At 73.1% G+C, this 57,671-nt stretch carries 41 protein-coding genes (1 of these 41 running past the window's edge); 16 read left to right on the top strand and 25 right to left on the bottom strand.

Going from position 1 to position 57,671, the window contains the following annotated elements; all coding sequences use genetic code 11:
• Positions 1–1,894: the 3' portion of a hypothetical protein gene (locus ACVCAH_RS17145; protein ID WP_447137142.1), read on the top strand. 1,343 nt of this gene lie to the left of the window's left edge; only the last 1,894 of its 3,237 coding nucleotides appear in the window; the start codon falls outside the window, past its left edge; the stop codon is at positions 1,892–1,894.
• 78 nt (positions 1,895–1,972) lie between these two features.
• Here ACVCAH_RS17145 and ACVCAH_RS17140 read toward each other — a convergent pair whose 3' ends face one another.
• Both ACVCAH_RS17140 and ACVCAH_RS17135 read right to left on the bottom strand, forming a co-directional pair.
• A complete protein-coding gene (locus tag ACVCAH_RS17140; RefSeq protein ID WP_447137141.1) occupies positions 1,973–2,395 on the bottom strand; it encodes an MmcQ/YjbR family DNA-binding protein in 423 nt (140 codons plus the stop codon).
• A gap of 124 nt (positions 2,396–2,519) precedes the next feature.
• The gene (locus ACVCAH_RS17135; protein WP_447137140.1) at positions 2,520–3,113 is read right to left on the bottom strand and encodes a helix-turn-helix domain-containing protein; all 594 of its coding nucleotides are present in this window, start codon (positions 3,111–3,113) and stop codon (positions 2,520–2,522) included.
• A 131-nt stretch (positions 3,114–3,244) separates the two neighbouring features.
• On the opposite strand from ACVCAH_RS17135, the gene ACVCAH_RS17130 reads away from it, so the two are divergent.
• The gene (locus ACVCAH_RS17130) at positions 3,245–3,901 is read left to right on the top strand and encodes a class I SAM-dependent methyltransferase (protein ID WP_447137139.1); all 657 of its coding nucleotides are present in this window, start codon (positions 3,245–3,247) and stop codon (positions 3,899–3,901) included.
• Here the strand turns inward: ACVCAH_RS17130 and ACVCAH_RS17125 are convergent.
• Positions 3,876–4,298, bottom strand: a complete 423-nt coding sequence (locus ACVCAH_RS17125; protein WP_447137138.1) for an SAM-dependent methyltransferase — start codon at positions 4,296–4,298, stop codon at positions 3,876–3,878. The two genes, ACVCAH_RS17130 and ACVCAH_RS17125, sit on opposite strands and share 26 nt — an antisense overlap.
• Positions 4,299–4,439: 141 nt before the next feature.
• Between ACVCAH_RS17125 and ACVCAH_RS17120 the strand changes: the two genes are divergently transcribed.
• Positions 4,440–5,666, top strand: coding sequence for a PucR family transcriptional regulator (locus tag ACVCAH_RS17120; RefSeq protein WP_447137137.1), 1,227 nt, complete (start codon positions 4,440–4,442; stop codon positions 5,664–5,666).
• A gap of 159 nt (positions 5,667–5,825) precedes the next feature.
• On the opposite strand, the gene ACVCAH_RS17115 is transcribed toward ACVCAH_RS17120, so the two are convergent.
• Positions 5,826–7,739, bottom strand: a complete 1,914-nt coding sequence (locus ACVCAH_RS17115) for a Xaa-Pro dipeptidyl-peptidase (RefSeq protein ID WP_447137136.1) — start codon at positions 7,737–7,739, stop codon at positions 5,826–5,828.
• Between the two features lie 316 nt (positions 7,740–8,055).
• On the opposite strand from ACVCAH_RS17115, the gene ACVCAH_RS17110 reads away from it, so the two are divergent.
• From ACVCAH_RS17110 to ACVCAH_RS17080, 7 genes are all read left to right on the top strand, one after another.
• Positions 8,056–8,910 (top strand): carbohydrate ABC transporter permease, encoded by an 855-nt coding sequence (locus ACVCAH_RS17110; protein ID WP_447137135.1) that lies wholly within the window; start codon positions 8,056–8,058, stop codon positions 8,908–8,910.
• Complete coding sequence (locus ACVCAH_RS17105) at positions 8,907–10,208, top strand: ABC transporter substrate-binding protein (RefSeq protein WP_447137134.1); 1,302 nt, start codon at positions 8,907–8,909, stop codon at positions 10,206–10,208. The genes ACVCAH_RS17110 and ACVCAH_RS17105 overlap by 4 nt, the downstream gene beginning before the upstream one ends.
• Complete coding sequence (locus tag ACVCAH_RS17100) at positions 10,208–11,218, top strand: ABC transporter ATP-binding protein (protein WP_447137133.1); 1,011 nt, start codon at positions 10,208–10,210, stop codon at positions 11,216–11,218. Before ACVCAH_RS17105 ends, ACVCAH_RS17100 begins: the two co-directional genes overlap by 1 nt.
• The gene (locus tag ACVCAH_RS17095) at positions 11,215–12,096 is read left to right on the top strand and encodes a carbohydrate ABC transporter permease (protein ID WP_447137132.1); all 882 of its coding nucleotides are present in this window, start codon (positions 11,215–11,217) and stop codon (positions 12,094–12,096) included. The genes ACVCAH_RS17100 and ACVCAH_RS17095 overlap by 4 nt, the downstream gene beginning before the upstream one ends.
• Before the next feature lie 18 nt (positions 12,097–12,114).
• Positions 12,115–12,585: a hypothetical protein gene (locus tag ACVCAH_RS17090; RefSeq protein WP_447137131.1), complete on the top strand. Its 471-nt coding sequence runs from the start codon at positions 12,115–12,117 to the stop codon at positions 12,583–12,585.
• Positions 12,586–12,720: 135 nt separating this feature from the next.
• Positions 12,721–15,108 carry a WD40/YVTN/BNR-like repeat-containing protein gene (locus ACVCAH_RS17085; RefSeq protein WP_447137130.1) on the top strand — a complete coding sequence of 796 codons (2,388 nt, stop codon included), beginning with the start codon at positions 12,721–12,723 and terminating at the stop codon, positions 15,106–15,108.
• Positions 15,109–15,466: 358 nt separating this feature from the next.
• Complete coding sequence (locus ACVCAH_RS17080; protein WP_447137129.1) at positions 15,467–16,927, top strand: hypothetical protein; 1,461 nt, start codon at positions 15,467–15,469, stop codon at positions 16,925–16,927.
• Here ACVCAH_RS17080 and ACVCAH_RS17075 read toward each other — a convergent pair.
• The gene (locus ACVCAH_RS17075) at positions 16,916–18,181 is read right to left on the bottom strand and encodes an MFS transporter (protein ID WP_447137128.1); all 1,266 of its coding nucleotides are present in this window, start codon (positions 18,179–18,181) and stop codon (positions 16,916–16,918) included. The genes ACVCAH_RS17080 and ACVCAH_RS17075 overlap by 12 nt on opposite strands.
• A gap of 252 nt (positions 18,182–18,433) precedes the next feature.
• On the opposite strand from ACVCAH_RS17075, the gene ACVCAH_RS17070 reads away from it, so the two are divergent.
• Both ACVCAH_RS17070 and ACVCAH_RS17065 read left to right on the top strand, forming a co-directional pair.
• Positions 18,434–20,305 (top strand): transketolase, encoded by a 1,872-nt coding sequence (locus ACVCAH_RS17070; RefSeq protein WP_447137227.1) that lies wholly within the window; start codon positions 18,434–18,436, stop codon positions 20,303–20,305.
• A 179-nt stretch (positions 20,306–20,484) separates the two neighbouring features.
• Entirely contained in the window at positions 20,485–21,819 is a 1,335-nt protein-coding gene (locus ACVCAH_RS17065; RefSeq protein WP_447137127.1) for a radical SAM protein, read from the top strand.
• 68 nt (positions 21,820–21,887) lie between these two features.
• On the opposite strand, the gene ACVCAH_RS17060 is transcribed toward ACVCAH_RS17065, so the two are convergent.
• From ACVCAH_RS17060 to ACVCAH_RS17035, 6 genes are all read right to left on the bottom strand, one after another.
• Positions 21,888–23,864, bottom strand: a complete 1,977-nt coding sequence (locus ACVCAH_RS17060) for a hypothetical protein (protein ID WP_447137126.1) — start codon at positions 23,862–23,864, stop codon at positions 21,888–21,890.
• Positions 23,865–24,095: 231 nt separating this feature from the next.
• On the bottom strand, positions 24,096–28,139 hold the full coding sequence (locus ACVCAH_RS17055; RefSeq protein ID WP_447137125.1) for a ThuA domain-containing protein: 4,044 nt from the start codon (positions 28,137–28,139) through the stop codon (positions 24,096–24,098).
• A gap of 189 nt (positions 28,140–28,328) precedes the next feature.
• The gene (locus tag ACVCAH_RS17050) at positions 28,329–29,516 is read right to left on the bottom strand and encodes a multicopper oxidase domain-containing protein (RefSeq protein ID WP_447137124.1); all 1,188 of its coding nucleotides are present in this window, start codon (positions 29,514–29,516) and stop codon (positions 28,329–28,331) included.
• Positions 29,513–30,481, bottom strand: coding sequence for a sugar phosphate isomerase/epimerase family protein (locus ACVCAH_RS17045; RefSeq protein WP_447137123.1), 969 nt, complete (start codon positions 30,479–30,481; stop codon positions 29,513–29,515). The genes ACVCAH_RS17050 and ACVCAH_RS17045 overlap by 4 nt, the downstream gene beginning before the upstream one ends.
• A gap of 20 nt (positions 30,482–30,501) precedes the next feature.
• Positions 30,502–33,654 (bottom strand): OmpL47-type beta-barrel domain-containing protein, encoded by a 3,153-nt coding sequence (locus ACVCAH_RS17040; protein WP_447137122.1) that lies wholly within the window; start codon positions 33,652–33,654, stop codon positions 30,502–30,504.
• A gap of 620 nt (positions 33,655–34,274) precedes the next feature.
• On the bottom strand, positions 34,275–35,684 hold the full coding sequence (locus tag ACVCAH_RS17035; RefSeq protein ID WP_447137121.1) for a cation:dicarboxylate symporter family transporter: 1,410 nt from the start codon (positions 35,682–35,684) through the stop codon (positions 34,275–34,277).
• Between the two features lie 111 nt (positions 35,685–35,795).
• On the opposite strand from ACVCAH_RS17035, the gene ACVCAH_RS17030 reads away from it, so the two are divergent.
• Positions 35,796–37,385 carry a sensor histidine kinase gene (locus ACVCAH_RS17030; protein WP_447137120.1) on the top strand — a complete coding sequence of 530 codons (1,590 nt, stop codon included), beginning with the start codon at positions 35,796–35,798 and terminating at the stop codon, positions 37,383–37,385.
• Positions 37,382–38,065, top strand: coding sequence for a response regulator (locus tag ACVCAH_RS17025; protein ID WP_447137119.1), 684 nt, complete (start codon positions 37,382–37,384; stop codon positions 38,063–38,065). Before ACVCAH_RS17030 ends, ACVCAH_RS17025 begins: the two co-directional genes overlap by 4 nt.
• A 170-nt stretch (positions 38,066–38,235) precedes the next feature.
• Here the strand turns inward: ACVCAH_RS17025 and ACVCAH_RS17020 are convergent, their stop codons facing one another.
• The 14 genes from ACVCAH_RS17020 to ACVCAH_RS16955 all read right to left on the bottom strand — a co-directional run bounded on the left by ACVCAH_RS17020 (position 38,236) and on the right by ACVCAH_RS16955 (position 53,669).
• Positions 38,236–39,441, bottom strand: a complete 1,206-nt coding sequence (locus ACVCAH_RS17020; protein WP_447137118.1) for a peptidoglycan DD-metalloendopeptidase family protein — start codon at positions 39,439–39,441, stop codon at positions 38,236–38,238.
• Positions 39,442–39,531: 90 nt separating this feature from the next.
• The gene (locus ACVCAH_RS17015) at positions 39,532–40,341 is read right to left on the bottom strand and encodes a class I SAM-dependent methyltransferase (RefSeq protein WP_447137117.1); all 810 of its coding nucleotides are present in this window, start codon (positions 40,339–40,341) and stop codon (positions 39,532–39,534) included.
• Positions 40,322–41,146 carry an ABC transporter ATP-binding protein gene (locus ACVCAH_RS17010; RefSeq protein WP_447137116.1) on the bottom strand — a complete coding sequence of 275 codons (825 nt, stop codon included), beginning with the start codon at positions 41,144–41,146 and terminating at the stop codon, positions 40,322–40,324. Before ACVCAH_RS17010 ends, ACVCAH_RS17015 begins: the two co-directional genes overlap by 20 nt.
• Positions 41,146–41,889 (bottom strand): ABC transporter ATP-binding protein, encoded by a 744-nt coding sequence (locus ACVCAH_RS17005; RefSeq protein WP_447137115.1) that lies wholly within the window; start codon positions 41,887–41,889, stop codon positions 41,146–41,148. The genes ACVCAH_RS17010 and ACVCAH_RS17005 overlap by 1 nt, the downstream gene beginning before the upstream one ends.
• Complete coding sequence (locus tag ACVCAH_RS17000; RefSeq protein WP_447137114.1) at positions 41,886–42,899, bottom strand: branched-chain amino acid ABC transporter permease; 1,014 nt, start codon at positions 42,897–42,899, stop codon at positions 41,886–41,888. Before ACVCAH_RS17000 ends, ACVCAH_RS17005 begins: the two co-directional genes overlap by 4 nt.
• Entirely contained in the window at positions 42,896–43,789 is an 894-nt protein-coding gene (locus ACVCAH_RS16995; protein ID WP_447137113.1) for a branched-chain amino acid ABC transporter permease, read from the bottom strand. The genes ACVCAH_RS17000 and ACVCAH_RS16995 overlap by 4 nt, the downstream gene beginning before the upstream one ends.
• A complete protein-coding gene (locus ACVCAH_RS16990) occupies positions 43,786–44,982 on the bottom strand; it encodes an ABC transporter substrate-binding protein (protein ID WP_447137112.1) in 1,197 nt (398 codons plus the stop codon). The genes ACVCAH_RS16995 and ACVCAH_RS16990 overlap by 4 nt, the downstream gene beginning before the upstream one ends.
• A 50-nt stretch (positions 44,983–45,032) precedes the next feature.
• Positions 45,033–45,437, bottom strand: coding sequence for a roadblock/LC7 domain-containing protein (locus ACVCAH_RS16985; RefSeq protein WP_088994396.1), 405 nt, complete (start codon positions 45,435–45,437; stop codon positions 45,033–45,035).
• Positions 45,438–45,454: 17 nt separating this feature from the next.
• Positions 45,455–47,824 carry a sensor histidine kinase gene (locus ACVCAH_RS16980; protein WP_447137111.1) on the bottom strand — a complete coding sequence of 790 codons (2,370 nt, stop codon included), beginning with the start codon at positions 47,822–47,824 and terminating at the stop codon, positions 45,455–45,457.
• 261 nt (positions 47,825–48,085) lie between these two features.
• Complete coding sequence (locus tag ACVCAH_RS16975; RefSeq protein WP_447137110.1) at positions 48,086–48,559, bottom strand: helix-turn-helix transcriptional regulator; 474 nt, start codon at positions 48,557–48,559, stop codon at positions 48,086–48,088.
• 270 nt (positions 48,560–48,829) lie between these two features.
• Positions 48,830–50,113, bottom strand: a complete 1,284-nt coding sequence (locus ACVCAH_RS16970) for a cytochrome P450 (RefSeq protein ID WP_447137109.1) — start codon at positions 50,111–50,113, stop codon at positions 48,830–48,832.
• A gap of 433 nt (positions 50,114–50,546) precedes the next feature.
• Positions 50,547–50,963 carry a hypothetical protein gene (locus tag ACVCAH_RS16965; protein ID WP_447137108.1) on the bottom strand — a complete coding sequence of 139 codons (417 nt, stop codon included), beginning with the start codon at positions 50,961–50,963 and terminating at the stop codon, positions 50,547–50,549.
• A 150-nt stretch (positions 50,964–51,113) separates the two neighbouring features.
• Positions 51,114–53,027: a molecular chaperone HtpG gene (gene htpG, locus ACVCAH_RS16960; RefSeq protein WP_447137107.1), complete on the bottom strand. Its 1,914-nt coding sequence runs from the start codon at positions 53,025–53,027 to the stop codon at positions 51,114–51,116.
• A gap of 138 nt (positions 53,028–53,165) precedes the next feature.
• Positions 53,166–53,669: a hypothetical protein gene (locus ACVCAH_RS16955; RefSeq protein ID WP_447137106.1), complete on the bottom strand. Its 504-nt coding sequence runs from the start codon at positions 53,667–53,669 to the stop codon at positions 53,166–53,168.
• Positions 53,670–53,919: 250 nt separating this feature from the next.
• On the opposite strand from ACVCAH_RS16955, the gene ACVCAH_RS16950 reads away from it, so the two are divergent.
• Both ACVCAH_RS16950 and ACVCAH_RS16945 read left to right on the top strand, forming a co-directional pair.
• Positions 53,920–56,745 (top strand): ATP-binding protein, encoded by a 2,826-nt coding sequence (locus ACVCAH_RS16950; protein ID WP_447137105.1) that lies wholly within the window; start codon positions 53,920–53,922, stop codon positions 56,743–56,745.
• A 566-nt stretch (positions 56,746–57,311) separates the two neighbouring features.
• On the top strand, positions 57,312–57,671 hold a 360-nt coding region (locus ACVCAH_RS16945; protein ID WP_447137104.1), incomplete at its 3' end, for a C39 family peptidase.

Below are 57,671 nucleotides of genomic sequence, written 5' to 3'. Positions count from 1 at the left end.
CGTCCGGGTCGTGCTCTCCGGCGCCGGCGACATCTTCAAGGCCATCGCCCGGTCGGGCGACCGGGCCGAGCAGGCTGCCCGGCTGGCCGTCGAGCAGATCACCACCTTCGGCTTCGGCGAGGTGCAGCACCTGGTCAGGACGGGCGAGCTGCGCGGCCTGCGGGACAGCGTCGTTGCCGCCGTGACGCAGGCCGCCACCACCGGCACGATCATGGTCGGCGGTCTGCTGGCGACGAGGTTCATCGACCGGCTCGGCGACGCCCGGGGCGCGCTCAGCGTCGACGGGGAGCGGCGGCTACAGGAGCTGGAGGCCGAACGCGCCCAGGTCGCCCAGGACTTCGCCGCCGTCCGCGACGGCACGGCCACCCCGGAGCAGTTCCAGGCCTGGGCCGGCCGCGCCGCGAACGCCTGGAACGGGCTCGTCAAGCTCGTCGACGAGATGGCCCCGGGGCCGGAACGCGACGCCGCCCAGCTCCGGCTCGCTGCGGCCAAGGGCGAGATCGAGCTGCGGCTGGCCGAGGCGGGCATCAGCGCCACCCTGACCTGGCCGGACGCCGTACCCACCTTCGAGGGCCTGCTGCCCGGCCTGGTGGCCTTCAGCGAGGACGGCCGGCCGGTGCTCGACGCCACCTACCCGCCCGGCAGCCGGAAGCCCACGGACATCACGGACGCCGTGCTCGTCCCCGGCTCCGGCGGCCGGCGACTGCTCCTGCTGCCCGAGGGCGACCTGCCGGCGCGACCGGCGCCCCCGGAGCGGCTGGCCCACGTGCCCGAGGTGGGCCGGCGACCCGGAACCCCGCCCGAGCCGGTGGTGCTGCCCGGCGCGGCCACGGTGGGGTTGGCGCTGCTGCAGGCCGCCTACAACGCGGAGAACGCGGCGGCCATGCTCGCACAGGCGGCCAAGGGGCGGGAGGCGTTCCTGAGCCTGCTCGCGCACCCGGACCTGGCCAGCGTCGGAAAGATCCAGGCTCGGACGACGTCCCTGAACGGCCTGGCGTCGCATCCGGAATCGATCGCGTTCGGCCGGCGGTGGGGCCCGTTGCTCGCGCTGCGGCTACGCGGCCTGGGCACGGTCGGGATCGACGACGTGCTCCTGCGGGCCGAGGCGTTGCTGGAGCAGACCCCGGAGGCGGACCGGCCGGCACTGATCGACCGGCTGATGAAACGGAACGGCGACAAACTGCGCCGGGAGCTGGAGCTGATTCCGCCGCTGCGCCGGCCCCGCCGGACCATCACCCCGGGCAACCTCGGCATCGACCGCAGCCACCCCAGCTGGCACGCCCTCGCCGCCGAGGTCGCCCGCCACCACCCCGACCTGACGCCGGAGCAGCGCGCCACGATGACCGACTGCCGGCAGATCATCGAGGTCGCCGAGTCCGGCGCGTTCGACCGGTACGTACCGTCGACCCGGCTCGGCATCATCGACGCGTTCGAGCGTCGGATGGTCGACGGGCAGATCCGCGTCCCGGCACTGACCGCCGTGGCGAACCGGATGCGGGGCCGCCTCGCCGAGCACGTCTTCCTCGGGCCGCTGCCCATCCAGCAGCAGACCATGTGGTACCTCGGCGCGCGGACCAACACCTGGCTGACCGGGCGGTCCAACCTCGACGGCCACTGGACGATCGGCGACGTCCGGGGATTCCTGGAGCTGAAGTCCGACGACATCCACCTGCAGACCGCCACGGAGCAGCAGGCCACCGCCCGGTTGTACCTGCAGCACGCGCTCGGCGACTTCGAGAACATCCCGGCGAACTCGCACTACCACCTGTGGTTCATCCGGGACCCGGGGGCGGAGGGACGGCAGCGGATGCTGTCCATCCTCCTGCCGAGCGGCGGAAAGATCACCGGGGTGCACTTCGGGCCGCAGCCACCGGCCGCGGTGCCGCAACGGTGAGCACCGGGCGCCTCGCCGCCGTCGCGCCGGCCTCCTTCCGGCGGCGCCGAGGTGGCGAGCCGCCCGGTCAGCGCCGCGTCACTGTTCCGCCGCGGTGGGACGAGCCGCCTGCGCGGCCAGCTTCTTCGGGGCGAGCCGGCAGTAGCTCTCGGTGAGCAGCTCACCGACCTCGTCCCAGTCGACGCCGTCGTCGAGGACCATGCCCAGCACGTCGGCGCCCCAGTCGGGCTTGAAGAACGGGTAGCCGCCGGCGGCCAGCGCGTGCACCTCGTCGACCGGCGCCCGGAAGGTCAGCACGCAGGTCGGCTCGTCGGTGGCGGCGGCCCGCGCGTACGCCATCTGGTGGTCGGGGTCGACGGTGAGCACGTGGGCGAAGGTGCGCTTGCGGACCCGCCACCGGACGCCCACCCACGCCGGTTCCTCGTAGGTCTCCGGCAGCTCGCGACAGATCGGTCGGAGCCGGTCGAGGAACTCGGGCGGGACGTCGGCGGGAGCGCTCACGCGAGGCACGCTAACCCGCCCCCCTGACACTTCCGGCGTCCCCTTCGCCGGCCGACCGCCGCCCCGCTCGACAAGGCCCGGCGCGAAGACTGCACTTCCGCAGGAAGCGGGCCCTGCGTGCTGGTTACGGGCCGCTGGTCGCCTCGCCGGACGATTCGGCGTGTGCGCGCTCTCCGTCCTGGTCGAACATGGTGAGGATTTCGACCGGCCCGCCCAGCGCGCCGATGGAATGCGGAATCATGGTGGAGAACTCCGCCGCCTCGCCCGCACCGACCGCGATCTGCCGCTCGCCGAGGTGCAGCACCACGGTGCCGCTGAGCACCGTGAACCATTCCCGCCCGGGGTGAACGGCCAGGTGTCCGGGGCCGGTGCGCCGTTCGGGCGTGATCCGCATCTTGGCCACCAGGCGGCCACCGTGCTGCGCCGCGTCGCGCGACAGCACCCACGTGGTCAAGCCGGGTTCCTGGTGCTGCACCGGCCGGATGATGACGTCGGCGTCATCGACGGGCTCCACGAGATGATCGATGGTGGTGCCCAGCGCCCGGGCGAGCGCGACGAGCTGGTCAAGGTCGATACGGCGGTTGCCCGTCTCTATCCGGCTCAGCGTCGACGGACTGATGTGGCACCGAGCGGCGAGCGAGTCGAGGCTCCATCCGCGGGCCTGCCGCAGTCCGCGGATGCGTTGGCGCACAACCTCTGACAGATCGACTTCTGACACAGCTGCCAGGATACGACTCCTTGCCAAAACTGCAAGGAGGGTTGCCGATATCGCAGCAACCCGTACCGTTGGCGCGACGGCAACAGCACCGTTGCCGTTCCGTCCCGTACAACTTCGGCAGGAGCTGAGCGATGAGCAAGCCTCACGGCCAGCACGGATCACCGCACGCGGACCACCCCGCGTTCGGCCCGCAGTGGTGGGAGCACCACTACCAGGAGCACGCGGCGAAACACGACTCGCCGAGCCCTCAGCTGGTGGCCGAGGTGACCGCCCTTCCCGCCGGGTCGGCGCTCGACGCGGGCTGCGGACGTGGAACCGACGCGCTCTGGCTGGCCCGGCAGGGTTGGCAGGTGACAGCGGTCGACGTCTCACCGACGGCGGTCAGCAACGCCAAGGACTTCGCCGTGCTCCACGAACCTGACATCGCAGCACGCATCTCCTGGGTCGTGGCCGACCTGACAACCTGGCAACCGCCGAAGCAGTACGACCTGGTGGTGAGCCAGTACGTCCACCCCACCATGCCGTTCAGCGAGTTCGTGGCCCGCCTGGCCCAGGCTGTCGCGCCCGATGGAACGCTCCTCATCGTCGGCCACGATCATGCCGATGAGCACTCGGCGGCCCACGCCCCCGACCAGGCCTCGATCGGTATCGACGGCGTCACCGGTTCGCTGAGCAGGGAGTTGTGGGATGTCGACGTAGCGGAGTCCCGAATCCGCCACCTCGGGCACGGCTCGACACGGATGAGCATCCACGACCTGGTCGTCAGAGCCCATCGCAAGCCGATGTGAAAAGCGGCCACTCAGGCAGCTCCGGCCAGACCGCGCAGAGCCAGGCCCGACGAGCCACAGCCCGCGAGCGCAGGTCCAGCCCGTCGAAGAAGCGGGCGATCTGCTCCGGGGTGCGCACGCGCATCGCTGCGGCGCCGCCGGCGTTCCGCATCTCCACCGCCCGGTCGACCGCCTCGGGGCTCACCTCCCGGGTCGGGTGCGACACGGCCAGGTAGCTGCCGGCGGGCAGCGCGTCCATCAGGCGACGGACGACCGCGATGGCCTCGCCGTCGTCGACGACGAAGTTCAGGATGCCCAGCAGCATGACCGCCACCGGCTGGCTGAAGTCGAGGGTGCGCCGAGGGATGCTCCTCGTCCCGAGGGCTGGGCAGGCGTAACGCGATCGGCCGCCGCGCACGCTTTCCGAATGACGGCATGATCAGCTTTTGGTCACCGCCCGATCGGGGAGGAACAATCCGAGACAGCACGCAGGACGCACCAGCGGGCCGCACGCCCGTCCGGGACACCGGCGGCGCGGGCCGGGCGACCGGAGGATCACATGCAGGGTGAGCTGCAACGCATCGTCGACGCACTCGCCGCCCACGCCGGCCGCCCGGCGTTGATCGAGGACCGGCGGCAGCGGGTCGTGGTCTACAGCGAGCACACCGGCGTGATGGACGACGTGCGCAAGGCGTCGATCCTGCGCCGGCAGACCACGCCCGAGGTGATGGCCTGGTTCCGCGACGTCGGCATCATGGAGGCGCGGGAGCCGGTACGCACGCCGGCGTCGGAGGAGCTCGACCTGATGCCGCGGGTCTGCGTGCCGATCCGGCACCAGGACCTGCTGCTCGGCTTCGTCTGGTTCATCGATCCCGACGGCACCATGGCCGACGCGGACCTCGAGGCCACCGGCCTGGTGAGCGAGCTGTCCCTGGCGCTGTACCGGGAGAACCTGCTCGGCGAGCTGGCCTCCCAGCGCGAGACCGAGGCGGCGCGCACCCTGCTCGCCGAGAGCGAGGCGACGCGGGACCGGTCGGTGCGGGCGCTTCGGGAGGCCGGCCTGATCGCCGGCGAAGGACCGGCCACCGCGCTCGTCGCGCAGCTGGTGACGGCCGGCCAGCCGCCCGACGAGGTCGCCCGGCTGGCGTTGGAGCAGGCGCTGGTGACCACCCGCCGCTGGATCGGGACCCGGGAGGCGTTGCACGTGGTCCGCGACGACCACGGGGTGCTGCTGCTCTGCGGCGGTCGGGTCGCCGGGCGGCCCTCCCCCGAGGCCGCCGCCAAGCTCCTCGACGACAACCTGCGCCAGGCCACCCGCGGGCTGGCCGCCGTCGAGCGCACGGTCGTGGGGATCGGCCAGGCCCGCGCCGGGCTGGTCGACGCCGTCGGGTCGTACGGGGAGGCGCTGCGCTCCGCCCGGGTGGGCGTACGGCTGCCCGCCCTCGGCCGGGTGGTCTCCTGGTCGGGGCTGGGCATCTACCGGGTGCTGTCCCGACTGGACAGCGAGCAGCTCGACATCTCCGACGTGCACCCCGGGCTGGAGCGGCTGCTGCGCGAGCAGTCGAACCCGGTGCTGCTGGAGACGCTGGAACGCTACCTGGACCTGGCCGGCAACGCCCACGCCACCGCCGAGCAGCTGCGGCTGCACCGCACCACCCTCTACTACCGGCTGCAACGGATCGAGGAACTCGCCGAGACTGACCTCAAGGACGGCAACGAGCGGCTCTGCCTGCACCTGGCGCTGAAGCTCGGGCGGCTCACCGGCCGCTACCGGCCGGACGGCTGACCTTCGCCGGCCGGACGTTCCGGCGGCGATGCCGGGGCGCCGGCCACGCACTTCGGCCTGCGATTGCCGAACGCTTTCCGCCGCCACGCCGTCGCCGACCAGCCGACCGGCGGGTGCCTCGGGCGGGGCGCCGGTGGCCGGCGCCCCGCCCGAGCGTTGCTACAGGCCGGCGGCGACCGCGGCGGCGCGGCCGCCGACCACCGGCAGCTCGATCCGGCTGCGGTCGAAGTGCACGGTGATCTCGGCCTGGTTCTGCTTGGCCCGGCTGGTGTAGCCGGAGTACGAGCCGAGCAGCACCACACCGATCTGGTGGCCGGCCTCGAAGACGTAGTCCTCGGGGAGCAGCCGCACGTCGACGGCGTTCTTCTCTCCGGGCACCAGCGGCGTCGACGCGGTCAGCGAGCCGAGGTTCAGGCCGTCGAGGATGCCCTTGGTGACGAGTTCCTGGGGGTTGCTGGCCACCGTCTTCTCGGTCTGCCGGTAGCAGGCCTCCTCGGCGTGCCCACCCCAGGTGGCCGTCCCGCCCCAGCAGTCCTCGCCGGTCAGCGTCCGGATGCCGTCACCAGAGGTGCTGAACCGCGGCCGGGTGCCGTAGTCGACGAGCAGCCCGGCGAAGCTGGTGTCCACGCCGTCGACCGAGGCGTTGATCTTGACGATCGGCGAGCCGGAGATGTGCAGCGGCGCCTGCAGCGGCCGGGACAGGAAGACCAGCCGGTTCTCGGTGTTCGCCTGCGGGTCAGACGGGTGCCGGATGGCGTTGGTCTGGCTCATCGACGGGGTGTCCCGGAAGCTCACCCGGGCGTTGCCGGGGTGCGGACGCACGGACAGTCCGCCGGCCGCGCCCTCGGCGCCGGGCTGGAGGAACACCTGGGTCGGCTCGGCCTCGGGCAGCGGCCAGCCGGAGTGGGTCTCCCAGACGTCCGGCGCCCGCTCGATGTCGACCATCGGCTCGGCCATGATGCCGTTGTCGATGCCGTGCAGCCAGAAGTCGAACCACCGGTGCAGGGTGTCGACCCACTCTCCCCGGCGGAAGTCGAACGGATCCACGTGCCCGGTGCCGGTCAGCCACAGCTTGCGCGGCACGTTCGCCTCGGCCAGCGCGTTCCACCAGGTGCTGAAGTGGTCCGGCCGGACGTTGTTGTCGTTGATGCCGTGCACGACGAAGACGCTGGCGCGCACCTGGCCGGCGAGGGGGACGTAGTCCCGCTCCGCCCAGAAGTCGTTGTAGTCGCCGGTGACGTCGTCGACCTGTTGGCCCAGCCGGTCCCGCACCGGCGCGCAGTACGCCCGCCGGCCCGGGTTGGTGACCGTGTTGGCCAGGCTGCCGGAGTAGTTGTTGGCCCGGGTGACCAGGCCGCCGCTGCGCGAGTAGTCGTACCAGCTGGAGATGGCCGAGATCGGCACGATGGTGGCGAGCCCGTCCACCCCGCTGGCCGCGGCCGCGTTCGCGAGCGTGCCGTCGTACGACTTGCCGATCATGCCGGTCCGGCCGTTGTGCCAGTCGGCGACGACCTCGCGACCCGCCGCGTCCCGCCCCGGCCGCCGGCCGTTGAGCCAGTCGATCGCGGTCGGCGCGCTGACGTTGTCGGCCTGCCCGCCGGTGACCGGGCAACCGGTCGAGTTGTTGGTGCCGATCATGTCCAGCAGGACCACCGCGTAGCCGCGCGGCACGAAGTAGTTGTCGTAGAACAGCGGCCACTGGTCGTTCAGGCCATCACCGTCGAGGTCGGCCTTGCACTCCCCCTCGTTGCCGCGGCAGACCGTGGAGTAGTACGGGCTGGCATCCATCACCACCGGTACGCGCAGGCCGTCGTCGCTGGCCCGGGGCCGGATGATGTCCATCGCCACCACGTCGGCCGCCCCGTCGGCGTCGGTGTCGACATCGGAGGTGACGAAGACCCGCTCGCGGATCGCGTCGTCGTATCCGAACACCGGCTGGGTCACCCCGCTCTCGACGACCGGCCCGAGGCGCTCGGCCACGGGCTGCGCCGTCGCGGTGGCCGCCGGCAGGGCGACGGCCGTGGCCGCCACGACCACCACCGCCGCCCGCCACCAGTTTCTCGTGCTTCGCATCGTGCTCCTCCCTCTCCGGCACCGGCCGTGGCCGCCACGCCCGGTCCGGACGCGCTCACCGTGAGCACGGCGCTGTGATCGAACCCTACGAATGGGCCCGCGACCGGTCATCGGACACGTGTGGGAGGTGCTCGGCGATGCCTCCTACGTCTGTCGCAGGCGACGCCGCCGCGCCGCCCCGCCCGGCGCCCGTCCCACCCCGCGCCGGCGGCGTCCGCGCGGCTCCGCCGGGTACGACAGGCGTAGGAGGCGGCGGCACGCGATTCCAACAGGTGCCCGATGTTTCGACGGCCGGACGGCCCATAGGTTCGGCGACGTGCGGTTGACGGGTCGCGCCACGGTCCCGCGGATCATCGGGCGTTTCGTGGTGCCGGCCCTGTTCGCGGCGGTGTTCGCCGCCCCGCTCTGGTTCATGGTGGTCGGTTCGCTGCGGCCGGCCGGCCTACCCCCGCCGCGGACGCTGGAACTCCTTCCGCCCGAGCCGACGCTGGCCGCCTACACCCGGCTGCCGGAGCTGATCCCGCTCTTCCGCTACCTGGCGAACTCGGCGCTGGTGGTGGCGCTGGCGGTGCCGCTGACCGTCGCGGTCGCCTCGCTGACCGGCTTCGGGCTGCGGCTGCTCACCCCGACCGCCCGCCGGCGGGTGGTGCTCGGCCTGCTGGCGGTGCTGCTGGTGCCCGTCACCGCGGTGTGGGCCACCCGCTTCGAGCTGTTCCGGCTGGCCGGCGTGGTCGACACGTACGTACCCCTGCTGGCCCCGGCGGCGCTCGCCGGCAGCCCGTTCCTGGTGCTGCTCTACGCCTGGAGCTTCGGCGGCGTACCCGACAGCCAGCTCTGGGCGGCCCGGCTGGAGGGCGCGAGGTGGCTCACGGTCTGGCGCCGGGTGGCCCTGCCCCAGGTCCGCCCGGCGACCCTCGCGGTGGCGGTGCTCGCCTTCACCTTCCACTGGGCGAACTTCATCGACCCGCTGCTGTACCTGCACCGCGGCGACCGGTACACCTACCCGCTCGGGCTGCAGTTCCTGCGTCTGCTGAACCCCACCGACTGGCCGCTGCTGATGGCCGGGTGCGTCGTCGCGACCGTGCCGTGCGTGCTGGTGTTCCTACTGGCGCAGCGGGTGCTGTTGAACGACGATCCACTGGCCGCACTGAGATCTGGAGGACGCAGGTGACGAACACCCGGGTACGACGGTGGGTGGGCCTGGTCATGGCCGCCCTGCTGGTCGGCTGGGCCGCCGGCTGCGGCGGCGACGGTGACCGGGCCGAGGGCGCGGCGGGCATCACCGTCGTGCTGTTCGGCGACGCCGAGGAGGTGGCCGGCTACCGCACCATGGTCACCGCCTTCGAGCAGGCCAACCGCGACGTCGACGTCAACCTCTCGCCGGTGGCCAGCCAGGACGAGCTGATGGCCCGGCTGACCACCTCGTTCGCCGGCGGCAAGCCGCCGGACGTGTTCCTGCTCAACTACCGCCGCTACGGCCAGTTCGCCGCCCAGGGCGCGATCGAGCCGGCCCAGTCCTACCTGGACCGCAGCACGGTGCTCAAGGAGAGCGACTTCAGCCCGCGGGCGCTGGACGCCTTCCGGTTCGACGGCCAGGCGCTGACCTGCCTGCCGCAGAACCTCTCCTCCCTGGTCGTCTACTACAACGCCGACCTGTTCGCCGCCGCCGGCGTACCGCTGCCCGAGGCCGGCTGGACCTGGGACGACTTCCTCGCCGCCGCCCGCGCGCTGACCCGCGACGGCCGCTACGGGCTGGGCGTGGAGCCGTCGGTGCCCCGGCTCGCGCCGTTCGTCTGGTCCAACCGCGGCGAACTCGTCGACGACCCGAACCGGCCCACCAGGCTGACCCTCACCGGCGACCCGGCCACCCGGAAGGCCGTCGACTGGTTCCTCGACCTGCAACTCAAGCACCACGTGGTGCCACCGGACGCCGAGGAGCAGAGCGAGTCGAGCGAGGCCCGGTTCCTGCGCGGCACGCTGGGCATGTACCTGAACAGCCGGGTGGCCGTGCCGACGCTGCGCACCATCAAGGGTTTCACCTGGGACGTGGCGCCGCTGCCGGTCGCGCCGGGCGGGGTGCCCGCGTCGATCCTGCACAGCGACGCGTACTGCATGAGCGCCGGGCTGCCCGACCACGGCGACGCCTGGCGGTTCATCGAGTTCGCCATGGGTCCGGACGGGCAGCGGATCCTCGCCGAGTCCGGCCGCACCGTCCCGTCCCGGCTCGACGTCGCCAACTCCCCCGTCTTCCTGGACCCGGCCGCCCCGCCGAAGTCGTCGCGGGTCTACCTGGACGCCGAGCCGCACCTGCGGGCCACTCCGCGCACCGCCACCTGGTCCCGGGTGGAGAAGGAGACGGGCACCCAGCTCGAGGAACTCTTCTACGGCCGGATCGACCGCGAGGAGGGGCTGCGCCGGCTGGAGGAGCAGAGCCGGCAGCTGTTCGCCCTGCCGGTCGGAGGGGGTTGATGAGCGGGCGCGGCGCGATCCGGCTGGAGGAACTGACCAAGTCGTACGGGCGGACCACCGCCCTCGACGGGATCGACCTGGACGTACGGGCCGGTGAGCTGCTCACCCTGGTCGGGCCGTCCGGCTCGGGGAAGTCGACGGTGCTGCGGCTGATCGCCGGCCTGGACCGGCCGGACCGCGGCCGGGTCGTCGTCGACGGCCAGGACGTCGCCTCGGTGCCGCCACACCGGCGGGCCGTGGCGATGGTCTTCCAGGACTACGCGCTCTATCCACACCTGACGGTGCTCGGCAACCTGACCTTCGGGCTGCGGGTACGCCGGGTGCCCCGCGCCGAGGCCGACCGGCGGGCCCGGGCGGCGGCCGACCGGCTCGGCATCGCCGACCTGCTCGACCGCCACCCCGACCAGATGTCCGGCGGGCAGCGGCAGCGGGTTGCCCTGGCCCGCGCCCTGCTCCGCGAGCCCAGCGTCTACCTGCTCGACGAGCCGCTCGCCAGCCTGGACGCGCCGCTGCGCTTCGCCACCCGCGCCGACCTGCTCGGCCTGCACCGCGACCTGGGCACCACCACCATCCACGTCACCCACGACCAGGCCGAGGCGATGACCCTCGGCGACCGGGTGGCCGTGCTGGACCGCGGCCGGGTCCGCCAGATCGGGCCGCCGCAGCAGGTCTACGACGAACCCGCCGACACCTTCGTGGCCGGCTTCCTGGGCAGCCCGCCGATGAACCTGGTGCCCGGCGGCGGGGTGCTCGGCGGCCCGGCCGGGCTGACCCTGGGCGTACGCGCGGAGGACCTGGCGCTCGACCCGGAGGGGCCGGTGGAGGCCACCGTCGGCGCGGTGGAGGCGCTCGGCAGCGAGGCCGTGCTGCTGACCCGGTGTTCCGACGGCACCCGGCTGACCGTGCGCACCGGACCCCGGCCCGGGGTACGCCCGGGTGAGAAGGTGCGGCTGCGCCCCGACCCGGACCGGATCCACCGCTTCGACGCCGAAACCGGCCGGCGCCGATGACCCGCGGCTCCAACCGCCGGCCGCTGACCGGCTGGGCGTTCCTCGCCCCGTACGCCCTGGCGGTCGCGCTGCTGGTCGCGCTGCCGGCTCTGCTCAACGTCGGGTACGCCTTCACCGACCACACCGGACTCACCCGGGACCCGCGGTTCGTGGGCCTGGCCAACGTCCGCCGCCTGCTCGACGACGGTTTCCTGCTGGACAGTCTGCGGGCGTCCCTGCTGCACGTGGCGCTGGCGGTGCCGGTGCGGCTGCTCGCGGCGGTGGGGCTGGGGCTGCTGCTCGCCGCGCCGCGCCCGGGCGGGCGGTGGTTCCGGGTGGCGGTCTACCTGCCGACCGTCGTCCCCGACGTGGCGCTGGCCGTGCTGTTCCTCTGGGTGCTCAACCCGATGTACGGCCCGCTGAACCAGTTCCTCGGCCTGTTCGGCCATCCGGGCTTCACCTGGCTCGCCGACCCGACCACCGCCCGGCTGGCGGTGGTGCTGATGCTGGCCTTCCCGATCGGCGAGGGCTTCATCGTCGTGCTGGCCGCCCGCCGGATGCTCGACGGCCGGCTGTACGAGGCGGCCGCGCTGGAGGGCTGCGGACCCTTCGGGCAGCTGCGCCGGATCACCCTGCCGCTGCTGGCCCCGGTGCTGGTGCTGCTGGCGGTCCGGGACACGATCCTCACCCTCCAGGTGAACTTTGTCCCGGCGTACGTGCTCGCCGACGGCCGGCCGGCCAACGCCACGCTCTACCTGCCCGTGTACATCTTCGACCAGGCGTTCGAGTTCTCCGGCTTCGCCTACGGCGCGCTCATCTCGATGGTGCTCATGGCGGTCACCGGCGTCATCATCACCGCCCTGCTGCTGATGGTGCGACGCTGGCGGGTGCTGCGCTGAGCGTGGCATCCTGCTGCGATGAGACCTCGGGTGTCCGCCGCCGTGATCGCGGTCGCGCTGTTGGCCGGCTGCGGCGGGTCGGAGGCTCCGGCGGCCGGCGACCGTGGCCGGGGCATGCTGGCCAACCTGCCCAGCTGCGACCGGGTGCCGCTGGACGCCGACGCGGAAGTCGACGCGGAGGTCACCGGCCTGGTGCTGCCCGACGGTGCGCGGGTCACCTCGGTGGTGCGGCAGGGCGCGCTGACCACGGTCGAGGGCACCGTCCGGATGACACCGTTGGACGTCCGCGCCCACTACGAGAGCCGCGCCGACATCGAGCTGCTGCGGGCCGAGGACGAGGTGTTCGAGGCCGAGGTGCTGACCCGGGCCCAGCAGCGGCGGATGTACCTGCGGGCCGGCGCGCTCTGCGCCGACGGGACCACGCTGACCGCGGTGGTCGGCCCGGACTCGGACGACGCCGGCCTGCCGGAGTTCCAGAGCGGGTCGTGACCGCCGGCTCTACAGCTGTCCTAACCCGACGGCCGGAATCCCAACAGTTGCCTGGTGACGTGGATCACCGAGCTGTCTAGCGTGCGACAGACGACTGGTTCCGGTCGCACCCGCACGTGGACAGGGAGATGCCGTATGAGTCCCAGCCTCGTCCGAGGTAGACGCGTCATGCCGGTGGCGGCGGTCCTGGCACTGCTGACCGCGGCCGCGTTGACCGCCTCGACACCGGCGGCGAGCGGCGAGGAGTCGCTGGCCACCAGCACCCCCACCGGCCCGATGGAGCTGCCCGCCGAGTGGATGACCGCCCAACGGCTCAGCGACGGCAGCACCGACCTCTCGGCGGCCAAGTACGCCCGGGCGCGGGGCGAGGCGAACCAGCTCGCCGCGCACACCCGCACCGTCTACCGGCACCTCGCCGAGCAGGAGTGGAACTTCTTCGGCCCGAGCGACATCGGCGGCCGGGTGGTGGACATCGCCGTCGACCCGCAGGTGGCGAACCAGGTCTTCATCGCCGCCGCCTCCGGCGGCGTCTGGCGCTCCGGCGACGCGGGCGCCACCTTCGAGCCGGCCTGGCCGGACACCTGGCAGCAGAGCATGGGCGCGGTCGCGATGACCAGCGACGGCGTGCTCTTCGCCGGCACCGGCGAGGCGCAGCCCGGCGGCGGCTCGATCACCTTCGGCGGCGACGGCATCTACCGCTCGCGCGACCGCGGCCGGACCTGGCAGCACGTCGGCCTGGCGGACAGCCACGCCATCGCCCGGTTCGCCATCGACCCGAGCAACCAGAACCGGATCTTCGCCGCGGCCGCCGGCAACCTCTTCGTGCCCGGCGGCGAGCGCGGCGTCTACCTCTCCGACAACGGCGGCGACAGCTGGCGGCAGGTGCTCGCCCCGCCGAACCCGACCACCGGCGCCACCGAGGTCGTCATCGACCCGACGAACCCGGCCCGGGTGTACGCGGCGATGTGGGACCACCTGCGCGAGCCGCACCAGCGCACCTACGGCGGCCCCGGGTCCAGCCTGTGGCGCTCCGACGACGGCGGCCAGACCTGGCAGCGGATGACCAACGGCCTGCCGACCGACGCCGACCAGGGCCGCTGGGGGCTCGCGCTCGCCCCGAACAACCCCGACCGGCTGTACGCGTACGTCGGCACCGCCCTGGGCCCGTTCCGCGCCTTCTACCGCTCCGACGACGGCGGTGACAGCTGGACCCAGACCCCGGTCAACGCCAACCAGGCGTCCCAGTCCACCTTCAGCTGGTGGTTCGGCAAGCTCTGGGTCGACCCCGCCAACGCCGACCACGTCTTCCTCGCCGGGGTGAACCTGCGGCGCTCCACCGACGGTGGGCAGAGTTTCGGCAACGTCGGCGGCGTGCACGCCGACCAGCACGTGATGCGCTGGGACCCGAAGGTCCCGGGCCGGGCCTACCTGGGCAACGACGGCGGCTTCTACCGCTCTGAGGCCAACGGGGTCAGCGGCTGGGTCAAGTCGACCTACGAGCCGTACACCCAGTTCTACACGGTGGACGTCGCGGAGACCGACCCGGTGCTCAAGGTCGGCGGCGCCCAGGACAACGGCTGCAACCGCGGCTACCAGGGCCCGGGCGGGCCGTGGGACGCGATCGGTTGCGGCGACGGCCTCCAGGTGATCATCCACCCGGAGAACCCGAACATCGTCTTCGGCTGCAGCCAGTACGGCTCCTGCTACCGCTCGGAGACCGCCGGCGGCAGCCCGCGCCAGTCCATCGGCGCGGGTCAGACCACCTCCGACCGGCGCAACTGGCTCACGCCGCTGCAGTTCGACCCGAGCGACCCGGACGTCATGTACTACGCCGGGAACATCGTGAACCGGTCCACCGACAACGGCCGCACCTGGACGGCGATCAGCCCCGACCTCACCGGCGGCGGCCCGAACGACCCGAACGGCTACCCGTGGGGCACGATCACCACGATCGCGGCGGCGCCCACCGACGGCGACAAGCTGTACGTCGGCACCGACGACGGCAAGCTGTGGTGGACCGGCAACCTCGGGCAGAGCTGGAACGAGGTGGACCCGGGCCAGCTGCCCGGCACCTGGGTCACCCGGGTGGCGGTGCACCCCGAGGACGCGAACATCGCCTACGCCACGTTCTCGGCGTTCCGCTCCGGCAGCGACCGCCCGCACGTCATGGTGACCCGCGACGGCGGCCGTACCTGGACCGACATCGGCCGCGGGCTGCCCGACGCGCCGGTGAACTCGGTGGTGCCGACCTCCGACGGGCTGCTGCTGGTCGGCACGGACGTCGGGGTGTTCGTCTCGGCGTGGAACGGCGGCGGGTGGGCCGCGCTCGGCGCGGACCTGCCGGAGGCGGCCATCATGTACCTGCGCTACCACGAGCCCACCCGGCAGCTGACCGCGGCGACGTTCGGCCGGGGCATCTACGACCTCACCGTGCCCCGCTGCCCGGCGGCGTCGACCACGCTGCCGCTGCGCGACCCGGGCGTCGGCGTCGTCGGCGCGCTGGCCTCCTGCCGGGCCGGCTGATCCCGTAACCAGGGGCGGGGGTGTGGACGACGAGGTCCACACCCCCGCTCCCCTTTTCCCCACCCACGCCGCACCAGCGATCGTCGCGAGGCGTGCTCCGCTCCCTACCGGTGGGCCGAACCGACGCCGCGGCACTGCCGGCCGGATGAATCAGCCAATTTCGCGAAGAAGATTCCTCACGCCGTTTGAGAAACTAATGTGAAGGTCGCTCGGACACCTGGCCGGCGGGAGCGCGATCTCGTCGCCGCCACCACCCGCCGGCCGATCACCATCCTCAGCCACAGGGCGGGGTGCCCGACGCGCTGTCCACGACTTCCTCGTTAGGCGACGCGCCTGGCGCAACTCGAGCGAGGCGTTGGTGCTCTCCCCATCCGTGGCTGCCCGGACCGGCCTGCGACCTCTGCTGGCGGTGTGCGTGCTCTTCGCCGCCGCCTCCCTGACGGCCGTGCCGGTGACCCTCGACCTCGGCTGGGACGAGGTCGTCTACGTGAGCCAGCACGGCACCCACGCGCCAGCCGCGTTCATGAGCGCCCCCCGCGCCCGCGGCGTGACCCTGCTCGTGTGGCCGGTGGCCTCCTGGCTCGACTCCACGGTCGCGCTCCGGCTGTTCCTCACCGCCACCGCCGCGGTGTCGCTCGGGCTGGCGTTCTCGGTGTGGTGCCGCCTGACCCGGCGGCCCGGCATCGTCACGCTGGCAGCCGGCCTCTACGCGAGCCTCTGGACCGCCCTGTTCTACGCGAACGCCGCGATGCCCAACCACTACACCGCCATGGCGACGGTCGCGGCCGCCGGCTGTTTCCTGCTCGCCGCGGCCGAACCGGCCCGACCCGGGGCGTACCTCGGGCTGGTCGCAGCTCTCGCGGTCGCCGCCCTGATGCGTCCGGCCGACGCCTTCTGGCTCGGACTCCCCCTGCTCGGCGCGACCCTCGCCGTGCCGGCGTTCCGGCGGCGGCGGCTGGCCGCGGCGGTGGCCGTGGGCCTCGCGGCGGGCGGCGCGCCGTGGGCGGTCGAAGCCGAGCTGCGGTACGGCGGGATCCTGGAACGCATCCAGCAGGCCGGCCACGTGCAGGGCGGAACCGGCCTCCATTTCTCCCTCTGGCACGTGATCAGCACCCTGGACGGGCCGATCCTCTGCCGGCCGTGCGACAGCCCGCTCCGGTGGCCGGCCGCCCTGTGGTGGGTGGCGCTGGTGATGCTGGTGCCGCTCGGCGTCCGGACGGCCCGCCGCGCGGGCGCGGCACCGACGGCGTGGCTGCCCGTCCTGATCGCGGTCTCGATGGCCGTTCCCTACCTGTTCCTGATCGGGTACTCGGCACCCCGCTTCCTGCTCCCGGCCTACGCGGCGGCACTCGTTCCCGCCGCCTCCGGGCTCGCCGCCCTACTCGCCGCGGCCTCCGGAAACTGGCGGCGAGGGCTCGCCGCCCTGGTCGCGGTGGGTTTCGCCGGCCATCTCGTCATCCAGGCCGGCATCCTCCGTCATGTCGTGTCGGAGCAGTTCAGGGGTCGCGGAGACTGGACGCGCATCGCGCAGACACTGCGGTCGCACGGCGTGCGCCCGCCGTGCGTGATCTCCGGCCACGAGGCGATTCCCGTCGCCTACTACGCGCGATGCCGGGCGCTGGAGGACCAGGGGTACAACCGCAACGCGAGCACCGCGGAGCTGCGGGAAGTCGCTGCGGCCGGGTCCTTCGCCCTGCTGACCAAGGGCACTGCCCCGCCCGACTGGGCCGAGGACTGGCAACGGGTTCCGGTGCGGGGTCCGCGTACCTCGGAGTGGATGCTGCACCTGCCGAAGCGGCCGCCGGGATCACCGAACTGACCGGCGAACCAGCCGCTGCCCGCGCACGATGGTGATCAGCACGCCCAGCGCCACCACCTGGAGGGCGGCCGTCACGGCCACCAGCAGCGGCACCGACGTCTCGTACAGCCCGCCGGCCAACGCGCCGCCGGCCGCGGCCGCGACCCCGACCACGGCACCGAACACCCCGTAGGCCGTGGCCCGCCGGCCCGGGCCCACCAGGTCCGCCACGGTCGCCTTCAGCGTCGACTCCTGCACGCCCAGCACGGCGCCCCACACCACCACGCCGGCCACCGCGACCCCGACCGTCGCCGAGAAGGCCAGCGCGGGAACGAGGGCGGCCGCGACCGGCAGGACGACGAGGACGAACGGCCCGTACCGGTCGTACGCCCACCCGGTGGCCACCGCGGCCAGCGCGTCGACGACCATCGCCGCGGCGTACAGCACGGGCACCGCCGAGGCGGGCAGCAGGCCCGCGGACACCAGGTGGAAGGAGAGCACGCCGAACGTGGCGAACCCGGTCATGGTGAGCCCCGCGAACCCGGCGAACGCCCAGAACCCGTGCGGCAGCCGGACGGCCTCCCCGGCGCCCGGCGCGCGGCGGGCGCTCTTCGCCGCCGCTGCCGGCTCCGCGACCCGTTCGTAGCCGGCCGGCCGGGGGACCTGAACCCGCAACCACACCACCAGGACGAGGGCGAGCGCCCCGGGCACCGCGAGCGTGAGCAGCGCGGGGCCGTAGTCGTCCCCGGTGGCCGCCAGCACGCCGGCCACGGCGAGCGGCCCCACCAGCGCGCCGGCCTGGTCCAGCGCCTCGTGCACCGCGAACCCGCGGCCGCGACCCGTCACCGCCGCGGCGTGCGACAGGAGGGTGTCCTTCGCCGGCTGCCGGACCGCCTTGCCGACCCGTTCCGCGATGATCAGGCCGCACGCCACCCAGAGCACCGAGGTCAACCCGAGCAACGGGACGCTGACCACGGTGAGCCCGTAGCCGGCGATGGCCCACGCCCAGAACCGACCGGTCCGGTCGGCCAGTGGCCCGGACACCAGCCGGAGCACCAGCGCGGCCGCCTCACCCGCACCGGTGACCACTCCCACCACCAGCGCGCTCGCGCCCAGGTGGGCGAGGAACGGCCCGGTGATGGACCGGGCGCCCTCGTAGACGACGTCGGCCAGCATCGCCACGACGCCGAACCACACCACGAACCGCCACGCCGACAGCCGCCCGGGCAGCTCGCCGGAGCCACCGCCGACGGACCGTCCCGGATCTGGTGCCATGACCGTCAGTCTCCGGCCTGGCCACCGCCGCCACCGGGCCTTCCCGCCGGTGACGATCGCGGGAGTGAGCGGCGGTCCGGTTCGGCCGCGTCGCCCGGCCCGCAAATCGGTGTTATCGGACGACGCCCAGCTTTCTTGACTACCGTAGGTGCCGAGCCGATCAGCGGAGAGCTGCCCAGCCGTGCGGCCGGACGGCCCAGGAGCGCCGGGCTGACGGGGGACACCGATGGCTGGAGGCCGATACCGGTGACAATGGAAGCAGAGCGGGTGCTGCGGGCGGAGGACGTCAGCCAGCTGGCGGAGATCGCCGCCCAACTACGGGTCGACGCGATCCGGTGCAGCACCAAGGCCGGGTCCGGGCATCCGACCTCCAGCCTCTCCGCCGCGGACCTGCTCGCCGTGCTGATCGCCCGGCACCTGCGCTACGACTGGGCGACCCCGGACGGTCGCGCCAACGACCACCTGATCTTCTCCAAGGGCCACGCCTCGCCGCTGCTGTACGCGGTCTTCAAGGCCGTCGGCGCGATCACCGACCAGGAGCTCGTCAATACCTACCGCCAGTTCGGGTCGCGCCTGCAGGGGCACCCCACGCCGGCGCTGCCCTGGGTCGACGTCGCCACCGGTTCGCTCGGCCAAGGGCTGCCGGTCGGCGTCGGGATCGCGCTCGCCGGCCGCTACCTCGACCAGCTGCCGTTCCACGTGTGGGTACTGTGCGGCGACAGCGAGACGGCCGAAGGCTCGATCTGGGAGGCGCTGGACAAGGCCGGCCACTACGGTCTGCGCAACCTCACCACGATCGTCGACGTCAACCGGCTCGGGCAGCGCGGCGAGACCGAGCTGGAGTGGGACCTGGACACCTACCGGCGGCGGGTCGAGGCGTTCGGCTGCCAGGCCATCGTCGTCGACGGCCACGACCTGGTCGCCATCGACGACGCGCTGGGCCGGGCCCGGCAGGCGACGGGTCCCACCGTGGTGCTCGCCCGGACGGTGAAGGGCAAGGGGCTGCCCGACATCGAGAACCAGCCCGGCTGGCACGGCAAGCCGATCAAGCAGGAGGCGGCCGAGCGGGCCGTCGACGCCCTCGGCGGGGTGCGTCAGATCCGCGTCGCCGGGCCGCGGCCCGAGCCGACCCCGCCCGCCCCCACCCCCGACCGCAGGCCCCCTGAGCTGCCGCGCTACGACAAGGGAGCGAAGGTGGCCACCCGGAACGCGTACGGCGACGCGCTGCGCGCGCTGGGCTCGCGGTCGGACGTGGTCGCCCTGGACGGCGAGGTCAGCGACTCCACCCGCGCGGACCGGTTCGCCGAGGCCCACCCCGACCGGTTCTTCGAGATGTTCATCTCCGAACAGCAGATGATCGCGGCGGCGGTCGGGCTGCAGGTGCGCGGATACCGCCCCTTCGCCTCGACCTTCGCGGCGTTCCTCTCCCGCGCCTACGACTTCATCCGGATGGCCGGCATCTCCCGCGCCGACATCGCCCTGTGCGGGTCGCACGCCGGCGTGGAGATCGGGGCGGACGGCCCCTCGCAGATGGGGCTGGAAGACCTGGCGGCCATGCGCGCCGTGCAGGGCTCGACCGTCCTCTATCCCAGCGACGCCGTCTCCTGCGCGGCGCTCGTCGCCCAGATGGTCGACTGCAAGGGCGTCGCCTACCTGCGCACCACCCGGGGCGGGCACCCGGTGCTCTACGACAACGACGAGACCTTCCCGATCGGCGGCAGCAAGCTGCTGCGCGGCGGCAGCCACGACCACGTCGCGCTGATCGGCGCCGGAGTGACCGTGCACAACTGCCTGGCCGCCGCCGACCAGCTCGCCGGCGAAGGAATCGACGCCCGGGTGATCGACCTGTACTCGGTCAAGCCGCTGGATTCGGAGCGGTTGCTCGAGGCCGTCCGGGCCACCGGCGGCCGGCTGGTCGTCGTCGAGGACCACTACCCGCAGGGCGGCCTCGGCTCCGCCGTGCTCGAGTCGCTGGCCGACCTCGCCGTGCCGGCACAGGTGACCCAGCTGGCGGTACGCGGGCTGCCCACCTCCGGAACGCCCACCGAGCTGATGGACCAGGCCGGCATCGGCGTGGACGCCATCGTCACCGCGACGCGCGAGCTGCTCGCCCGGACCAGCTGACGCCGCGGGGCCCTCCGACCGGTCGGCTGGCGACCCCCGCCGGCACCACGCGCGCCGGGGCACGCCGACGGCGGTAGCGTGACGGAGGACACGATCGCCCCCCGCCGCTGACGCCGCGCCGACGGCGGGTGGTGTGGTGACGCTGGCGACGTCGACGCCGGACCTGGGGGGAACCAGTTATGCAGAGCCGTACTGATCTCGTCGAGGACCTGATGGGGCGGTTTCCCCACGTGCCGCGGGAAGCGGTGATCAAGGAAGACCTGCTGCGTGGGGGCATAGCGTTCGACGACTCGGCGCTGACCGACAACGAGGGCGGCGAGGTCAAGCCGAAGTCGTACTTCATCTTCTCCTTCGACCACCGCACGCTGCCGGAGCTGGGCACCGCCGCGCTCCGCCGGCCGCCCGAGGAGATCGTGCTCAGCGGCGGTCCGTACGGGCTGCGCCGGACGGTCGTCTCCGTCCGCGTGAACCCCGACTCGCCGTACCGGGTCGCCGACGCCGGCGACGGGGTGCTGCGGCTGCACCTCGACGGGCGCCCGATCGCCGACGTCGGCCTGCCGCCGATGCCCGAGTACTACCGGCACAAGCTCGCCAACGGCAAGTCGGTGATGGAGGTGGCACCGACGATCCAGTGGGGCTACCTGATCTACCTGACCGTGTTCCGGGTCTGCCAGTACTTCGGCGCCAAGGAGGAGTGCCAGTACTGCGACATCAACCACAACTGGCGCCAGCACAAGGCGGCCAAGCGCCCGTACACCGGCGTCAAGCCGGTCGACGAGGTGCTGGAGGCGATGGAGATCATCGACCGGTACGACACGCTCGGCGCCTCGCGGGCGTACACGCTGACCGGCGGCAGCGTCACCTCCACCGTCGAGGGGCTGGCCGAGGCCGACTTCTACGGCCGGTACGCCAAGGCGATCGAGGAGCGGTTCCCCGGCCGGTGGATCGGCAAGGTCGTCGCGCAGGCGCTGCCGAAGGCGGACGTGCAACGGTTCCACGACTACGGCATCCGCATCTACCACCCCAACTACGAGGTCTGGGACAAGCGCCTGTTCGAGCTCTACTGCCCGGGCAAGGAGCGGTACGTGGGTCGCGAGGAGTGGCACCGCCGCATCCTCGACTCCGCCGAGGTCTTCGGGCCCCGCAACGTGATCCCCAACTTCGTCGCCGGTGTCGAGATGGCCGCGCCGTTCGGCTTCACCACCGTCGACGAGGCGATCGACTCCACCGCCGAGGGGCTGGAGTACTTCATGTCCCGCGGTATCACCCCGCGGTTCACCACCTGGTGCCCGGAGCCGACCACGCCGCTCGGCCGGACCAACCCGCAGGGCGCCCCGCTCGAGTACCACATCCGGCTGCTCGAGGTGTACCGGGCGACGATGGAGGCCCACGGCCTGTCCAGCCCGCCCGGGTACGGCCCGCCCGGCCCCGGCAACGCGGTCTTCTCGGTCAGCTCGTTCATGGACAGCCTGCCCGCCGAGCCCGAGCCCGAGCCCACCGCCCGCCCGGCCTGAGGCGCTCGCGCGGGCGCGACCCGGGCGAGCGGCGCAGCGCCGCCGCCCGCCCGCCCGGGCCACCATGTTCAGCGCGTGAGCCGGTACAGCTCGCCGCCCCGGGCGTAGTACATGACGCCGGACGCGTCCATGGTCCAGACGTCGCTGATGCCGGTGGCCAGCTTCCGCACCGACAGCGTCGCCGGGTCCACACAGGCGACGGTGGTCCAGAAGTTGCCGCACACCGCGCCGTCCGGCGCCACCGCCAGGTGGTCGCTGCGCCAGACGTGGTCGACGTTCCAGTCGAAGGGCTCGACCTCGACGGTGTTGACCACGGTCCGGGTCACCGGGTCGAACTCGAAGAGCGTCCCGACCGTCGACCCCCAGACCCGACCGTCGGGCGCGACGATCAGCCGGGTGATGGCCTTGGCGCCCGGCACGGCCGGACCCTCCCAGACCTTCGTCGCGGTCGCCGGGTCCCAGAGGAAGAGCTTCGCCTCCGGCTGCGTCGGCGCGACGCCGAGCCCGCCCCAGATGCCGGTGCCGCCGAGCACCAGGTTCCCGACCGTGGCCAGCGCGGTGACGCTCTGCGCCGGTACGACGTCGCGGTGCACCTCCTTCGCCCCGGTCACCGGGTCGACGAGGGCCAGCGCCCCACCGAGCTGGCCGTACTCGGGAATGGTGCCGAAGGCCACCCGGTCGCCGACGCCGGTGATGGCGAACGGCCGGTCCTGGTGTTCGGTGCGGAGCGAGGCGAACTGTCGCGGGTTGGTGCCGCGCACGACGGGCCTGGTCGGGTCGAGCTCGAACAGGTTCGCCCCGGGATACACGCCGGCGTAGATCCTGCCCTGGTAGGAGAGCAGCCCCTCGGCCTGCCCCAGCGCCCCGGCGTTCTCGGTGAAGGTGCCGGTCGCCGGGTCGTAGGAGGTGATCCCGCCGCTGGGGTAGGCGCTGGACCAGATCCGGCCGTCCGGGCCGGCTTCGAGCGTCTGCAGCTGCGCGGGCAGACCCGGGACCGGTACGGTCACCACCTTCTTCGCCCCGGTCATCGGGTTGAAGTAGTACATCTTGCCGCTGAGGTCGATCGTGACGAGCGTCCGGCCGCGCCACTCGAGCCCACCGAGGTGGGTCCACCCGAACCCGCGGGACGTGCCGAACCCGGTGAAGGCGGTCGGGGTGAGCGTCCGGGTCTTCAGGTTGTACGCCATCAGCCGGGCCCCGGTGGAGGCGAAGTAGACGTTGCCGTCGTCGTCCGGGGTGGAGAAGTCCAGACCGCGGCCGTTGCCCAGTTCGGCGACCCACTCACCGGTGGTCAGGTCGTGCACGAGCACCCGGTTGCTGTTGGTCAACCGGGCGAAGAGCGTCTTGTGGTGGACGTCGAGGTCGTAGACGAACTGCTCGGCGCGGTACTGCTCGGGCAGCGGGATCTCCCGCCGGGCGCCGGACTCGACGTCGACCTCCACCACCCTGGCGACCGTGCCCAGGCCCGCGTAGATCTTGCCGTTCGCGACGCTGATGCTGCGCACGTACTGCTCACCGGGCCAGACCTGCCCGTAGTCGCGGACGGCCCCGGTCCGGTGGTCGACGGAGTAGACCTTGCCGGTCGGGAAGGTACCGACGAAGACCCGTTGTCCGTCGTTCGCCAGGCGCCAGGTCGCGGTCTCCCCCGGCGCCGGCGAGCCGAGGTCCTCCACGTGGTCCGCCCCGGGCCGGTAGCGGAACAGCTTGCTGTCGGCCCCGATGTACGCGGTGCCGTCCGGGGTGACGGTGCCGCCCCAGGAGCCGCCCGCGCCGGGCAGCGGCAGGGTCCGGACCACCGTCGCGGTGCGGGTGTCGATGACGTTGAGCGCGCCGGTGGTCCCGCGCGCCACGGCGTACGCGTAGTCGCCGGCCGGGGTGGAGCCGAAGGTGGCTCCGTAGATCGCCAGGTTGTGGTGCGGCACGCCGACCAGGGTCTCGGTCGGCGTGGCGGCCCCGGCGGGAGTGGTGGACACGGCTGTTGCGGCGACGAGGGTCGCCACCATCGCGACCGACGCGAGGCGAGGTCCGTTGAGCGGCATAGGCATCCCTTCTCCGATTACGGTCATCACCGTAAATCCCGATACATCGAAGGGTCAATCGCCGAACTGCCATCCACCGCGGATATTCCGTCGGACCACTCGATACGGGAGCCAGGTTACGGTCGTGCCCTTATATAGCGAGGGGCAAGTCGCCCGGGCGGCGGGAGCTGGACACACGGGCGGGTGCCGGGTGCGGAGGGCTCGCCTCCGCACCCGGCACCCGGGTCACCCGTGTCGCTACAGCTGCCGGACCCGGACGTTCCGGATCTCGATCAGGTCGTTCGTGCCGTGGTTCTGCAACCCGACAAACCCGCTGAGGAACTGGCGCAGGTCGGTCGGCGGGTCGCCCTGGCGGGACGACGCCTTGCCCGGCGTGTTGTCGAACTCGTTGATCACGACCCCGTTGCGGGTGATCGTGTAGTGCTGCCCGACCACCCGGATCTCGTACTCGTTCCACTGGCCCTTCGGCGTCACGCCGGCCTGGTCCAGCCCGATCGGGTCGAAGTTGTAGATCGACCCGGTCTTCTGCGGCTCACCGGTGGGCCCGTCGTAGATCTGGATCTCGTGACCGCAGTAGATCGCCACCCACGCCTGCGAGCTGCGGGCCGACCCGACCGTGCCGCAACTGCCGGCCGGTCGCTGCTCCACCGGCGTCCGCGGGTCCGGGAACCGGACGAACGCGCCACTGTTGGCGTACGTGTTGCCGGTGGAGACGTCCCGGAACTGCAGCCGCATGGAAAAGTCCGCGAACTCCTGCTTGGCGTACCAGAGCATGCCGAGCCCGCCGGAGCTGCGGATCGAGCCGTCCGGCTGAAGCGTGAACGACCCGCCGGGCGCCTGCCGCCAGTCGGCGAGCGAGCCCGCCGATCCGTCGAAGATCGGCTGGTAGCCGGGGACCTTGCCGATCGGTGCCTGGGCGGCGGCCTTCTGCAGCGCCGACGCCTCGCGGTTGTCGAGGACGTCGGCCTTGCGCAGGTCGCCCACCACACCGGCGACGTGGCTCACGAACTGGCCGTGGTCGGTCCACATGCGCTCGTCGTCGATCAGGTCGTTGACCGTGCAGTCGCCGCCCACCTCGTGATTGGCCACCCCGGTGTCGGTGTCGAGCATCCGCACCGTCTTGCGGGTGTCCGGTGCGGCGCACCCGACGAACACCTCGATCGTGCCGGTGGCCACCTCGCCGTCGGCGTAGGTCACCTTGACCGTCGCCTGGTAGGTGCCGAACTTCGCGTAGGTGTGGGTCGGGTTGGCCTCGCGCGACGGCGCGCTGCCGTCGCCGAAGTTCCACTCCCAGGCCACGCCGCCGGCCTTCGCGCTGGAGAAGGCGATGGTCTTCGGGTCGCTCTGCGCGACGGCCCGTGCGGTGGCGTGGTTCGGGCTCGGCGTCGCCGGGCCGCCCTGGTAGGCGATCCGGATCAGCTTCTGGTTCGAGTGCAGGCTGAAGAACCCGCCGGCGTAGTCGAGCATGTACAGCGCGCCGTCCGGGCCGAACTTGGCGTCCATCCAGGACTGCAGCTGGGTGCCGCCGTTGCCGGAGCGGATGATGCTGCGCAGGTCCTCGGCGAAGGCCGGGGGCCCGTGCTTCGGCACGTTCGCCGGGTCCACGGTCACCGCGACCCGGTTGTTGGCGTTGGACTGGTCACCGATGAACCACTTGTTGTCCCAGTGGGCCGGCCAGGCCACGCCGCTGTTGACGTCGACGTTCTCCCGCTGGTACGTCGGGCCGTCCATGATGGCCTGCCCGCCGCCCTTGAGGTACGGCTGGGTGAAGGTCTCGTCGCCGACCTGGTACGTCGGCAGCCCGCTGCCGTCGGTGCGCTTCGGGAAGACCGGGCCACCGCCCTGCGGGGAGTACCAGATCATGTTGTCCCGGGCCGGTGGAATGTTCACCAGACCGGTGTTGCGCGGCGAGGTGTTCTTCAGGTTGTCGCAGTCGTACCAGCCGGTCAGCACGGTGGCGTCGGTGTTGCTGCGGTCCCGGTAGGGCTGCCGGTTGCCCATGCAGTAGGGCCAGCCCTGGTTGCCGGCGGAGGTGATGATGGTGGCCGTCTCGTACTTCGCCGGTCCCAGGTCCGGGCTCGGCGCACCCGCGTCCGGGCCGACCCACGCGGCGGTCAGCCAGTCGTTGACCGGGTCCCAGGCGATCCGGGCGATGTTCCGCACGCCCATCACGTAGATCTCCGGACGGGTCTTGCCGCCGCCCTCCTCCTTACCGGTGAAGAGGTTGCCCGCGGGGACCGTGTACGTCCCGTCCGGCTCGGGGTGGATCCGGAGGATCTTGCCGTTGAGGTCGTTGGTGTTGCCGGAGGTACGCCGGGCGTCCTGGAACGACACGCCCTGGTACTCCTGGGTCCAGTTGTTGCCGGAGTAGCCGTTCGAGCCACCGGAGGAGTTGCTGTCACCGGTGCCGATGTAGAGGTTGCCGCTCTCGTCGAAGGTCATCCCACCGCCGGCGTGGCAGCAGCTGTGGATCTGCGTGTCCCAGTGCAGCAGGTCCTTGCGGGTGCCCTGGTCGATGGTCTGCTTGGCGGCGTCGTAGGTGAACCGGGACACCGTCCGCTGGCCGATCCGCTTGACCCGGTCGATCGACTCGTGCGGCATCCAGTAGACGTAGACCCAGCCGTTCTGCGCGAACTTCGGGTCGAGGGTGATGCCGACCAGGCCCTCCTCGTTCTTGACCAGTTCGCTGCCGCTACCCCGGTTGCCCATCACAGCCAGCGTGGTCAGCAGCTTGACCTGCTTGGTGTTCGGGTCCCACTGGTGGATGGTGCCGCAGCCGAGGCCGACGTTCGGGTTGTTCCAGTCGGCGACCGGCCCGGTGGCGCAGGCCGCCTTGCCGATGTAGAAGACCTTGCCGTCCGGCGCGATGGTCAGGCCGTGCGGCTCACCGATCTGGTCGAGCTGGCCCGGCTGGTTGGTGGCGGTCAGCCGCTCGATGCGGTAGTTCGACGCGACGGTTGCCTGGCAGTCGCCGCGGACCAGGCCGGCGGTCCACTTGATCGCGCCGAGCAGGTGGCTGCGGAACTGCTTGTCGGTGGTGTAGCTGGCCTCGGTGCGGCCCATGCCGGTGTAGAACGACCGGCCACCCTCGTAGTCCTGGCACCAGGAGATCGGGTGGAAGGCGCCGTTGCCGCTCAGGCCCGGGTTGTAGGTGCCCTCCTCGACCTGCGCGACGGTGTGCACCCGGCCGGTCGGGCTCGGGTCCCAGTTGATCCACTGGTCGGACCGCTTCCAGGTCAGCGGCAGGCCCTGGTTGGCCGGGTGCTGCCGGTCGGTGAGGTCGACCACGGCCTCCTGCACCGTGGCGTCCGGCGGCGGTCCGGCGTCCGGGCCGATCAGCCACAGCTCGGCCAGCTGGACCAGCGGCTCGCCGCCGTTGGCGGTGACGTTGAGCCGGTAGTGCTGGTACGCCTTGTCGTTGGTGAAGGAGAACTGCCGGGTCTGGAACCGCTGCGGGAAGGTCTCGTTGCTGCGGGTGTCCAGGTCAGTCCAGGTGGTGCCGTCGGTGGAGCCCTGCAGGGTCCAGTTCTTCGGGTCCCGGCCGGGGAAGTCGTTGGCCGAGGTCAGCGCGTACCGGCTGACCACCACCGGCTTGGCCAGCTTCGCCGCGAGCCAGCCGGTCGGGTTGAAGGTCAGCCACTTGGTGCCGGTCGAGCCGTCGATCGCCTTCGCGGCGGTCTCGTTCGGCGGGTTCTCGGCGCTCGCCGTGGCGGAGACGGGCTTCTCCGCGTTCGGCAGGCCGGCGGCCGGCCGGGTGCCGATCAGGCCGGTGAACCAGGCGGAGCTGGGCTGGGCGCGGGCCGCGTCGTGGACGCCGAGGAAGCCGCCGCCGCCCTTGATGTACGCCTGGAACGCCGCCTCCTGGGCGTCGTCGAGGGTGACCCCGTTGGCGGAGAGGAACACCACGGCCCGGTACCGGGCCAGGTTGCCGAAGGTGAAGACGCCCGGGTCGGCGGACGCGTCGACGGCGAAGCCGTGCTCCGTGCCCAGGTCCCGGATCGCGTCGACAGCCTTGCTGACCGGGTCGTCCTGCTGATCCACCGGACCGTGGAAGACCAGCAGCTTCACCGCGGCCGCGGCCTCGGCCCCGGCGGCCGGCGCCTGGACGGGCGCCGGGGCGGCGGCGTTGGCGGGCAGGGCGAGCAGCCCAAGGGTCAGCACGGCGCTCGCGGCGAGCGCGCCGGTGCGTCCGACGGCCCGGCGGGTGGCCGGTGGTGGGGAGGCGGTGACGTCGACGGGACGACGCCATCGGGACAGCCGGAAACGGCGTTGTTGAGCCATTTCGACTCCTTCACAGGTGAGGTGTGGCGGAGATGCGTTGTCCGAGCGGGTCGAGCGGGACATGGTGCGGTCGGGGACGGCTGGCGCGCCACGGCGGTGACGCGCTCCGGGTGGCGGCTGCCGGTCCGTTCAGCTCCGGACGGACCGGCAGCCGCGCCCCTCGTCGACGGCGCGGTGACCGTCGGCGCTTCAGTTGTGCTGGTGCTGCCCGGCGTCGGCGGTGCCGGTGCCGGGGGCGCTCGCCGGGTGGGAGTGGTGGTCGTGGCCCGGGGGCATCGCCCCGTCCTCGCTCAGGACGTGCAGCATGGTCGACATGCCGCCGTCGGAGTGGAACTGCATGTGGCAGTGCAGCATCCAGTGCCCCGGTCCGACCGAGTCACCGGCGACCACCTGGAACCCGAACGAGTCGCCGGGGCCGAGCGGCTTGTTGTCGATGATCGGGACGCCGTCGGCGAACGGCTGTCCGTTGTCCACCAGGCCGGTCCGGGTGTCCGCCCAGGAGTGGCCGTGCAGGTGGAAGGTGTGCATGTCGTTGCCGATGCCGACGACGACGAACTCCACCTTCTCCCCCTTGCGGGCGACCAGGCAGGTCGGTCCCGGCTGCGGGTTCTGCGCGTCGCAGGTGTCGGCGGCCGCGCCGCGGCGCAGGTTGATGCTCTGCCGGTCGCCGAAGACCACGGTGTAGGTGCGGTCCGGCTTCGGGTCGCCGGGGCGGCGGACCACCAGCCCGCCGAAGAGCCCCGCGCCGAGGCCCTGGGTGCCGTGCGGGCCACCCACCACGTGGTCGTGGTACCACCAGTAGCCCGCCGTGCCCGGCGAACCGGTCTTCCTGTTCCGCTGCTGGGCGAACCAGGTGTAGGTGCGCGACTCACCGGGCGGGACGAACGAGCCGCTCTGCACGGTGCCGTCGGAGACCTGGGTGTACTTGACCCCGTGCACGTGCAGCGAGACGCCGAGCGGGTGCGCCGGGTCGGTACGCAGCTGCGCCAGGGTGGCCGCGGGCACCTGGTTGTGCAGCGTGATGGCGATGCACTCCCCCTCGGTCATCTCGATCGTCGGGCCCGGGTAGGAGGCCGTCTGCGGGGAGGTTCCGTAGCCGAGCCGGATCTGGGTGCCGTCCTTGGGCAGCTCCACCGCGTACAACTGCATGCTGCGGTCCGGCTTGACACAGCCTTCCGGCCGCTCGGCGAAGAACGCCCCGGTGCGGGCGGCCGCCAGGCCGCCGGCGCCGACCAGGGTGAGCAGTACGGTGGCCGCCACCACCAGCAGCCGGCGGGTGCTCGACCCGCGGCGGCGGGGCTCGCCCGGGCGGCCGTCCCCGGGCGCGCCGCCGTCCCCGGCCGGCGGCGGGTCCTCGACGAGACGCCAGGCGCTCACCGGTCACCCCGCAGGTCGACGATCCGCTGGTAGCTGCGCTCGGCGGCGCCCAGCGAGCCGGGCGGGTTCGGTTGGGCGCTCGGCCCGGTGTCCTGCTCCCACAGGTAGGTGAACCGTCCACCCCCGTCCAGCTCGGTGAAGAACTCGGCGAACGGGATGACCCCGGCGCCGAACTCGACGTCCAGGTAGGAGTTGCCCTGCTGCGGGTCGGGCAGCGGGACGCCGTCCTTGACGTGGAACAGCGGGAACCGGTGCGGGTGGGCCTTGACGTAGTCGACCGGCCGGAACCCCGGGTACTTGCGGGCCCCGCCGTACGCCCAAAGGATGTCCATCTCCAGGAACACGTACGCCGGGTCGGTGAGCTCGAGAAACAGGTCGTACAGCCGCACGTCGGGCCGGTCCACCGCGAAGCTGAACTCGATGGTGTGGTTGTGCTGGTAGAGCTTGATCCCCCGGGCCGCCGCGGCGGCGCCCCACGCGTTGAACTCGGCGGCGGCGGCCTGGTACCCGGCGATGGTGCGGTTGCCGGTGGGCGCCTGCGCGGTGCCGAGGGCCGGCATGCCGAGGGTTTCGGCGACGTCCAGCTCCCACTCCAGGTTGTTCCGGAAGTCACCGAGCCCGCGGTGGCTGCCGGCCGCCTTCAGCCCGTTGTCGTCGAGCAGCTGGCGGATCTGCGCCGGGGTGATCGGGCCGACGTTGCCCTGCGTGTAGCCGGCGAACTCCACCTCCCGGTAGCCGATCCGGGACAGCTCCTCGAAGACGGCCGCGAAGCCGAACTGCGCGATCTTGTCCCGGACGCTGTAGAGCTGGATGCCCAGGTGCCCACGCGGCACCAGGTGGCCGTTCGAGGCGCCGCCGGACGCCGCGGCGGGCAGCGCCCCGGCGAGGCTCGCCGCGCCGACCGCGACGGTGGAGCCGGCGAGGCCGCGCAGTAACGCCCGACGGTCGATCCTGTTCTTCGCCATGGTTGGTTCCCCTTCGATGGTCAGCAGCAGCTGCTCGGGTTGGCAGATGAGGGCGCGCCGCCGGGGCAGCACGCGGTCAGCGGCGCGATCCGCACGTTGCGGAAGCTCACGACGTCGGCGGTGCCGTGGTTCTGCAGGCCGATGTGGCCGCTGGCGTGCTGGCGCCCGGCGCCGCCCGGGTCGTCGGCCCGGGGCGGGCTGAACACCGCGTCCGGCGTGTTGACGTACTCGTTGATCAGTTCGCCGTTGCGGAAGACGGAGTAGTGCTGGCCCACCACCCGGATCTCGTAGTCGTTCCAGGTGCCCTTCGGGGCCACCTTCGCCCCGGCCAGGTCGACCCGGTCGAAGCCGTACACCGATCCGCTCTTGTACTGGTCGCCGTCGGACCGGTCGTAGATCTGCAGTTCGTGGCCGTACTTGATGGCCACCCACTCGGGCCGGGACTCCTCGGCGTGCCCGTGCACGTCGGGGAAGCGGACGAAGACCCCGCTGTTGGCGCGCCCGGTGCCGGGGGCGTCGTCGCGCCACTGCAGCTTCAGCGAGAAGTCGCCGTACTCGGCGGTGGGGAGCCAGAGCATGCCGAGGCCGGGGACGGCGCGGCTGGTGATCGAGCCGTCGGCGTTGCGGGTGAAGCCGCCCGCGCCGACGTGCTGCCACCGGTTGAACGATGCCGCCGAGGCGTCCAGCAGCGGCTGGTAGCCGGCCTTGTCGTCCGCCTTGCCGACGCCGGAGCGGGCGGCGGCGCTCGCCAGGCGACCGTGCTCCTTGTGGTCGATCAGGCCCAGGTGGTGCAGGTGCTCCGCGATCTCCGTGACGTGCTTGACGAACTGGCCGTGGTTGGGCCACGCCCTCTCGTCCTGGATGGCGTTGTTGATCGTGCAGTCGTCGACGACCACCCGGTTCGGCACGCCGCTGTCCACCGTGCCGAACCACACCGTCGGCCGGGTGTCCGGCACCGCGCAGGCGCTGGGGCCGCTGGCGACCACGGTGAAGGTGACCGACGCGGTGCCCGAGGTGTTGCCGGCCTTGTCGGTGGCCCGGTAGCTGACCGTGTGCCCGCCGGGCTGGTTCACGGTGACCGGCGCCGAGTAACGGGCGTACGGCTGCCCGTCGAGGGAGTACTCGACGCGGTCGACGCCCGAGCCGGCGTCGGCGGCGGCGAGGATGACGGTGGCGCTACCGAGATAGGCGCCCTGGTCGTCGAGCTGGCCGGAGAGCGCCGCCGTGACGGTCGGCGGAGTGGTGTCCGGCGCCGGCGGGTCGACCACGGTGAACGACACCGACTGAGCGGCCGAGGTGTTGTTCGCCTTGTCCGTCGCCCGGTAGCTGACCGTGTGCTGGCCGACCTGGTTGACGGTGACCGGCGCCGAGTAGGCGGCGTACGGCTGCCCGTCGAGGGAGAACTCGATCCGGTCCACGCCGGTGCCGGCGTCGGTGGCCGAGATGGTGACCGTGGCGGAGCCGACGTACGCCCCGGTGCTGTCCCGTTGGCCGCTGACCGCGGCGTTCGCCGTGGGCGGCGTGGTGTCCGGCACCGGCGGCTGCACCACGGTGAACGACACCGACTGAGCGGCCGAGGTGTTGCCCGCCTTGTCCGTCGCCCGGTAGCTGACCGTGTGCTGGCCGACCTGGTTGACGGTGACCGGCGCCGAGTAGGCGGCGTACGGCTGCCCGTCGAGGGAGTACTCGATCCGGTCGACACCCGACTCGGTGTCCGTGGCCGACAGCGTCACCGTCGCCGAGCCGACGTACGCGCCGGCGTCGTCGCGCTGCCCGGAGACCCCGGCCGACGCGGTCGGCGGCGTGGTGTCCGGCGCCGGCCGTCGCACCACGGTGAACGACACCGACTGGGCGGGCGAGGTGTTGCCCGCCTTGTCCGTCGCCCGGTAGCTCAGCGTGTGCTGGCCGACCTGGTTGACGGTGACCGGCGCCGAGTAGGCGGCGTACGGCTGCCCGTCGAGGGAGTACTCGATCCGGTCGACGCCCGACTCCGAGTCGGTGGCCGACAGGGTCACCGTCGCCGAGTCCACGTACGCGCCGTTGTCGTCGCGCTCACCGGTGAGCGCGGCGGTGGCGGACGGCGCGGTGGTGTCCGGCTTCGGCGGTTCCACCACGGTGAAGGCGACGGACTGGGCGGCGGAGGTGTTCCCCGCCTTGTCGGTGGCCCGGTAGGTCACCGTGTGCTGCCCCGGCTGGGTGACCGACACCGGTGCCGAGTAGGTGGCGTAGGCGCCGCCGTCCAGGGAGTACTCGATCCGCTCCACACCCGACTCGGTGTCCGCGGCGGACAACGTCACGGTGGCGCTGCCGACGTAGGCGCCGGTGTCGTCGCGCTGCCCGGTGACCGCGGCCGTCACGGTCGGCGGGGTGGTGTCCGGCTTCGGCGGCTCCACCACCGTGAACGACACCGACTGCGGGGTCGAGGTGTTGCCCGCCTTGTCGGTGGCCCGGTAGCTGAGCGTGTGCTGCCCCGGCTGGTTGACCGTCACCGGCGCGGCATAGGTGCCGTAGGGGCCGCCGTCCAGGGAGTACTCGACCCGGTCGACGCCGGAGCCGGAGTCGGTGGCGGACAGTGTGACTGTCGCCGACCCCAGGTAGGCGCCGCTGTCGTTCCGCTCGCCCGACACCGCGGCCGACGCGGTCGGCGGGGTGGTGTCCGGGTTGCCGCCGGTGACGACCAGGAGGCCGCTCATCCCGCCGTGGCCCGGGATCGCGCAGAAGTACCGGTAGGTGCCGGGCGAGAGCACCACGTCGACGGTCCACCGGCCGCCGTTGGCGTCCGTCGGGTCGGCCAGGATGTTCACGTCGACGTCGCTGTTGTACGCCGGGTTCGTGGTGTCGAAGGTCAGGGTGTGCTGCATGCCGGTGGTGTTGCCGGTCGCGGCGCTGTTCTCGAACACCAGCGTCGCCGGCCCGGCGACGGCGGTGGTGGGCGCGGAGAGGTACGAGAGGAAGTTGTCACCGGCGGTCCAGGTGAGCACCTGGGCCTGCAGCTGGCGCGGCGCCTCGGTGGCGGTACCGGTCGTCGACCGTCCTGGGTCCAGCGGACGCGCGTTCGCCGGCGCGGCGGCCAGCGCGGCGGTCACCACCAGCAGGACCGCCGTGGCGACCGCCGTGATCGATCTGCGGAGCCGGCCCTGCGGGGGTCGGCTGGGCGGTGAGTACCCGTTCATGGATGCCTCTTTCACGGTCCAAGGGCTCATCTGATCGACATTGGTCGATGCACTTCGATCCGTGCGCCCCCTCCCTGGCCGCACGAGGTCCCCGGCCGTGACCTGGGGTCACGGTCGTCCTGTCTCTGGTCGGGATCTGTCTGAGGTCAGCGGGCGAGCCGGATCGCCCGCGGTGTCAGACACGGTTCCGCGTCGGAGCTGACGGGGTGATCGAGAAGGGACGGGCATCGGTCAAGCCACGGCGCTCGCGCGCCGGGGCGCCTACGTGGGGCGCCGACCCGGGGTGCCATCCCTGGTCAAGCTGTGGCCGCCGGACGTGTTGCGCCGCCTGCGGCCCTGGTCGAGAGTCACCGCGCCGTCGGTTCATCTCGATGAAACATATTGATGTGTCCCGACACTACTAAGTTGCCAACGACGTGTCCAGACCTTTCGTCGACGCCGCCGGTACTTTTCTCCAGACGAACGAAAGTGCGCAGCGCTTTCGAACGCAACGGCGTTACATCCCTCATTCGTCCTGTTCGGACGGTCGTCCCGGGGCGGCGATCCGGAGTGAGCGGACGTGGCCGGCGGCACCGTAAGGTGCCGCCGGCCGGGTCCGGACCGCTGGGGTGGTACGCCGGTCAGGACCGGGCGGACCCGGCGCCGACCTCCTCGCCCACCCGCGGGCCGGGCTCGGTGGCGTCGACCGCCCGTCCCGCCGACTCGTCGTGGCCGTGGTCCTCGTCGAGCATGGTGGCCTCGTCGAACGGCCGCTCGCCGGAGAGGACCGCCCGAGCCTGCGCCCGGTCGAACTCGCCGGTCCAGGTGCCGATCAGGACGGTGGCCACGGCGTTGCCGGCGAAGTTGGTCAGCGCCCGCGCCTCGGACATGAACCGGTCGATGCCGACGATCAGCCCGACCCCGTCGACCAGGTCCGGGCGGTGCGACTGGAGACCGCCGGCAAGGGTGGCCAGGCCGGCGCCGGTGATCCCGGCCGCGCCCTTCGACGCGATGATCATGAAGAACAGCAGCGAGACCTGCTCGCCCACGGAGAGCGGATCCCCCATCGCCGCGGCGACGAAGAGCGAGGCCATGGTCAGGTAGATCGCGGTGCCGTCGAGGTTGAACGAGTAACCGGTCGGGACGGTGATACCGACGACCGGTCGGCTCACCCCGACGTGCTCCATCTTCGCGATCAGGCGGGGCAGCGCCGACTCCGACGACGAGGTGGACACGATCAGCAGGAACTCCCGGCCCAGGTAGCGCAGCAGCGAGAAGATCGAGATCCGGGCGACGAGCCGGAGCAGCACGCCGAGGACGACCAGCACGAAGATCAGACAGGTCGCGTAGAAGCCGAGCATGATCTGCGCCAGGCTCTTCAGCGCGTCCACCCCGGTCGCGCCGACCACGGCGGCGATCGCCCCGAACGCGCCGACCGGCGCCAGCCACATGATCATCGTGAGAACCTTGAAGACCAGGCGCTGCGCGATGCCGACGGCCCGCAGCACCGGCTCGCCACGGCTGCCCATGCCCTGCACCGCGAAGCCGACCAGCAGCGCGACCAGCAGGGTCTGCAGCACCTCGCCGCCGGTCAGCGCGGACAGCAGCGAGGTCGGGATGATGCCGAGCAGGAAGTCGACCGTGCCCTCGCTCTCCGTACCGGCCGCCTTCTGCCCCGCCTCGGCCAGTTCGCCGCTGAGCTGCAGGCCGGTACCGGGGTGGACCAGGTTGCCGACCACCAGGCCGATGGCGAGCGCGACGGTGGACATCACCAGGAAGTAGCCGAGCGCCAGCCCGCCGACCTTGCCGACCTTGGCGGCCTGCCGGACCGAACCGACGCCGAGCACGATGGTGCAGAAGATCACCGGGCTGATCATCATCTTGATCAGGGCGACGAAGCCGGTGCCCAGGGGCTTGAGTTCCTGGGCGACCCCGGGGGCGACGAAGCCCAGGGCGATGCCCGCGACGACCGCGACGATCACCGCGAGGTAGAGGAGGTGGGTGCGGTCCCGCCGGGGCCGCGTGGCCGGAGTGGTGGTGGGGGTCTGCATGGCAGAGACTGTGGCCCAGGTCTCAGCCGGAATCAGCCTTGCGTTCATTCTGTTCACCGACCTGAACCATCGCCTGCCCGTGAGCGCGACGGACCGTCACGACGAGGAGACATGACCGGACGGAAGTGGAGCATCGCCGGGCAGTTGTTCGCCCTCCAGGTCCTGGTGGTCACCCTGCTGGTGGTGGCCGGGACGGTGGGCGCGGCGCTGCTCGCCCGATCCGACGCCCGGGACGCGGCCAGCAAGCAGGTGCTGGCGGTCGCCGAGACCGTCGCCCGCTCGCCCGAGGTGGCCGCCGCGCTGCGCTCCCCCGACCCGTCGGCGACCCTCCAGCCGTACGCCGAGTCGATCCGCTTCGCGACGGGGACCGACTTCGTGGTGGTGATGGCCCCGGACCGGACCCGCTACTCGCACGCCGACCCGGCCCAGATCGGCCACCCGTTCATCGGCGAGATCGGCCCGGCGCTCGCCGGCCGGCCGTTCACCGTCGTCAACACCGGCACCCTGGGCGAGTCCGTCCGGGCCGTGGCGCCGGTTCGCGACAGCGGCGGGACGGTCATCGGGCTGGTGTCGGTCGGCATCACCACCGAGGCGATCAACCGGGAACTGCTGCGCCGGGCTCCCGTGCTGCTGGCCGCCACCGCCGCCGCGCTGGCCCTGGCCGCCGCCGGCTCGTGGCTGCTCAGCCGGCGGCTGCGCCGGCAGACCCACGGCCTCGGCCCGGCCCAGATGACCCGGATGTACGAGTACTACGACGCGGTGCTGCACTCGGTGGGCGAGGGTCTGGTGGTGATCGGCCCGGACCGGCGGATCGCCCTGATCAACGACGAGGGGCGCCGGCTGCTCGGGCTGCCCGCCGACGCGCCGCTGGTCGACCGGCCGGTGACCGAGGTCGACCTGCCGGCGGCGCTCACCGAGCTGATCACCTCCGGTCAGGCCGCCCGGGACGAGCTGATCCTGACCGCCGACCGGGCGCTGGTGGCCAACCAGCGGCCCACCGGCGCCGGCGGGCGGGCGCTGGGCACGGTGCTGACCCTGCGCGACCACACCGACCTGCGGGCGCTGACCAGCGAGCTGGACTCGGTGCGCGGGCTCACCGACGCGCTGAGCGCGCAGGCGCACGAGGCGGCGAACCGGCTGCACACCGTGCTCACCCTGGTCGAGCTGGGTCGCACCGACGAGGCGCTCCGGCTGGCCACCGAGGAGCTGGCGCTGGCCCAGCAGCTCACCGACCAGGTGGTCGGCGCGATCACCGAGCCGGCGCTGGCCGCGCTGCTGCTCGGCAAGTCCGCCCAGGCCGCCGAGCGCGGCGTCGAGCTGACCGTCGACCCGGCATCCCGGCTCGACGTCGGCACCCTGCCCGCCGGTGACCTGCTCACCGTCGTGGGCAACCTGGTCGACAACGCGCTGGAGGCCGTCGCCGCCGGGGCGCCGCCACGGCGGGTCCGGGTGTACGTCGCCGAGATTGCGGGCGAGGTGCTGGTCGAGGTGACCGACAGCGGTTCGGGGCTGCCGCCGGAACGGGTCGCCGACGCGTTCCGCCGGGGCTGGTCGACCAAGGCCAACGGACGGGGCCTCGGGCTCGCCCTGGTCGGTCAGGTGGTCACCCGGCACGGCGGCCGGCACGAGGTGGCCGCCGGGCCGGACGGCGGGACGGTGTTCCGCGTCCGGTTGCCGGTGCCGCTGGAGCTGGGCAGGTGACCGACATCCGGGTGCTGGTGGTCGAGGACGAGGAACTGATCGCCGAGGCGCACCGCGCGTACACCGAACGGGTGCCGGGGTTCCGCGTGGTGGGGGTGGCGCGGACCGCCCGGGAGGCGATGGGGGCGCTGCGCCGCACCGGCGAGGACGCGGTCGACCTGGTGCTGCTCGACTTCCACCTGCCCGACGTGCACGGCCTGGACGTCTGCCGGGCGATGCGGGCCGCGGGCAGCGACGCGGACGTGCTCGCCGTGACCTCGGCCCGCGACCTGGCGATGGTCCGCGCGGCGGTAGCCCTCGGGGTGACCCACTACCTGCTCAAGCCGTTCACGTTCGCCGCGTTCCGGGACAAGCTGGAGCGGTACGCCGAGTTCCGGCGGCAGACCTCGGCCGGCGGGACCGTCGCCGCGCAGCACGAGGTGGACCGGATGTTCGCCACCCTGCGCGGCACCGCGCCGGACACCCTGCCCAAGGGGTTGGGCGCGCAGACGCTCGACGCGGTGCTGGACGTGCTGCGCCGCCACCCCGGGCTCTCCGCCTCGGAGGTGGCCGAACAGACCGGCATGTCCCGGGTCACCGCCCGGCGCTACCTGGAGCACCTGGTCGACACCAGCCGGCTGGTCCGGGCTTCCCGCTACGGCACGCCGGGCCGGCCCGAGGTGGAGTACCGGCCCGCCTGACCCGAGCCGCAGCCCGGCCGCCGCCACGGCCACCGACCCTGACCCGCGCCGTGCCCGGGGTGGATCGGCCGCCGGGTCGCGGCGGCGGCTGGGCCTCCGGCCGGGCGTGGCGGAGGCCCGTCCGGTCGGGCGCACCGTCGCCGCGGCTGTCGCACCCGGCCGCGGGGCGGTCAGCACCAGCCGTTGACCGGGCCGTTCACGCCGGTCCACAGGTAGGCGTCGGACACCCAACTGCCGTCGGTGAGCCGGTCCCAGAGCGCGGTGGTGCCGTACCGGCCGGTGTGCGAGGTGCCGTTGGCCGAGCAGGAGATGCTCACCGTGGCACCGTCGGCGACCGAGCCGAGTGCGGCGTAGCCGGTGCCCGGGCCGGCCCGGCGGGTCAACGTGCCGCCGCCGTTGGCGTCGACCACCGCCTGGGTGAAGCCCAGGGCGCCGTAGTTGTAAACCGCGCCGCCGGCACCGACCCAGGCCGAGCCGTGCCGCGCCCCGCCCTGGTAGGCGGCGGCGCCGTTGCCGAACACCCATTTGCCGATGTCGTGCCCGGCGATCGGCACGTACGCGCCGTTCTGCCGGAGCCCGAAGTGGACGTGCCGGCCGTAGGCGGCCCCGCCGCAGGTGACGTCGGTGCCGGTGTAACCGAGGTAGGCCCCCTGGCCGACCGCCGCGCCGTTGACCGAGATGCTGCTCCACAGGTGGTAGTAGTCGGTGGAGTAGCCGCGGTCGTGGATCACCCGGATCCAGCCCTGGCACATGGTGTAGGCGGTGCCCGCCCGGGCGGCGCGGACCACCTGGTCTCCGCCGGCCAGGTCGACCGAGCTGTACGGGGTCTCGCTGCCGCCCCAGCCGTGCGGGCCGCCGGACAGGGTCCAGGTCTGGCCGACGGCGAACGGCAGGGCCATCCCGGTCCGGTAGTCGCCACCGGCGTACATCGTGCCCGGGGCGGTGCCGAAGACAGCCTTCTCCGCGGCGCTGACCAGGGGTGACTCGGCGGCCAGCGCGCTGAACGCGGCCTCACCGTCGAACGCCACCTGCCAGTCGCCCGCCCGGGCGCGGGCGATGAAGACCGCGCCGACCGGGTGGGCGTCCGCCGTGCGGGGCGCGACCGCGACGGCGGTGCCGAACGCCCAGCGGCCGCCCTGCCGGGTGACCGAGATCCGGGTGTCGGGCCGGTCGGCGGCCGCCGCCCCGGCGACCCGTGCCTGCCCGAGCAGCTTCGCGGTCACCGCCGCCTCGACCGTCCCGGCCGCCGGCTCCGCCACCGCGGGGTGCGCGGTGGCGGTCAGGACCAGGCAGCCCGTGGCGAGCGTCGCCGTGGCGAGACCGGCCCATCGTCGTAGGTATCCCATTGCCGACCTCTCCTCATCGAAGACTGTCATTGCATGATGTGCCGACGATAGGCAACGGATAGAAGGATGTCTACACGTGAGGACGGCGGCGATGAAGGTATGTTTCGGCAATCGGCCGGGTCACCGCCCCGCCGGCCGCCGCCCCCGGGCCGACACGAACTGGTAGGACATCACGGCGAACCCCGGGTCCCGCAGCAGCTTGCGGAACGCCTCCAGCTGGCCGGCCGACAGCCCCGCGTCGAGCAGCTCCGGCTCCAGCTGGCGGGAGTTCGTCACGTACAGCGACGCCCCGGTCGAGCCGCCGGGCCAGCTCCGCGAGTGGGTCACCGTGTCGACGTCCACCAGACCCGCCGCCGCCAGCTCCGCGTGCACGTCCTGCGCCCAGGCCAGGTCCGCGCCGTGGCTCTGCAGGATGCCGAGCATCGCGTCCGTCACCTGGGCGAAGAGCTTCGCCGCGTCGTCGCTCGGCGCGGTCAGCACCCGCAGCGGCGCGGTGCAGTCGAACTCCTCGACCACCAGCCACCCGCCCGGGGCCAGCGCGCCGGCCAGCGTGGCCAGCACCCGCCGCCGCTCCGGCAGGTGCAGCAGCACCAGCCGGGCGTGGATCAGGTCGAAGGCGTCCCCGGGCGGCGGCTCGCTGCGCACGTCGTGCCGGCGTACGTCGAGGTTGCCGGTCGGGGCCAGGTGCGCGGTGTCGATGTCGGTCGCCAGCACCCGGCCCGCCGGGCCGACCGCCCGGGCCATGCTCCGGGCCACCGAGCCGCCGCCGGCGCCGATCTCCCAGCACACGTTGCCCGGAGCGAGCACCGGCGGGGCGATCCGATGAGCGGTTATCGGGTCCAGGAACGACTCCAGCGCCCGCAGTTGGGGCACCGCCTCCGGGGAACCGTTGTCGAAGGTGTACTCGGTGTCACGGATGTCGGTCGGCATCGTTGCTCACCCCTGTCGAAGGTGGTCGGGTCAGGTGCCCGGGACCGGCCCACAGCCCGGGCACCGGTCGGGGAGCCGGCGGCTCCGCGACCGCGGCGACGCTGAGCATCGCCGCCAGCGCGCCCGGGTCGGCCCGGGCCTCGCCCGCCGGCCGGTCGTAGACCACCCGGCCGTACTCGAGCACCGCGATCCTGTCCGCGACCTCGATGGCGTGCTGGAGTTGCTGCTCCACCAGCAGCACGGTCAGCCCGGTCCGGGCCAGGGCGCCGACCAGGTCGCGCACCCGCGCCGCCAGGTCGGGGGCGAGGCCCTCGCACGGCTCGTCGAGCAGCAGCACCCGGGGCTGGCCGAGCAGGGCCCGGGCGATCGCCAGCATCTGCTGCTCGCCACCGGACAACTGGTCGCCGCGGTGGCGCAGCCGGGCCGCCAACCGGGGCAGCAGCTCCAGGATCCGGGCGACCGTCCACCCCTCGCCGCCGGGCGTCGCGGCCCGCCAGGGCGCCGCGGCCAGGACGAGGTGCTCGGCCACGGTCAGCCGGGAGAAGACCCGCCGGCCCTGCGGGACGAGGCCGACCCCGGACCGGGCGATCCGGTGCGGCTGCCGGCCGGCGACCTGCACACCGCCGATCTCGATCCGCCCGCCGTACGGCCGCACCAGCCCGGCGACGGTGTGCACGAGGGTGCTCTTGCCCGCGCCGTTGCGGCCCACCACCGCCTGGACGGTGCCCGCCGCCACCTCGAGGCTCACCTCGTGCAGCACGATCCCGCCGGCGTAGCCGGCGCAGAGCCGCTCCGTCCGCAGCATCAGACCCCCCCTTCCGCGTAGGCCCGCCGGACCGGGCCGGAGGCACGGATCTCGGCCGGCGTCCCTGCGGCGAGCGTCCGGCCGTCCCGCAGCACGGTCACCGTGTCGCAGAGCGCGTACACCAGGTCCAGCCGGTGCTCCACCAGCAGCACCGCGACGGCGCGCGGCAGGGCCGCCAGGAACTCCACCAGCCGCTCGACCTCGACGGCGGAGAGCCCGGCGGCCGGTTCGTCGAGCAGCAGCAGCCGGGGACGCCCGGCCAGCGCCATCGCGATCTCCAACTGGCGGCGCTGCCCGTGGGCGAGCTGGCCGGCCGGGACACCGGCGAGCTCCGGCGGGCCCACCCGCTCCAGCAACGTCACCGCGGTGCGCTCGGCGGCGCGCCGCTTCCCGCCCGGACGCCACCGGCCCGGCCGCCCCGCGTGGGGCAGCGCGGCGACCACCACGTTCTCGGTCGCGGTCAGCGTCGACCAGACGGCGGGACGCTGGTGGATCCGGCCGATCCCCCGCCGGGCCCGGGCGGCCGGGCCGAGCCGGGTGACGTCCCGGCCGGCGAGGAGCACCCGCCCGCCGCTCGCCGGGGTCGACCCGCCGAGCACGTCGAGCAACGTGGTCTTGCCCGCCCCGTTGGGCCCGATCAGGGCGTGCCGCTCGCCGTGGTCGATCCGCAGGTCGACCCCGTCCAGCGCGGCCAGCGACCCGTAGCGCACGGTGACCCCCCGGGCGGACAGCAGCGGTGTCATGCCCGGGCTCCCGTCGGCGCGGGCCGCTTGCGGCCGGGCGGGCGGGCCACGAGGTCCGGGAGCAGCCGCCCGCGCCCGGCCGGCCGCCGGTGACCGCCGCCGGGCAGCAGGTAGACGGTGACCGCGAAGGCCAGCCCCAGCACCAGGGGCGCCTGCCCCGGCAACACGCCGAACAGCCAGTCCCGGGCGGCGATGACGATCACGGCCCCGACCAGGGCGCCGCCGACCGACGCGGTACCGCCGATCACCACGCCGAGCAGCAGCAGGGCGGAGGTGTCGAAACCGAAGTCGGCCGGCGAGAGGTACTGCTGGGCCACCACCAGCAGGGAGCCCGCGGCGCCCGCGACCGCTCCCGCGGCGACGTGGACGCCGGCCACGTGGACCGACACCCGGTGACCACTGGCCCGCAGCCGCGCCTCGTCGTCCCGGCCGGCCCGCAGCAACAGCCCGACCCGGGTGCGCAGGACCAGCAGCACCGCGCCGACCAGCACCGCGACGACCAGCAGGGTGTACAGGTAGCGCGCCCGGTCACTGGCCAGCACCGGCAACCCCCACAGCGGACGCACCGGCGCGACGCCGACCAGCCCGTCGGTGCCGCCGGTCACCGAGCGCCAGTGCCCGACGACGGTCACCACGAGTTCGCCGACCGCCAGGGTGATCATCAGGACGACCACCCCGCGGGCGTGCACCACGAGCGGGACGGTCACCGCGGCCAGCGCCGCCCCGGCCGCCGCCGCGACGGCCAGCTGCACCACCCCGACGTCGGAGAACTGGCCGCCGACCACCGCGCTGGCGTAGGCACCGGCCGCGTAGGGCGCGGTCTGCCCGAGGGTGGGCAGCCCGGCGACGCCGGTGAGCAGGGCGACGCTCACCCCCACCAGGCCGAGCGCCAGGGTGCGGGCGAGCAGCGCGGCGGTGTAGTCGTCGACCGCCCACGGCGCGAGCACCAGACCGGCCAGGACGGCGACGGCGACGCCGCGCCGCAGCGCGCGGACGACCTCCTCCCTCACGTCGTCCTCCGGGTGGTGGCCAGGCCCCGCGCCCGCACCGCGAGGACGGCCGCCATGGCGGCGAAGAGCAGGAACGGGGCGGCCGAGGGCGCGAGCGCGACCCCGAGGGTCTGGATCTGCCCGACGGCCAGCGCGGCGAGCAGCGTGCCGGTCATCGACCCGAGGCCGCCGAGGACGACGACCACCAGGGACAGCAGCAGCACGGCGTCGGCGGTGTCCGGCCCGGGGCCGATGATCGGCGCGCCGAGCACGCCGGCCGCGCCGGCCAGCGCCCCGGCGGCGGCGAGCACGCCGACCCGGATCCAGGCCGGGCTGACCCCGAGGACCGACACCATCTCGGCGTCGTCGACGGCCGCGCGGACCAGCATCCCGGCCCGGGTGCGGCGCACCGCGAGGTGGAGCAGGCCGGCGAGCAGCGCGGCGACCACGATGAAGACCAGCCGGTACGCGGCGTAGCGGTGGCCGGCGACGACCACCGACCCGTCCAGGGCGGCCGGGACGCGCACCGGTGGATCGTCCGGCCCGAACGCCCGCACCAGCAGGCTGCCGCCGACCAGCGCCAGCCCGAAGGTCAGCAACGCCTGGGTGAGGTGGGTGCGCGCGGCGACCCGGGTGAGCAGCCCGGCGACCAGCGCGCCGGCCGCGGTGGCGGCGACCACCCCGACCGCCAGCGCCAGCAGCAGGCTCGGCCAGCCACCGTCCAGCAGCGCGGCGGCGGTGTAACCGCCGATCGCGTAGAGGGTGCCGTGCGCCAGGTTGAGGATGCCGGCGACGCCGAAGCAGAGCACCAGCCCCGCCGCGGCGACGAACACCAGCAGCCCGTAGGCCACCCCGTCCAGGGCCAGTACCAGGTACGGGTCGATCCGGATGTCGACCGCCACCGCGCTCACCCGCCGACGGTGGCGAGGTCACCCACGACGGTGTTGGACAGCGCCCGGCCGTCCTGGCGTACCTGGCGCAGGTACCACTTCTGCACCGGCGCGTGGGTGGTCGGCGAGAACTGCCAGGTGCCGCGCGGGCTGGCGATCTGGCCGAGCTCGCCGATGGCCGCGTTGATGCTCTCCGGGGTCGGGTCGTCCCCGGCCGCCGCGATGGCCCGGTCCAGCACCGCCGCGGCGTCGTAGGAGGCCATGGCGTACGTCGTCGGGGAGCCGTCGTACTTGGCCTTCCAGGCGGCCACGAAGGCGCGGTTCTCGGCGTTGTCCAGGTCGGGCGAGTAGTTGAGTACCGAGTAGATGTCCCGGGCCGCCTCGCCCTGCGCGTCCAGCACCCCGCCCTCGGTCAGGAAGCCGGCGGCGTACAGCGGGAGGTCCCTGATCTCGGACTGCGCGTACTGCTTGACGAAGTCGACCGCCGCGCTGCCGGCGTAGAACGTGTAGACGGCGTCCGCCCCGGAGGCCTTGATCCGCGCGAAGTACGGGGTGAAGTTGGTGGTGGTCGGGAACGGGGTGAAGGTGGTCTTGCCGTCCGGGTTGGCCAGCGTGCCGCCGGCCTTGACGAACGTGTCGGTGAAGCCGCGCAGTTCGTCCCAGCCGCCCTGGTAGTCCGGGCCGATGGCGTAGACGCTGCCCTTGACGCTGTCCCGCACGTGCTGGGCGATCGCCTCCCCCGGCTCGTCGGAGAGGTACGAGGTGTGCCAGATGCGGGACACGTCCTTCAGCTCCGGCCGCCCGTTCGAGCCGACGAACGGCACCTTCGTCTCGTTGAGCAGCGGGTAGACCGCGGCCACCGAGCCGCCGCCGACGATGCCGGTGAGCGCGACCACGCGATCCTGCTTGAGCAGTTTCGTCGCGGCGGGCACCGCGGTCGGCGCCCCGTTGCCCTCGTCGGCGACGACCAGGTCCACCTGCCGGCCGCCCAGCTTGCCGTCGTGGGTGGACAGGTAGAGCTCGAAGCCGTCGCGGATCTCCTTGCCGACCGCCTGGTACGTGCCGGACAGCGACGCCAGCAGGCCGATCTTGATCGATCCGGTCGAACCGGCGCCCGGGCCGTCGTCGCCGCAGCCGGTCGCGGCGAGCAGGACGAGGGCGAGGAGGGCGGCCGCGGTGCGGGCACGGCGGCGTCGAGGGATGGTCAGGGGCATTGTCTTCTCCTACAGAGGGGGTGGAAGCGCCGGCGTGGGGGCGCCGGGGGTCAGCGGCTGCGGGCGAGCGCCGCCCGTGCCGCCGGGGTCAGCGCGTCGCCGATGCGGTTCGCCAGCTCGGTCATCTCGTAGGAGACCTTGCCGACGTCGCACTGCGGGTCGGCGAGCACGAGCAGGGAGGCACCGTCGTTGAAGGCCATGGAGAACATGAAGCCGCCCTCGAGCTGGGTGACGTTGGAGATCACCGCGCCGGCGTCGAAGAAGGCGGCGGCGCCGCGGAGCAGGCTCACCAGCCCGCTGCCGGTCGCCGCCAGCTGGTCCGCCCGGTCCGGCGGAAGGCCCCGGGTGGCGGCCACCATCAGGCCGTCGGCGGAGATGGCGATGGCATGGCTGACCTCGGTGGCGCGCTCGGCGAAGGCGTCCAGCAGCCAGCCGAGATCCTGTTGGTCGGTCACGTGCTCTCCCTGTCGGATCAGTTGTTGATCAGGTTGGGCCGACGGGCCGCCACGCCGCGCGCGTACGCGGCCATCGCGGTGGCCACCTGGGCCGGGTCGCGGTACTCGGACCGCTGCTGGGGCACCGTGACGCCGCCGGGCACCAGGTGCCGTTGCGGCTGCCGGCGGGGCAGGCCGGACGTGGTGGTGCCGACGACCTCGGGCTCGGTGGCCCGGGCGGCGGTGCGCCAGGCGTCGTCGGCGGGACTGGCCCAGGACGTGCCGTTGCCGCCGTGGTCGGCCTGGAACCAGTGGTTGACCTCGTGGAAGATGACGAGTTCCTCGGTGGGCGCGTCATCTCGCCGCTGTGGTGCGGGAGCGGGCCGGAACACCGGCGCCGCCGGCAGCACCCGGTCGGTCGTCGCTGCCCCGGCCCGCGGCTGCGGAACCGTCCCGTACGCCGGTGGCGCGACGGTGGTGCGGGCCGTGCGCCGGGACGGCCGGGTGGGGGTGAGCAGGAACTCCTCCGGCGGCAGCGGCCGGATCATCGGGCCCGGCAGCGCCGCCTCGGCGATGGTGCCGCGGCGGGGTCCGGGACGGAGCTGCACGGTCACGCCCAGCCGGGCGGCGAGCTGCCCGACGACGACCAGCCCCATCGCCCGGACGGCGGCGACGTCGATGGCGGGCGGCCGGGCCAGCAGCTCGTTGAGCTGCTGGCGCCGTTGCGGGGACAGTCCCACGCCCTCGTCGCTGATCTGCACGATGACCCGGTCGCCCAGGCTGCGGCCGGTCACCCAGGCCTCGGTCTCCGGCGGGGAGTACCCGGTGGCGTTGTCCATCAGCTCGGCCAGCAGGTGCACCACCTCGTCGACCGCCTCCGCCGCGACGGCCACGTCGCCGTCGATCATGCCGAGGCGGATCCGGGCGTAGTGCTCGATCTGGCTCTGCGCGGCCTGGAGCACCTGTTGCAGCGGTACGTCGTGCTGGCGCACCCGCCCGACCCCCACCCCGCCGAGCACCAGCAGGCTGGCGTTGATCCGCCCCATCCGGGTGGCCAGGTTGTCCAGGGTGTACAGCTGGTGCAGCCGGTCGGGGTCGGTCTCGTCCTGCTCGACCTTGTCGACCTGGGCCAGCACCGCGTCGACCAGCCGCTGCTCCCGCCGACTGAGGTGGATGAAGATGTCCGCGGTGTTGGCCCGCATCACGGCCTGCTCGGCGGCGGTACGCACGGCCGCCCGGTGCACGGCGGTGAACGCCTGCCCCAGTTCGCCGATCTCGTCGTCGCTGGACGGATCCAGGGCGTCGGCGGCCTGCCGGCGGGCCAACTCGTCCGGGTCCACCGAGGAGCTGTCGACATGCTGGAGCCGGGCCACCACCTCGGGCAGCCGTTCGAACGCGACCGCGTTCGCCGCGTCCCGCAGCCGGCGCAACCGGCGGGTGATCTGCCGGGCCACCGCCCAGGTGACCAGCGCGGTGAGCAGCAGGGCCAGCACCGCGGCGGCCGCCTCGACGACGGTGCGCCGCCGCTGGTCCGCGTGCGCGGCCCGGATGTCGTCGAGCACCGCGGCGTCGATCCGCTGGCGCAGCTCGGCCAGGCGGACCGACCACTGCTGGGTGGCGGTGACCCAGGCCGCGAGGTCCAGCCGCAGCCGGTCGCCCGACCGGGCCCGGGACACCTCGTCCTGCATCCGCTGCAACAGCAGCGCGTCCTCGCCGCTGCCGGCCTGCTCCCACCAGCCCCGCCAGCCGGGCCGGGCGAGCGCCAGGAAGGAGAGGCTCGACTCGGTGAAGCCGGTGCGGGCGGCGGTGATGTCCTGCTGCATGGCCGGGGTCAGCTCGTCCGCCGCCACCGCGCGCAGCACGGCGACCTGCTGCTGGCCGACCGTCTCGGCCACTTTGGACAGCGCCACGGAGGCCCGGATGCCGTCCGCGATCCGGGCGTTGACCACCCCGAGGGTGACGCTCTCGCGGAGGCTGAGCAGGTCGGCGATCGCGATCCGGTAGCTGAAGGTCATCGCCGACACCGAGGCGTGCGCCGCGGTGCGCACCTGCGCGCGCAGCGGCGGCAGACCGTCCAGCGCCGCGTCGATCCGCGGCAGCACGGCCTGGTTGGCGGCGGGCCCGGCGGGTATCCCGGCCCGCTGCCGGCGGTAGCGGGCGACGGCGGTGTCGGTGGCGGCGGTCGCGTCGGCGAAGGCCTCCTGCTGCTCCGGCGCGCCGCGGGTCAACAGGTCGGCGGCGACGATCCGCTCGTGTTGCAGCCGGTGGGCCAGGTCGCCCGCCTCGCCGCCGAGTTGCGCGAGGATCCCGAGGTCGCTCGCCCGGGCGGTCTGACGGGCGCTCTCGGTCAGGGCCAGGCCGGCGAAGCCCATCACGGCGACCAGCGGGGCCGCCACGATGAGGCGCATCCGGCCGGCAATCTTCCAGCCGCGGCGGCGGGTCGGGTAGGGTCGGGCCGCGTGGGACCTCGTGCTCGACGCCAAGACTGACTCCCGCGCTCATCTACGACGGCCTATCTGCACCTTGCCGATTGCACGTTTCATTGCGCCGGAACCCGCGCCCACAGACCAGACCTGACGGTGGTACAAACAGCCCGTACCAGCATCTGTACCCACAGTCAGCAACGCGACGGACCGGCCGTCCCGGCCAGGGCGCGGGCCCCGCCGAGGTCAGCGCTGCCCGGCCCGCCCGCCCGACGGGTGCGGCGGGGCGTCCGCCTCCGGCTGACCGCCGAGCACCTGGCCGATCAGCTCGCGCAGCTCGTCGATCGCCGCCACGACGGCCTCCGGATCACGCGCGTCCCGCCGCGCGGTCGGCGCCGGGCCGCCCGGGTCGAGCCGCGCCACCTCGCCGAACCGGGGGCCGCGCCGGCCGTCCGCCGCCAACTGCTCCGCCGCGACCTGCGGCCACAGCGCCGCCAGCCGGCCGCCGGTGCCGAGCACCTCGTCGCAGCGGACGGCGAACTCGTGGCTGCCGAACCGGCGGCCGGACTCGACCGCGGCGACCGTTTCGCGGCTGAACCGCACCCGCTCCGCCAACGCCCGCTGGGTCAGCCCCTGCCGGGTACGCCAGCTGCGCAGTTCGGAGCGGAACTGACGGCTGGCACCGGAACGAGCGGCGCTCGCCGGGGGCGTGCAATCCATGTGGTCACCTTTACGACACCACCGTCGCGGCGTTGGCGTCAGATCGAGGTTGGGCGATGGATGGGCATTCGCAGGGGACAATTCTTAACCCACGGGCGGACGGGTGTGAAGACGTGACTGCGCTGAGTGGTCGTCGGGCGCGGCGGGACGGTAAGGACCGGACGACCCCGCGACCCGAGCCTTGCGCGCCGCACCCCATCCGGGTCCGGGCCCGACAACCGCCGCCCGACTCGGCTCTCGCCGCAGCTCAGCACCAGCGGTGGCACGTCGTCAGGCCGCGGGCCGCTCGACGGTGGGAGCCGCCCGTCCGCCGACCGGAAGCGCCGCGTCGATGACCACGGGTATGCCACGGTGCGCGCGGAACGCGACATTGGGTCTGTATGAACGAGCGTGGTCGTTTGTTAAGCGCAGGCCGGGAACGGCCGCGGCGAGCCGGGCGAGCGCGACCTCGCCCTCCAGCCGCGCCAACGCCGCGCCGATGCAGAAGTGCGGCCCGTGCCCGAACGACAGGTGGTCGTGCACGTCGGGCCGGTCCGGATCGAACCGGTCCGGACCGGCGAACACCGCCGGGTCCCGGTTGGCGGCGCCGATCAGCAGCAGACAGCGAGCCCCGGCCGGAATGCTGACCCCACCCAGGGTGACCGGCCGGTTCGTCACCCGCAGCCAACCGTCGATCGCTGGCGCGAAGCGCAGCGCCTCGGTCAGGAACGCGGGAATCCGCCGCGGGTCCTCGACGATCGACCGCCACCTGTCCGGGCTGGACAGCGCCTGGTCCAGCGCGTGCGCGAGCAGGCCGGCCGTCGTCTCGTGCCCGGCGACCAGGAGGTTGAACACGATGCTCGACACCTCGGCCACGGTGAGCACCTCGTCGTCCCCGTCGCGGTACGCCAGCAGTTGGCTGACGTAGTCGTCGCCGTACCGACCGCTGTCGAGCCGGGCGCGTACGAGCTCCTGGCAGTAGCGCCAGAACTCCAGCAGACCCTGCGCGAGCCGGACCTGTTCCGCCGGGTCGGGCCGCCCCCAGATCAGCGCGATCTGGCCGTCCGCCCAGACCCGCACCCGCGCGATGTCCTCCTCCGGCACGCCGAGGATGTCGAGCAGGACCAGCAGGGGAAGTTCGGTGCTGAACTCCGGGATCAGGTCGACCTGCCCGCCGGAGCGGGCGACCAGCCGGGCGACCAGTTCGTCGACCCGGCGCCGGACGATCCGGCCGTACCGCTGCTCGACCCGGTCGGCGGTGTTGGCGAAGGTCGCCCGCAGTGCCCGGCGGGTCCGCGGATGCACCGGCGGGTCCGCGGCGGCGGTCGTGGGGGGCGCGTCGATCTGCCCGATGACCTCCATCGCCTCGGGACAGACCTGGTAGATCGGGGCGAGCGTGAGCGCGTTGCCGAAGGTCCCGGCGTCGCCGAGCGCGCGGCGGACGTCGGCGTGCCGGCTGATCAACCACAGCCCGAGATCCGGGTCGTGATGCACCCGGCCGGGAGCGTCGAGGATCCGCCGCCACACCTGCGCCGGATCGGTGAGATACGTCCCGACGAACGGATTCAACCGCATGGCCGCCTCCTAGTGCCGTGCCGGCGAATTCGAACCCGCTGCCGGGCTCTCTGGCGCCGCCGGAGACCTCAACGGTGCGCCAATTCAGGGGCCAAGTCAAGATTTGTGTGCGTCAATGCAATGGTCCTGGGAATTGCGGGACGATCGCATTGCGCGCTCATTGCCCATGTGCAACTTGCGGCTCGGAGCTTGCGCGGCGACCGTCCCTGTGAGCAGGGAAAACCGCTCCCGCGATGCGCCTGCCCGTGGCGTCCGGCCGCAGCGCCGAAGGCCGGGAGGGAGATGCCGGCACCGCCGAACGGAGCCACCGGCGGGGCATTGCTCTACGTTCTACCACTCGGCGTTTGACGCGTTTGCAATGGCACGCCGAACGCGTTCCGATGCGTTCAGGAAACCGTCAGCCAATTTCGCCGGTGCCCGGCGCGGGCGATGACTACCGCCGGCCGGCGGGGCGCGACCGGGTGACACCGCCCGCGATCCGCCGGCTGCCGGCGCGGGCCAACCAGCGCCAGCGCGGCAGCTCCGCGGCCACGGTCGCCAGGACCAGCACCAGCACGGCGACCGCGACGGCACGCGGCCACGCGACCCACGCCGACCAGCCGGCCGCCACCAGTTGCAGCACCACCAGGCCGATGGTGACCGCGCCGGGCACCGGAACCAGCACCCGGGGCTTGTCACCCGGCGTCGCGAAGACCGTCGGCAGCCCCACGAGTACGACCACCGCGGTGATCGCCAGCGCCACCGAGTGCGCGGCGAGCGCCCACGGCGTCGCCACCCAGGCGATCAGCTCGGTGGTGAACCGCAACGCGGAGGCCAACCCGGGACGATTCGGCGAGGTCTGCTCGGTCACGGGCGCGAGTATGGCTGCCGCGGCGGCCGGCATCCATCCCCCCGCCAACCGGTGGGACGCCACCGCACCGGCCCACGGCGGCGGCCGCCGGTCCACCGCCCGGCCGGCGGAGCGCCTCGGGGCGCGTCCGCCGGCCGGCGCGAGCGGGTGTCAGAGCGTACGGGCGAGCCGGTCGGCGAGGATCCGGGTGAACCGCGACGGGTCGGCGAGTTCCCCGCCCTCGGCGAGCAGCGCGATGCCGTGGAGCAGCTCGGCGGTCTCCTTCAGCGACTCCTCGGTGCCGCCCTGCTCGTGCGCCTTGCGCAGCCCGGCGACCAGCGGGTGCCCGGGGTTGAGTTCGAGGATCCGCTTCACCGGCGGCACCTCGTGCCCCATCGCCCGGTACATCTTCTCGAGCGTCGGGGTGATGTCGTGGGCGTCGCCGACCACGCAGGCCGGTGAGGTGGTCAGCCGCGACGACAGGCGTACCTCCTTGACGCTGTCGGCCAGCGCGCCGCCCATCCAGGTGAGCAGGTCGGCGTAGTCCTGGCGCTGCCGCTCCCGCTCCGCCTCGGCCTCCTTCTTCTCCTCCTCGGTGTCCAGGTCGACCTGGCCCTTGGCGATCGAGCGCAGGGGCCTGCCGTCGTACTGGCCGACCCGCTCGACCCAGACCTCGTCCACCGGGTCGGTGAGCAGCAGTACCTCGTAGCCCTTGGCCCGGAACGCCTCCATGTGCGGAGAGTTCTCGATGGTGGTGCGGGACTCGCCGGTGGCGTAGTAGATGTCGCTCTGGCCCTCCTTCATCCGCCCGACGTAGCCGGCGAGGTCGGTGAGCTCGGCCGGGTCGTGGGTGGAGGCGACCGACAGGATCTCCAGGAGGGTCTCCTGGTTCTCCGGGTCGTCGATCAGGCCCTCCTTGACGGCGGCGCCGAACTCGCTCCAGAAGGTCCGGTAGCGCTCGGCGTGGTTGGCCTTCAGGTCCCTGACCGTGGCGAGGATCTTCCGCACCAGCCGGCGGCGGACGATCTGGATCTGCCGGTCCTGCTGGAGGATCTCCCGGGAGATGTTCAGCGACAGGTCGTGCGCGTCCACCACACCCTTGACGAAGCGCAGATAGTTGGGGGTGACCGCCTCGCAGTCGTCCATGATGAAGACGCGCTTGACATAGAGCTGGACGCCGCGGCGACCCTGCGGGGAGAACAGGTCCAGCGGGGCGTGGGAGGGGATGAAGAGCAGGGCCTCGTACTCGAAGGTCCCCTCGCCCTTCATGTGCACGATCTCCAGCGGGTCGGCCCAGTCGTGGCTGACGTGCTTGTAGAACTCGTGGTACTCGGCCTCGTCGACCTCGTCGCGGGGCCGCGCCCAGAGCGCCTTCATCGAGTTGAGCGTCTGCACCTCGCTGGTGCTGTCGCCGTCGGTGCCCGGCCGCTCGACGGTCATCCGGATCGGCCAGGCGATGAAGTCCGAGTACCGCTTGACGATCTCCCGGATCGTCCACTCGGCGGTGTAGTCGTGCAGGTTGTCCTCGGCGTCGACGGGCTTGAGGTGCAGGGTCACCGAGGTGCCCTGGGGTGCCCCCTCCACCGGCTCGACGGTGTAGGTGCCCTCGCCGCTGGACTCCCAGCGGGTGCCCCCGCTCTCCCCCGCCTTGCGGGTGACCAGCTCGACCTTGTCAGCGACCATGAACGCGGCATAGAAGCCGACGCCGAACTGCCCGATCAGTTCCTGCGAGGCGCCGGCGTCGGCCGACTCGCGCAGCTTGCGCAGCAGCTCGGCGGTGCCGGACTTGGCGATCGTGCCGATCACCTGGACCACCTCGTCGCGGGACATGCCGATGCCGTTGTCCCGGACGGTCAGCGTCCGCGCCGCCTTGTCGACGTCGATCTCGATGTGCAGATCGCCGGTGTCGACGGTCAGGTCCTTGTCGACCATCGACGCCAGCCGCAGCTTGTCCAGCGCGTCGGAGGCGTTAGAGATCAGTTCGCGCAGGAAGACGTCCTTGTTCGAGTAGATCGAGTGGACCATCAGCTGGAGCAGCTGACGCGCCTCGGCCTGGAACTCCAACGTCTCGGCCCGGTTGGTCACACCGTGTCCTTTCTTCTCGCGCCCACAGGGGTTCGCGGAAAGGATACGAGCCGTCGCCGGCCGCACCCGCCGGGTAGTCCGGGGGCCGACACCCGCGCGCGGTGTCGGCCCCCGGCCGGCGGTGCTCAGGTACGGCCGTCAGCAGCCGCAGGTGTAGTAGAGGATGTCCCAGTGGTTGCCCTCCTTGGTGTAGAGGTTCCCGGAGGGCGCCCGGTACTGGTAGCCGAAGCCGGAGATGTAGCCCACGTACGTGTAATGCGCCGAGATGTAGTTCTGGATGCAGGTGCTCAGGGCGATGTCGACCTTGTAGCCGTTCCAGTGGCTGTAGGTGCCGCTGGCGTGCCCGACCTCGGTGCCGGCGGTGATGGTGATGGCGCAGCCGCTGGCGCGCTTGAAGGTGATGATCCCGTCGATCGTCGCCTGCCGGATGCCCGCGAACGACGTGCAGGTCGCCACGTAGCGGTCGCTGCAGTTGCCGCTGGAGGTCCAGGAGATACCGGCGGCGCGCAGTTGCGAGGTGGCGCTGGAGTGGGTGATCGCGAAGGCCGGGCTGGCCAGCCCCAGCGCGGCGGCGACGGCCGCGGCGCTGGCCACCAGGAGGGTGAGCACGCGGCGGCGCAGGGTGGATCGGGTGGACGACATGGCTTCTCCCGTTCGCTCAGGGGGTGGATTTTTGCGAAGGAGAAGGCCGGCCTTGAAGGATTTCTACCAGAGATAGATGACCGTGACTAGAGGCGGGTTGGGGTCGGAGGTCCGGCCCGCCCGGGCGCCGCCGGGCTCCGGGCGGGTGCCGGCGTCAGCCCAGGTGAGTTCGGGTGCCAGGATGGGTAGGTAAGGCCGGCAGGGGTCATCGGGGCCCGGAGGTGAGGGCTGCGATGAGGTGCGGTCGAGGGTGACGCGACCCACGGGGGATCTGTTCACCGGCGGTGGCGACACCGGTCGGCTGATGGCGCGCCTCGACTGGTCGACCACCCCCATCGGCCCGGTCGAGAGCTGGCCGCAGAGCCTGCGCTCCGCCGTCCGGATGGTGCTCTCCTCCCGCTACCCGATGCTGCTGCTCTGGGGTGAGCAGTTCACCCAGCTCTACAACGACGCGTACTCCCAGCTGATCGGCGACAAGCACCCGCAGGCGCTCGGCGGTGACGTGCGGGTCACCCTGGCCGAGGGCTGGGACGTGCTCGCGCCGCTGATCGACGAGGCGATGGCCACCGGGGTGGCCAGCTGGGTGCCCGCCCTGCGCCTGCTGCTCGACCGGGCCGGCTACCGGGAGGAGGCGTACTTCAGCGTCTCGCACGCCCCCGCCCGGGACGACACCGGCCGTACGGTCGGGGTGCTCACGGTGTGCAGCGAGGTCACCGAGCAGGTGGTCGGCGAGCGGCGGCTGCGGCTGCTGCGAGACCTCTCGGTCGGCGGCGACGGGCGCACCGTCGACGTGGCCAGCACCTGCGCCCGGCTCGCCGAGGCGATCGGCGGGCACCCGCTGGACGTTCCGTTCGCCGCGATCTACCTGCGCGAGGGCGGGCAGCTGCGCCGGGCCGCCTGCGTCGGCGGCGACGCGGCGGCCGCCGCGCTGCCCGGCACCGTCACCCTCGCGGAGGGGTCGGCGTGGGGCCTGCCGGACGCCGCCGCCGGCGCCGCCACCGAGGTGCAGGCGGTCGCCGACCGGCTCACCCTGCCCGCCGGGCCGTGGCACGACCCGGTCCGCACCGCCCTGGCGCTGCCGCTGCCCTCGGCCGACCGGGACCAGCCCCTCGGGGCGCTGCTGGCCGGGGTCAGCCCCAGCCGCGGGCTCGACGAGGCGTACCGCTCGTTCTTCGAGCTGATGGCCCAGCAGGTCGCGGTGGCGGTCCGCAACGCGCAGGCGTACGAGGAGGAGCGGCGTCGCGCCGAGACCCTCGCCGAGCTGGACCGGGTGAAGACCAGCTTCTTCACCAACGTCAGCCACGAGTTCCGCACCCCGCTGACCCTGATGCTCGGCCCGCTGGCCGATGCCCTCGGCGACGGCGACCACCCGCTGCCCGAGGCGCAGCGGGAGCGGGTCGACACCGCCTGGCGCAACGCCACCCGGCTGCTCACGCTGGTCAACAGCCTGCTGACGTTCGCCAGCCTGGAGGCGGGCCGGGCGCACAGCGACGCCCGCACGGTCGACCTGGCCGGTCTCACCACCGAGTTGGCCGGTGTGTTCCGGGCCGCCGTCGAACGGGCCGGGCTGCACCTGGAGGTGGACTGCCCACCGCTGCCGCGGCCGCTCGCCGTGGACCCGGCCAACTGGGAACGGATCGTCACGAACCTGCTGTCCAACGCGCTGAAGTACACCTTCGTCGGAGGGATCCGGGTCACCCTCTCCGCCGACGCGGAGGAGGTCCGGCTGACCGTCGCCGACACCGGCATCGGCATCGCCGAGCCGGACCTGCCCCGGCTCTTCGAGCGGTTCCACCGGGTGCACGGCGCCCGGTCCCGCAGCCACGAGGGCACCGGGATCGGCCTGGCCCTGGTCCGCGAACTGGCCCGGCTGGAAGGGGGCGACGTCCGGGTGGAGAGCACGGTGGGCGTGGGGACGACGTTCACCGTGGCCCTGCCGTGGGCGGCGGTGGGCCGGCCCGGAGCGCCCCCGGCCGCCGAGCCCGACCGGGTCGGCGACGCGGCCCGCGCCGCCGCCCAGGACGCGATCAGCTGGCTGGCCGAGCCGACCGCGACCGTGCCCACCCGTCCGACGGCGCCGCCCGACAGGACGCCCGACGAGCTGCGCGGGGCGCGGATCCTGGTGGCCGACGACAACAGCGACATGCGCGCCTACCTGACCCGGCTGCTGGCCGGGCAGGGCTGGCGGGTGCAGACCGTCGGCGACGGCCGACAGGCCCTCGCGACGATCCGTCGGGATCCGCCCGACCTGGTGCTGACCGACGTGATGATGCCGGACGTCGACGGCTTCGAACTGGTCCGCCGGCTCCGCGAGCAGCCGGCGACCCGGACGCTGCCGGTGGTGATGCTCTCCGCCCGCGCGGGCGGGGACGCCGGCGCGGCGGGACTCGACCTGGGCGCGGACGACTACGTGGTGAAGCCCTTCGCCGCCGCCGACCTGATCGCCCGGATCCGGGCGACCCTGCGCCTGGCCCGACTCCGCAGCCGGAGACACCCGCCCTCCCGCGCGGCGGTGGAGCCGAGCCGCCCGACCGGGCCCGGGACCGGGGACCGGCCCGCCGACCCGATCGACGCCCCGGAGCCGCCCGCCGCCCGGGCGGTGCCGGCCGACACCGGGTCCACGGATCCCGCCCCGGTGCCTCGCTCCGCTGCACCGCCGGCCGGCCCCAACGGGTCGGCCCGGACGGCGGTGGCGGAGGTCGACATGGGCTGGGCGTACCCGTCGCGGCCCACCTCCGCCGGGGCGATGCGCCGGGACGTCCGGGGCGCGTTGGACGCCCTCGACGTCGCCCCGGACGTCGTCCAGGACCTGCTGGTCGCGGCCTCGGAGGCAGTCAACAACGCGGTCGAGCATGCCCAGCGACCGACCCGGCCGGAGGTGCGGGTGCGGTTGCAGGTGCTCGACGACACCGTCCGCATCTCGGTGCGGGACTTCGGCACCTGGCGGGACCGGCGGCCGGCGATGGACCGGGGGCGCGGCGCCACCCTGATGAACGCGTACGGGGACGTGCGGCTGGTCGCCACCGCCGAAGGCACCACCGTCACCATCGAGCGGCGGCTGACCGAGGCGGCCTGATCCGCGTCGGCGATCCCGACCCGACCCCGGCAGGGCCCGCGCAGCCGGGTCGGTCCGTCTGACTCGCGCCTCCGTCGGGGTTGCGCTCAGGCCCCTGTCCGCCCGCCGGCCCCCCGGCCCGGTGGCCGGCCCGGCGTCCGGTGGCCGGCCGGGCGTCCGGTGGCCGGCCGGGCGTCCGGTGGCTGCCGGGCCGTCCGGTGGCTGGCCGGGTGTCCCGTCTCCGGCCGGGTGTCCGGTTCGCGGTGTCACGGCTGTGCCAGGGTGTCGGGTTGAGGCGTGGTTGTGGCGTGGTCGGGGCCACGCTGGTGGCGGAATCGGTGGGCGGGTGGGGTGGTTGAACATGGCATACCCGCCGCGCTCCGCCGGGAGCGTCCAGGACGCGGGTGAACGGCCCCCGGGTCGCGGGCGGAATGCCTGCCGGGTGCGGGTCGTTGAGATACCCCGGACGGCCGCAGCAGGCCCCCTTGGGCCGCTGGCCGATCCTCGTACGACCTTCCTTTCGCGGCACACCCGCACCCCCCGTTTGGCGTGTGTGCCGTTCCCCCGATCGAAAGGTTCTGATCGTCATGCGTACCGACATCCTCCGCAAGACCGCGCTGACCGTTGCCGGCCTCGCCGTCACCGGCGGCGCCATCGCCACCCCCGCCACCGCCGTGTTCGCCGCGCCCGCCGAGAAGCCCTCGGTGTCGGTGCAGGCCGACCGCAAGGACGACCGTAAGGACGGCCGCAAGCACGACCGTAAGAACAGCGAGCGGGAACTCGGCGTCCGCTACGAGGCCCAGCCGAACTTCTACTACTGCGGGCCCGCCGCGACCCGTAACGCCCTGTCCGTGCAGGGCAAGGAGATCAACGTCGACGCCATGGCCGAGCAGATGGGCACCACCGAGGCCGGCACCGACTCGATCAACGACATCACCCCGGTCCTG

Source organism: Micromonospora sp. LZ34 (genome assembly GCF_052981855.1).
Note: the sequence above shows the minus strand (reverse complement) of the source record. Positions and strands in the feature narration are given on the sequence as shown.

Bases quoted from the DNA above. Each gene is read 5' to 3' on its own strand.
- ACVCAH_RS17130 (WP_447137139.1), top strand. From the start codon at position 3,245: ATGAGCAAGCCTCACGGCCAGCACGGATCACCGCACGCGGACCACCCC.
- ACVCAH_RS17120 (WP_447137137.1), top strand. From the start codon at position 4,440: ATGCAGGGTGAGCTGCAACGCATCGTCGACGCACTCGCCGCCCACGCC.
- ACVCAH_RS17115 (WP_447137136.1), bottom strand. From the start codon at position 7,739: ATGCGAAGCACGAGAAACTGGTGGCGGGCGGCGGTGGTGGTCGTGGCG.
- ACVCAH_RS17100 (WP_447137133.1), top strand. From the start codon at position 10,208: ATGAGCGGGCGCGGCGCGATCCGGCTGGAGGAACTGACCAAGTCGTAC.
- ACVCAH_RS17095 (WP_447137132.1), top strand. From the start codon at position 11,215: ATGACCCGCGGCTCCAACCGCCGGCCGCTGACCGGCTGGGCGTTCCTC.
- ACVCAH_RS17090 (WP_447137131.1), top strand. From the start codon at position 12,115: ATGAGACCTCGGGTGTCCGCCGCCGTGATCGCGGTCGCGCTGTTGGCC.
- ACVCAH_RS17085 (WP_447137130.1), top strand. From the start codon at position 12,721: ATGAGTCCCAGCCTCGTCCGAGGTAGACGCGTCATGCCGGTGGCGGCG.
- ACVCAH_RS17075 (WP_447137128.1), bottom strand. From the start codon at position 18,181: ATGGCACCAGATCCGGGACGGTCCGTCGGCGGTGGCTCCGGCGAGCTG.
- ACVCAH_RS17070 (WP_447137227.1), top strand. From the start codon at position 18,434: ATGGAAGCAGAGCGGGTGCTGCGGGCGGAGGACGTCAGCCAGCTGGCG.
- ACVCAH_RS17065 (WP_447137127.1), top strand. From the start codon at position 20,485: ATGCAGAGCCGTACTGATCTCGTCGAGGACCTGATGGGGCGGTTTCCC.
- ACVCAH_RS17060 (WP_447137126.1), bottom strand. From the start codon at position 23,864: ATGCCTATGCCGCTCAACGGACCTCGCCTCGCGTCGGTCGCGATGGTG.
- ACVCAH_RS17055 (WP_447137125.1), bottom strand. From the start codon at position 28,139: ATGGCTCAACAACGCCGTTTCCGGCTGTCCCGATGGCGTCGTCCCGTC.
- ACVCAH_RS17045 (WP_447137123.1), bottom strand. From the start codon at position 30,481: ATGGCGAAGAACAGGATCGACCGTCGGGCGTTACTGCGCGGCCTCGCC.
- ACVCAH_RS17040 (WP_447137122.1), bottom strand. From the start codon at position 33,654: ATGAACGGGTACTCACCGCCCAGCCGACCCCCGCAGGGCCGGCTCCGC.
- ACVCAH_RS17035 (WP_447137121.1), bottom strand. From the start codon at position 35,684: ATGCAGACCCCCACCACCACTCCGGCCACGCGGCCCCGGCGGGACCGC.
- ACVCAH_RS17030 (WP_447137120.1), top strand. From the start codon at position 35,796: ATGACCGGACGGAAGTGGAGCATCGCCGGGCAGTTGTTCGCCCTCCAG.
- ACVCAH_RS17020 (WP_447137118.1), bottom strand. From the start codon at position 39,441: ATGACAGTCTTCGATGAGGAGAGGTCGGCAATGGGATACCTACGACGA.
- ACVCAH_RS17015 (WP_447137117.1), bottom strand. From the start codon at position 40,341: ATGCCGACCGACATCCGTGACACCGAGTACACCTTCGACAACGGTTCC.
- ACVCAH_RS17010 (WP_447137116.1), bottom strand. From the start codon at position 41,146: ATGCTGCGGACGGAGCGGCTCTGCGCCGGCTACGCCGGCGGGATCGTG.
- ACVCAH_RS17005 (WP_447137115.1), bottom strand. From the start codon at position 41,889: ATGACACCGCTGCTGTCCGCCCGGGGGGTCACCGTGCGCTACGGGTCG.
- ACVCAH_RS16990 (WP_447137112.1), bottom strand. From the start codon at position 44,982: ATGCCCCTGACCATCCCTCGACGCCGCCGTGCCCGCACCGCGGCCGCC.
- ACVCAH_RS16980 (WP_447137111.1), bottom strand. From the start codon at position 47,824: ATGCGCCTCATCGTGGCGGCCCCGCTGGTCGCCGTGATGGGCTTCGCC.
- ACVCAH_RS16975 (WP_447137110.1), bottom strand. From the start codon at position 48,559: ATGGATTGCACGCCCCCGGCGAGCGCCGCTCGTTCCGGTGCCAGCCGT.
- ACVCAH_RS16970 (WP_447137109.1), bottom strand. From the start codon at position 50,113: ATGCGGTTGAATCCGTTCGTCGGGACGTATCTCACCGATCCGGCGCAG.
- ACVCAH_RS16955 (WP_447137106.1), bottom strand. From the start codon at position 53,669: ATGTCGTCCACCCGATCCACCCTGCGCCGCCGCGTGCTCACCCTCCTG.